This is a genomic window from Streptomyces atratus, assembly GCF_900119365.1.
GTDB lineage: Bacteria > Actinomycetota > Actinomycetes > Streptomycetales > Streptomycetaceae > Streptomyces > Streptomyces atratus_B.
Window position 1 is genome coordinate 109,533 of record NZ_FPJO01000018.1, and the last position, 54,515, is coordinate 164,047.

A 54,515-nucleotide genomic window follows, 5' to 3' on the forward strand; every position below is an offset into this window, starting at 1 on the left:
GTGACGTCCTCGAAGGTCCGGTGGTCGCGTATCAGGGCCCAGAGCACATTCAGGCGGCGTCTGGCCGGCGCGAGGACGGCCTGCTTGTGGGACTATCCCTCGGCGCGTTTGCGCTGGTAGAAGGTCTTGGACTGGGGGCAGTGCACCGCGGCGACCTGGGCGGAGAGGCAGAACATCCGCAGGAGTCGGCGGCTGTAGCGTCTGGGCCTGCGCCGGTTGCCGCTGCCCTTGCCCGAGTCGCGGGGGACGGAAGCGAGTCCGGCGACGCCGGCGAGCCGGTCGGGGCTGCCGAAGGCGGTCATGTCGCCGCTGGTCGCGGCGATGAACTCGGCGCCGAGCATGTCACCGATGCCGGGCATGCTGGTGATCACTTCCGCGTCGGGGTGCTCGCGAAACCGGCCCTCGATGAGGGCGTTGAGCTCGGCGATCTCCTCATCGAGGGCCATCACCTCCCTGGCCAGGGGGTGGACCGTCTTGGCAGCGGTCTTCTCCCCGGTGACGACGGTGAACTGGGCCTCGGCAGCGGTCACCGCGGTGTCGGCGGCGCTCTTGGCGGCGCTGAGAGTGCGGACGCCGTGGTTCTTGAGCCAGGTGGACAGCCGGGCCCGGCCGATCCTGCGCAGGGCGGCCGGGGTCTGATAGCCGGTGAGCAGGATGAGCGCGGTCTTGGACGTACTGAAGTCGAAGGCTCGTTCCCGGGCGGGGAAGTACTCCAGGATCTGGGCCCTCAGCCGGTTGATGGCCCTGGTACCCGGCGCGTCGATCAGCCCACGAAGAAAGGTATGGAAACTCATGACTGATGTCTCGCCCGCCGCGCTCGACGGTGTGCTCACCCGTACCGCGCGCCGTCGTACCCGTGTCGGTCTGGTGTCCGGCGGACTCGGAGCGTACTGGCCGCAGTTCCCCGGCTTGCTCGACCAACTGCGGGAGTCGGCCCGCTTCGTGACCGGGCGGTTCGTGGAGATGGGCTGCGAGGTCGTCGACGCCGGTTTCATCTCCGATCCGCAGGAGGCCGCGAAGGCCGCGGAACGACTGCGGACGGCCGACTGCGACATCGTCGTGACGTTTCTGACGACGTATCTCACTGCCTCGATGGTGCTGCCGATCGCCCAGCGCGCGCACGCTCCGGTGCTGGCCATCGACCTCCAGCCGACCGAGGCGATGGACCATCCGGACACCGACACGGGCAAGTGGCTGGCGTACTGCGGTCAGTGCCCGCTGCCCGAGATCGCCAATGTGTTCCGGCGCAGCGGCATTCCCTTCCGCTCCGTGTCGGGCCATCTGAGTGACGAGAACGCCTGGCAGCGGATCCGCCGCTGGATCCGTGCCGCTCAAGTGCGCGGCGCGATGCGCCACGGCCGGCACGGTCTGATGGGCCATCTCTATCCCGGCATGCTCGATGTCTCCACCGACATGACGCTGGTCTCCACCCAGTTCGGCGGGCATGTCGAAATCCTCGAATTCGACGACCTGCGGGTCCGGGTCGCCGCCGTGACGGACGAGGCGGCCGCCGAACGCGTCGCGCTCGCGCGTACGGTCTTCACTCTCGACGACTCCGTCGACGAGGACGATCTCGCCTGGGCGGCGCGGGTTTCGGTCGGACTGGACCGGCTCGTCGAGGACTTCGGGCTCGACAGTCTCGCCTACTACCACCGCGGCCTGGAGGGCGAGATCCACGAGCGGCTCGGCGCCGGCATGATCCTCGGTGCGTCGCTGCTGACCGCGCGCGGCATTCCGATGGCCGGTGAGTACGAACTGCGCACCAGCCTCGCCATGCTGATCGCCGACACCATCGGCGCCGGTGGTTCCTTCACCGAACTCCAGGCCCTCAATTTCCGCGACCGGGTCGTCGAGATGGGCCACGACGGCCCGGCACACCTGGCCATCAGCGCCAAGGATCCGCTGCTGCGCGGGCTGGGCGTCTACCACGGCAAGCGCGGCTGGGGCGTCAGCGTGGAGTTCGACGTCAGACACGGCCCGGTCACCACGTTCGGCATCGGGCAGGAGGCCGACGGCACCTTCACCTTCATCGCCTCCGAGGGCGAGGTCGTGCCGGGGCCGCTGCTGGAGATCGGCAACACCACCTCCCGGGTCGACTTCGGCTTCGACCCCGGCGAGTGGACCGATGCCTGGTCCGCGACCGGCATCGGTCACCACTGGACGCTGTGCACCGGCCATCGCGGCAAGGACCTCAAGGCTGCGGCCGACCTGCTCGGCGTCCCGTTCCGCACGGTCGACGGGCCGAACGACCTCTGAGTCCCGTACGGGCTCGCCTCACTCCGCAGCTCGGTCTGTCCGATGTGTGTCCGTCCGTCTCAGGCCGCCGTCCCGGGAACGGCGGCCAGGCCGAGTTCGCGGTCGCCCAGCGGAGCGAAGAAGCGTGCCACGTCGGCCTCGGTGACTTCGGCGAGGGTCGCCGGGCTCCACTGCGGGTTGCGGTCCTTGTCGATGATCTGGGCGCGCACGCCTTCCACCAGATCGGGCCCAGTGAAGGCGGTGCACGAGGTCCGGTACTCCTGGTCGAGCACCGCCTCCAGAGTGCCGAGCCCACGCGCCCTGCGCAGCGCGGACAGGGTCACCTTGAGCGCGGTGGGCGACTTGGTGAGGATGGTCTCGGCGGCCTGCTTGGCGGCGGGGACGCCGATGCTGTCGAGCCGGTCGACGATCTCCTCGACCGAGTCCGCCCGGTAGCAGGAGTCGATCCACTCACGGTGCGCGGCCAGTTCACCGTCCGGCGCGGGTGCGGCGTGCCGCCGGACCGTCTCCTCGATGCCGACAGCCGTGTCGCATCCGGCGAGGGCAGCGGTGAGTTCGGCGAGGCGCTGCGACGGTACGAAGTGGTCGGCGAGCCCGCACAGCAGCGCGTCACCCGCGCCGACGGCGTCCGCGGTGAGCGCCAGATGGGTCCCGAGCTCACCGGGCGCCGCAGCGAGCAGATACGTGCCACCGATGTCGGGGACGAATCCGATTCCGGTCTCGGGCATGGCGATGCGCGAGCGTTCGGTGACGACACGGATGTCGCCGTGGGCCGAGACGCCGACGCCGCCGCCCATCACGATGCCGTCCATGATCGCGACGTAGGGCTTGGGGAATCGGGCGATGCCGGCGTTGAGCCGGTACTCGTCGCGCCAGAAGTCCATCGACGTGGAGCCGCCGGCCCGGGCGTCCTCGTAGATCGACCGGATGTCGCCGCCCGCGCAGAGACCCCGCTCGCCCGCCCCGGTGATCAGGACCGCGGTGACGGAGTCGTCGAGCTCGGCGTCGGCGAGTGCTTCGGCGACGCGGGCCACCATGGCGTGATTCAGCGCGTTCAGGGCGCGTGGACGGTTGAGGATGATGTGCCGGACACGTCCCTCGGTGTGCAGCAGAACGGGATCTTCGTGGTTCATGAATGCGCTCCGGTCAGCCCCTGTGCCGTATCGACCGCCGATCGCGGACGATCTTCCGCTGCCATTCTCCGGGGCGGGGTCCATGCCGGGACGGCAGGGGCCCCGGGTCCTGCCGGTCCGGCTTTCCGGCTTTCCGGCCGGAATTTTCCGGGTGCCCGCTGTGCAGGCTGCCGGAACCGGTCCGACAATTGAGTGACCCAGTTCGGGCCGCGCCGTCCGGCAGCCCCGCCCGGCGACCTCCGGAGCAGGAATGACCGATCACGACCAGCAACCGAGCACATCCGTCCCGCCACGCCTGCTGATCGAGAAGACGCACAACGGCGAGAACACGACGGCTCAGCGCCTTGCCATGAATCGGACGGGCAGCTTCGAGTGGGATGTGGAGGCCGGGACGCTCGACATGGACGACGCCGGGCTGCTGGTGTTCGGTCTGAACCCGCAGACCTTCGATTCGCGGCCCGAGACCGTGCTGGGCCGACTCGAACCGTCGGAACGGACCCGTCTCGATGTGGCGATCGACGAGGCGATCGAGAGTGGACGCAGTTCGTACAGTGTCCACTTCCGGGTGCCGATGGACGACGGCAGGGACCAGTGGACCCACATCCAGGCACGCATACTGCGCAGCGAGGGCGGCAGGGCGCACCGAATCATCGGGGTGGTACAGGACGCCACCGCGGAAGTCACCCATTCGGCCTTCGTGCTCGATCTGGAAAAACGGCGGCAGCGACAGACCAGCATCGTTGAACGCACAACGAGTGCGCTGTCACGCGCGGTGACCGTCGACGACGTGACCGCCGCGCTCACCGGACCGGGTGGCCTTGCCCGGCTCGGGGCGGACGGCCTCTCGCTCGGTCTGGTCGAGAACACGACGCTGAGCGCCATCGCGCTGAGCGGCGACTCGGTGGAGGCGATCGACGCGCTCGGGGAAGCGGGGCTGGACCGGCGGTTCCCGCTGGCGGACACCGTTCTCAGCGGCCGGCCCCGGTTCCTGACCTCGGTCCCGGCGCTCACCCGTCGCTACCCCGTGCTGGCCCCCTATGCCGACCGGCTGAAGTTCCGGTCCGCCGCCTATCTGCCCCTCGTCGCCCAGGCGCGTTCCCTGGGCACCCTGGCGCTCTTCTACCGCGAGAACACGACCTTCAACGCGGATGAGCGCAATCTGTGTCTGGGCCTGGCCGCCATCGTGGCGCAGTCCGTCCAGCGCGCGAAGCTCTTCGACGAGGAGCGTGAATTCGCCACCGGCCTCCAGTCGGCGATGCTGCCGCGGCGGATCCAGGAGATCGAGGGCGGCGAGATCGCCGTGCGCTACCACGCAGCCTGGAGCGGTCGCCAGGTCGGCGGTGACTGGTACGACGTGATCGGCCTGCCCAAGAACCGGTTCGGGATCGTGGTCGGCGACGTGCAGGGCCATGACACGCACGCGGCCGCCATCATGGGTCAGTTGCGCATAGCCCTGCGCGCGTACGCCGCCGAGGGGCATCCTCCTTCGACGGTGTTGGCGCGGGCTTCGCGCTTCCTCGCCGAACTGGACACGGACCGCTTCGCGACCTGTGCGTACGCCCAGGTCGATCTCGCTTCGGGGACCGTGCGCGTGGTGCGGGCCGGGCATTTCGGCCCGCTGATCCGGCATATCGACGGGCGGGTCGGCAGCCCGCAGGTGCGGGGCGGCCTGCCGCTGGGCATCTCGACCGACTTCCTGGACGAGGAGTTCCCGGAGACCCGTCTGGATCTGGTGCCGGGCGAGACGCTCGTCCTGTACACCGATGGACTGGTGGAAGAGCCGGGGGCCGATATCGACGCGGGCGTGCAGACGCTGATCAACGAGGTGAGCGCGGGTCCGGCGAGCGCCCATGCCCTGGCCGACCATCTGTCGGAGCGTCTCTGGGAGCGTTGGGGCTCGGGGGACGACGTGGCACTCCTGGTCCTTCGGCGCAGCCCGGACCCCGGGTCACCGCGGGCCCCGCGGTTGCACCAGTACATCCACCAGGCAGATCCGGAGGGGCTGTCCGACGCCCGGACCATCGTGCGTCAGGCCCTCACCGACTGGGAGATGGCCGAACTCGCGGACGATGCCGAGCTGGTGACCGGGGAGCTGCTGGTGAACGTCCTGCTGCACACGGAAGGGGGCGCGGTCCTCACCCTGGAGGTGCTGCCGGAGCCCGTGCGGCGGGTCCGTCTGTCCGTGCAGGACCGCTCCAGTGCCTGGCCGCGGCGTCGCAGCCCGGGCGAGACCGCGACATCGGGGCGGGGTCTGCTGCTGCTGGATGCCGTCGCCACCCGCTGGGGCATCGAACCTCGTGGCGAGGGCAAGGCGGTCTGGTGCGAGATCGGGCCCTCGACGCCGTCCGCCGCCACTCCCCCGCCGGCCGCGAAACAGGGGTGCCGGCACTCCTGAGGGGAGGGACGCGCCACCCCACGCACCAGGTGTGGGCGGCACCACCTCGACCGGTGGTCCCGGCACAGCCCGTGTCAGGACCACCGAACCGCAGCGGCCGCGAGCGTCCCCGCAGCACGCAACGATCTCCTGGGTATGGTCATGAAATCTTCCTCCGCATATGTTTCGTCGCCCGAATGGCGGTGGGGCGCAGAGTACTGCCCCTGCCGACACCGCGCGCACCCGCCTCATGAAGCACCGATTGCCACAACTACCCACACATCACCACCAGTTCAGTCATGGCGGACACGGCGTGGAGACTGGGACCGCGCGAGCGGTGGCGCAGAACCGCCACCGCTGGTGCGGTTGGCGCAAGGGGGGTCTGCGGAAAGGCCTTCGGACGCGTTGTCAGAGACGGCAGTGCATGATGTGCAGCCCGACAAACCCGTGTTCCGGGTGGTTGAATCCTTCCGGCAGCGTTCCCAGGACCTCGAAACCGAGCGAGCGGTAGAGCTTGACGGCATGGATGTTGGTCTCCACCACCGCGTTGAACTGCATCGCCCTGAACCCCGACGCGCGAGCCCATTCCAGGGTGTACTCGCACAGGGCCCGGCCGACGCCCTGCCCCGCTTGCTTGGGGTCGACCATGTAACTGGCACTGGCGATGTGCGAGCCATTTCCCATGTGGTTGTTGTTCATCTTGGCCGTGCCGACGATCACCCCGTCGCCGTCGACCGCGACGACCGTCCGGTTGGGCGACTCGAGGAGCCACCAGGAGCGGGCATTCTCCTCGGTCAGATCGAGGGGGTAGGTGAAGGTCTCGCCCGCGGCAACGATTTCATGGAAGAACGGCCAGATGGCGGGCCAGTCCTCGGTGGTGGCTTCCCTGATCAGCATGGGAGACAGAATGCCGGTGCCGTCCTTCCTGTGCGAGTTCTTTATCCGGCCGCGAGTTGGCCCTCCCTCCGGCGGCCTGGCGCCCATTGTCTGAGGCCTGGGGCGCCCTCCTCGTCAGGCGCCGAAGGGCGCGCGCCCCGGCCCGGATTGCCGATGAGCCGCGGTCCTGGATGTGCGCCTGCGCAGACCGATCCGGGCCAACAGCCCAAGCGCGGGTTGCGGACCGGGGACGGATGCTGCGGCCGGAACGGGTTCGGCCTCAGGGCGAGGATGCGGCTCGGGCGCGTACTCGTTCCCGCGGCGCGGGAAGGCGGGCCATTCGCCGCCCGGACGCGGGGCCGATCGGACCTCCCGGGCGTTGTCCAACTCGGTGATCAGGCTCACTCGCCGCCACAGCATCTCATCCGGTTCGTCGGCCCGCATCAGGTGGGCCATGGTCTCTCGCGCCAATGGCGGCCCGGTCGGTCCGAAGGCCTGCTCGGGCCGGATCCTGGCGAGGTACGCGCGTTCGTACGGATCGTCGACCACCTCCGCCAATTGCACCGGATCCAGGGTGTCCGCGAGTACGGCCACGCGGGCCCAGGGATCCTCCGTGAGGCTCAGCAGCCGTTCGACCCGGCGCGAGCGCCAGTTGCGCGCCCGGCAGTCGGCGCCGCCCTCCAAGCGGCCACGCAGCCAGGCCGGACTCCTCCCGGCGAGGAGCCGGGATTCCCGGGCGGCGAACCCTGCGAGCTCGTCGGCGAGATAGAGCCAGACGATCGCCCGGTACCGGTTGAGGTAGAACGTGATCGGCACGAGGCATCCCGCGCGGGCGAGCTTGGTGAAGCGGTCCGGGCTGATCCCGAGCTGCTGAGCCCCCTGTGCCGTCCCTACCGTGCGCACCCTGTCCCGCAATGCCTTCGGGAACCCGTCCTGCGACCGGAGCCGGTCGACCTCCTCGCAGCCGACCCTCGGCCTTCCGCCGCCCCGTCGCACCGTCAGGCGGATCAGCCCCAGATGCACGGCGATCGCGAACTCACCACGCTTCAGCTGGAGTTCCTGGGCCGCCGTGCCCGCCGCCATCGTGCCCGCGACCGCCATGCCCGCCGCATTCGCGCCGGTGGTCTCCGTGCACACGTCTTCAGCAACACTCATGACGTTCTCCCCCGTGAGACTCGGTTACTCTCTGTGAGTACCGTAGCCCGGAAGAGATTCCGCCCGACCGGCCTGTGGATAACTTCCGCGACCGGACCAGCCGCGGGTCGGAGCGGACGTGCCCGGCTCAGACGCGGTCGGACGCTCCAGGTCAGGCGCGGTCGGCGTCTTCGCCCGCCGTCTGCCGCGCGGCGACGCCCAGATGCTCACCGACCCTGTTGACCAGCAGCGTCATCTCGTAGGCGACCTGGCCGACGTCCGCCTCGGCCTCGCTCAGCACGCACAGACAGCTGCCGTCCCCCGCCGCCGTCACAAAGAGCAGTGCCTCGTCGAATTCCACCATGGTCTGCCGGGCCTTCCCGGCCCGGAAGTGGCGTCCCGACCCACGGGCCAGGCTGTGCAGCCCGGACGAGACCGCTGCGAGATGCTCGGCGTCCTCACGGGCCAGACCCGTACTCGCCCCCGTCACCAGGCCGTCGTTCGACAGCACCAAGGCATGCCGTATGTGCTCGACCCTCTTCGTGAGGTCGTCAAGGAGCCAGTCGAGTCCCCTGTCCAGCGCCATTTCCCCGCTCCTCCCCGCTCATGCGTTCCCCGTGCCCCGTTGCCGTAAGCCTTGCGCACACGTCACGCAGGGGCAAGCACTCCTCCGTCATGTGGCTTGGTCCGGACCCGTGGAAGGCCGACGCCTACACTGAGTACTCCGGGTGCGAGGAATCGAGCCACGCGGACAGGGAGAGCAAGAGTGTCGACAGCTGCCGACGGCGGTTTCGAGGATCCGCCCGCCGAGGTACTGGCCCAGGCCGCAGCGGCCTTCGGCCTGCTGGCGACGCCTGCGCGGCTGCACATCGTGTGGGCCCTGTCCCAGGGCGAGAGCGATGTGACCGGACTCGCGGACCGGGTGGGCGGCACGCTTCCCTCGGTCAGCCAGCACCTGACGAAACTCAAGCTGGCAGGTCTCGTACGGTCCCGCCGCGAAGGGCGCCGCCAGGTGTATCTGGTCGACGATCCCGATGTGGTCACCGTCGTCCGGCTGATGGTCGGCCAGCTCGCGGAGCGCGCCGGACACGCCCCCGCACAACCCGCGCGCCTCCGTGGGCTCGGCGCCTGAGAGCAGTGCCGCCGCAGGTCCCGGCAGCACCGACCCCGATGGCCCGCCCGCCGTCGTCGTGCCGATGGCGGGCGTGTCGGCCGCCCGGGCCTCCGCCCCCGATGACATGACTGCCGCCTCCACGGTCTCCGCACCGACCTCCCTCCAGGTTCTCCGCTCGCTGGACAGCGGACCGCGCGGACTGCTGGAGGAGCAGGCCGGGGAACGGCTGACGCGGTTCGGCGAGAACACACTGCCGACCTGGCGTCCGGTCTCCTGGCCCCGCCGATTCCTGCGAAGTCTGCGTGACCCCTTCACCTCGGTGCTCCTGTGTCTGGGCCTGGTCTCGGCGGCGGTGGCGTCATGGGGCACGGCGTCCGTGACATCGGTGCTCGTGGTCGTCAGCTGTCTGCTGCGCTCGGCGGAGGAGCACCGGGCGGACCGGTCCACGGCCGCACTGCGCGAGCTGGTATCGACCACCGCGACCGTACTGCGCCGGTCAGGACCGGATGCCGCGCCGCAGGCCCGTGAGCTGCCGGTCGGGGAGCTGGTGCCGGGCGATGTGATCCGGCTCGGTCCCGGTGATCTCGTACCCGCCGATCTGCGGCTGCTGCGGGCGAGCGGACTGACCGTTCATCAGTCGGCGCTCACCGGCGAGTCCGCACCGGTCCCCAAGCACCCCGTCGACACTCCGTCACGGCCCCGCGCCGCCGATACCGCGTGCAACGAACAGGAAGGGCTGTTCGCCCGGCCGGAGCTGTGCTTCCAGGGCAGCAGCGTGGCGTCCGGCAGCGGTACGGCGGTGGTGACGGCGACGGGTGCCGAGACCAGGTTCGCCGCCGCGTACGACGGTTCGGCGCGCCGACGCGGCGCGAGCGCCTTCGACCGTTCGGTCCACGGGATCTCCTGGACCCTGATCCGCTTCATGCTGCTCACCCCACCCCTGGTGCTCATGGCCAACGCCGCGCTGCGCGGCCGGGGGCTGGAGACGCTGCCGTTCGCCGTCGCGGTGGCCGTCGGGCTGACTCCGGAGATGCTGCCGGTGATCGTCACGACGGTGCTGGCCAGGGGCGCTTCGCTGCTCGCCAGGAACCACGGGGTCATCGTCAAGCGACTGCCCGCGCTGCACGACCTCGGTGCGATCGATGTGCTGTGCGTGGACAAGACCGGAACCCTCACCCAGGACCGGCCGGTCGTCGAGCGTTCGCTGGACGCGTCGGGCCGGTCCGGTCCCGAGGCACTCCGCTGGGCCGCGGTCAACGCCCTGTGCACGCTGGAGCTCGCCGATCTGCCCGCCCCCGACGCACTCGACGAGGCGGTCCTGGACGCGGCCGACGAGCGGGAGGAGACGCACTCCGCGTACGACGGCGTCGCCGTGATGCCATTCGATCCGGTGCGCCGCATCGCCACCGCGGTCGTCCGCCGTCCCGGGCGGCTCGGCGTCCATACGCTCGTGACCAAGGGAGCGGTCGACGCGGTGCTCGCACGGTGCGCGCTGGACGAGGCCGAACGGATTCGGCTGAACGCCCTCGCCGCCCGGGAGACCGCGAGCGGTCTGCGACTGCTCGCCGTGGCCCGTACCGAACAGCCGGCCCGGCCGCGTGCGTACACCGAGGCCGACGAAAGGGGGCTGACGTTCCTCGGTTTCGTCGCACTGCGGGACGCACTCACACCGAGCGCGGCCGATGCGCTGGGCGCTTTGAAGGACCGGGGCATCGCCGTCAAGGTCCTCACCGGGGACGATCCGGGCACCGTCGCCCGTGCCTGCCGGGACCTCGGCCTAGATCCGGGCGAGGTCATGCCGGCGGAGCGGATCGACGCAATGTCGGACGGGGTGCTGGCGGAGGCCGCCGACCGGGTCACGGTCTTCGCCCACTGCACGCCGGAACACAAGGCACGGATCGTCTCCGCGCTGCGCACCGCAGGTCGGACCACCGGGTTCCTCGGTGACGGGGTCAACGATCTGCCCGCGATGCACGCGGCGGACATCGGCATCTGCCCGCGCAACGCGGTCGACGTGGCGCGGGAGACCGCGGACGTGGTGCTCGCCGAGAAGGACCTGGCCGCCATCGATGATGCGATCACCGCGGGCCGGCACTGCAGCGGGAACATCGCCACGTATCTGCGGATCACGCTCTCCTCGAACCTCGGCAACGTCATCGCGATGCTCGCGGCGGGACTCATGCTGCCGTTCCTGCCGATGCTTCCGGCGCAGGTCCTGGTGCAGAACCTCTGCTTCGACGTGGCGCAGTTGGCCTTCGCCTTCGACCGGCCCGCGTGCGAGGTGCTGCGCTGGCCGACGGTGCTGCGCCCGCGCGACTTCCTCCGCTTCATCACGGGCTTCGGCGTGCTGAACGCCACCGCCGACCTGGCGACGTTCGCCGTACTGGCCTTCGCCCTGCACGGTTCTGCGACATCGGGCGGGCAGGAGGCCTTCCACTCCGGATGGTTCACCGAGAACCTGCTCACCCAGGCCCTGGTGATGCTGCTCCTCCGCACCGGCGGAGACCTCGTCGGCGGACGTGTTGCCGGTGGTCGCAGCGGCGGCCCGTTGCGGGTGGCCGCGTGCGGTCTCGCGGTGGCCGGCCTGCTGCTGCCGCTCACCCCGGTCGGCGGGTTGCTGGGCATGAGCGCGCTGCCACCGCTCTATTACCTGTTGCTGGCGACGGTACTGGCCCTGTACGCATACGGCTTGCGGGCGGCCCGCACCTGCTACGAGCAGAAGTGGAGCCACTCGTGATCCCGTCGCGCCTCCACCGTCCGGAGTCCGGCCCGAGTACCGGCGCCGGTGACGGGCAGTTGGTGCGTGCCCGCCGTGCCACGCCCGACGACGTACCCGCGTTGGTACGGCTGCGGGGGCTGATGATGGCCGAGATGGGGGTGGAGACGGGCGGCCCCGATGCGCCGTGGCGGGCGGCCTCCGCCCAGTGGTTCACCGAGCGGCTGCGCCACCCCGGCCCGTTCGCCGCGTTCCTGGTCGACGATCCCACGCTCGGCGTCGTCTCCAGTGCGGTCGGGACCTGCGACGCGCATGCCCCCGGCCCGGCGAACCTGAGCGGACTGCAGGGGCACGTCTCCAACGTCAGCACCGACCCCCGCCGGCGCCGTCTCGGTCATGCCCGGTTCTGCCTCGACGCCCTGCTCGGCTGGTTCCGCGAGGAGGCCGGGGTCACGGTGGTGAATCTGAACGCCACCGAGGACGGGGCCGCGTTGTACGAGTCGTACGGCTTCGCGGCGCCCCGTCACCCGGCGCTGCAGCTCCGGACCGTCGGGACGCCGAACTGAGAGCCGTTCCCCCGGCCCCGGTGGCCGGTCAGCCGTACGAGAGGTCCGCGCACGGGTCGTCGTCGGCCGACCGGGCCTCGTCGGCGACGGTGGACGGAACGGTGGAGGGGGTCGATGTCTCGGGTTCGGCCGACGGGTTCTGCGCGTAGGAACTGCCCAGGATCACCTGTATCCCGGCCGTGCCGGACGCCACCGTTCGTGCCCCGGCGAAGAGCCGGGCGGTGGTCTCCGCCTCGTCCCGCAGTCCCGGCCCGTATTCGATGACGGTCGAGGTGTGGTCCTGGCGGCTCGCCGTGGCCGTGGTGGTGACGGTGAAGTCCCGGGAGCGCAGGAGTTCGGCGGCCTGGGCGGCGAGCCCCCTGACCGTGGTCCCGTTGTAGACGGCGATCGTGATTCCCTCGCCGGAGACCGGCACGTCCGCCGTGGGTGACGCCGGGCCGCCGTCCTTCCCTTCGCCCTTGTCCGAGGACTTGCCCGATCGCTTGCCACTGGCGTCCTTGCCGTCGACCGTACGGTCGGCCTTCAGCGAGGCCCAGAGCGCGTCGGCGTCCGGCTCGACGATCGCCACGCGTGGGCCCTCGTAACGCCAGGGGACGGTGACGAACTTGGTGTTGTGCAGGTCGATCTTCTTCATCGACATGGCGAACGACAGCAGCCGGTCGGCCGATCCGAGTCCGGGGTCGACGGTCATCGCGTCCGTGGCCGCATTGGCCAGCGGCAGCAGCGTGGTGGGGTTCAACCCCTGGGACTTGACCTTCTTGATGAGGGCGGCGACGAAGGCCTGCTGCCGCTTGATACGCCCTATGTCCGATCCGTCCCCGATGCCGTGCCGCAGCCGGACATAGTCGAGCGCCCGCTGCCCGGAGACGGTCTGCGGGCCCTTCGCGAAGATCATGGCCCCTCGGGTGAGCCGCTTCGGGCTGAGGTCGCGCTGATAGATGTCCTGGGGCAGACACACCGGTACGCCGCCGACGGCCGAGGTCAGTGCGGAGAAACCGGCGAAGTCGATGACGACGGTGTGGTCCACGCGCAGGCCGGTGAGATGCTCGACGGTGTTCTGGGTGCAGGCCGGGTTTCCCTCGGCGGTCTCCCCCACCGAGAACGCCCCGTTGAACATCACGTCGTGCTGCGGCGCCGTCCACTTGCCGTCGGGCCCCTTGCAGGCCGGGATGTCGACCAGCGCGTCACGCGGAATCGACACGGCGACGGCGTGCTCGTGGTCTCCGTACACATGGAGGAGGAACGCGGTGTCGGAACGCCCCACCGCGCCCGTGCCGCCGCCGAGTTTACTGTTGTCGCCCGAGCGTGAGTCCGATCCGATGACCAGGACGTTCTGCCCCTGCGAGGAACCGGGCGGCCGGTCGCCGGAGATCCCGTCCGCGCTGAAGGTGTCGATGCTGCCGCCGAGTTTGAGGTAACCCCACCCGACGCCGGCGACCAGCAGAACGAGGAACGACAGCCCGAACATGGCGGCCCGCCGCAGGCGGACGCCCCCTCCCCTGCCTGCTCCCGCTGTGCGACTTCCCGTCATCGGCCACCCCGTCCGTCCGTTTTCCATGGGGGAAGACGTGTTCCGTCACCCCATGGTTGTACAGTTGCGCAATGTAGCAAGTATTGATGTTCGAGTGGATCATCGGACCTGCCCATAGTCAGCCTGACGCACCATTCGCGAACTCCGAGCGGAAAATCCGGCCAAAGCACCGAAAGGAAGGGCGGGACACACATGTTGCGCAACGGTCTCGAACCCTGGCACCTGTTGATCCTGGCGATCGTGGTAATCGCACTGTTCGGCTCGAAGAAACTGCCGGACACGGCCCGAGCCCTGGGCAAATCCATGCGGATCCTGAAGAGTGAGGCGAAGGCCATGAAGGAGACCGATGCGCAGAAGCCCCGTACCGACCCACACACCTAGGGCCCCGGCCCACCAACGTACGGCACGCCTAACGGACGTTCACTTCAAGGCTTGCGCAAGCATGGGAACCATGGTCACGACGCCGTCGTTGGCCTGGTGACGGCCGAAGCGGCGCCGTTCACCGAATCGCTGGACCACTGGATCAATGGAGGATGTTTCATGGGTGTGACCCTGGCCAAGGGCGGCAACGTCTCCTTGTCGAAGGAGGCACCCGGCCTGACCGCAGTGACGGTCGGCCTGGGCTGGGACGTACGGACGACGACGGGCGCGGACCACGACCTGGACGCGAGCGCGCTGCTGTGCTCGGACGCGGGCAAGGTCCTCTCCGACCTGCACTTCGTCTTCTACAACAACCTCACGAGCCCGGACGGTTCGGTTCAGCACACCGGCGACAACCTGACCGGTGAGGGCGAAGGCGACGACGAGTCCATCAATGTGGACCTGTCGGCGGTCCCGGCGGATGTGGCCAAGATCGTTTTCCCCGTCTCCATTCACGACGCACAGAGCCGCGGGCAGAGCTTCGGCCAGGTCCGCAACGCGTTCATCCGCGTGGTGAACCGTGCCAACAACGTCGAGCTGGCCCGATACGACCTCAGTGAGGACGCCTCGACGGAGACCGCCATGGTCTTCGGCGAGCTGTACCGGCACGGTGCGGAGTGGAAGTTCCGCGCGGTCGGCCAGGGTTACGCCTCGGGCCTGGCCGGAATCGCGTCCGACTACGGCGTGAACGTCTGACGGGAATTCCCCACGCGCAACTGGCGCGGGCCCCGACTCCCGCTCCGAAGGAACGGAGGGGGAGTCGGGGCCCGCGCGGGCCGGGCGGATTTCGCGGACACGCCTTGGAGTGCCCGCGAGCCGTTGATCGCCTCGTGGTGCCCAACAGCGAGCCTGCTGACCGGTGCTTCGTGCGGGATCATGTCCGCATGGCCGACGACCACACGCATGTCCAGGACTTCTTCACAGCGCGCGCGGCGGACTGGGACACCCGCTTCCCCGACGACGGACCCGCCTACGAAGCCGCCGCGGACTCTCTCTCGCTGCGCCCGGGGGACACGGTGCTCGACGCCGGCTGCGGTACGGGGCGGGCGCTTCCCGCGCTGCGGGCGGCCGTCGGTCCGCAGGGCGCGGTCCTGGGTCTGGACCTGACACCGGCGATGCTGGAGGCTGCGGTACGGGCGGGGCGTGACCGCGAGGGGACGCTGCTCCTCGCCGATGTCGCCCGGCTGCCCCTGCGGTCGCGGGTGCTCGACGCGGTCTTCGCGGCCGGGCTGATCTCCCATCTGTCGCACCCCGGTCCCGACCTGGCGGAGCTGGCACGGGTGGTCCGGCCTGGCGGACGGCTGGTGCTCTTCCACCCCATCGGGCGGGCCGCCCTGGCAGCCCGCCACGGCCGCCGGATCACCGACGACGATCTGCGGGCAGAGGACAACCTCCGCCCATTGCTGGCACGTTCGGGCTGGCGGCTCGATGCGTACACCGATGAGGACGACCGCTTGCTCGCCCTTGCCGTACGTACGTCCTGACCCGCCCGCCCCGCGCCTTCGTGCTCACTCCACCGGCGTCCCGGGGCGCCGGTGGTGCGGGACCGGACAACCGCGGACGCCCGGGACCGGGAACGTCCCCAGCGCGGAGACCTCGTAGCCATCCGGATATCCCTTGATCTCCGGGTTCTGCCGGGCGTAGTGCGGGGTGGAACGCGGCGGCAGGAGCCGCACCGCCCGCGCCCTCAGCCGCAGAGCGCCGTGCGTGAAACCGCGGGCCACCGGGCCGGGACGTTCATACCGGAAGGCCCGCAGCAGGGAATCGTCGAGCAGCGCGAGGGCGACCTTGCGCGCGACGGGGGCCAGGGGGCCCGGATACCAGGAGCCCATCAGGTCCAGGGTGGCGTCGGAGACGCGGCGTCCTCCTTCGTCCCAGCCGAAGTGCTCGGCCTCGTAGGTGTCGAGGGTCCGCTCGAAGTCCTCGTACGTCCGCGGCAGTTCCTTGATGCCCATGTGCGCGCCCAGGGTCCGGTAGTAGGCGGCGCAGGCCCGCAGTTCGTGGTCGGAGAGCCGGCGCCAGCCGTAGCTGTCGAGCCAACGCTTCGGGGTGACGACGAAGGTGCACAGGACATAGCGCATGTCGTCATTGGTGATGTCGTAGCTGCGGTGCATCTGGTTGATCCGGCGCAGGGCCGTACACCCGGAGTCGCTGTCGAAGCCGTGCTCCAGGACCGTGTCGAGGAGCAGTGCGGTGTCGTCGTAGCGCTTCTGAGAACGATCCGTCAGTTCGGCGGTCTGTGCGAGGAGCCGGCCGATGCCGGGAACGGCATAGGTGCGGTAGAGGGCCAGTTCAAGAGCGCGGGTGATGTCCCAGGGGAACTCGTAGGTGGCCGTGATCCGGTAGATTCGAAGGAAGTCCCGCTCCGGATCGAGGCGCTGAATCTCCTTCAGCCGGTCGTACCGCTTCACCGCACTCGCCCCCCTTTGTATCGGCCGAAGGTCCAACTCTACGTCGGCGGGGAACACCACAAGTAGGTACCGGCACGTCACACACCCACAGCTTCTCGGGAAGGCGGTCCCCGTGATCGACATAATCGGCAGCCTGCGTAAGGCTGTCATCCCCGACCGCAAGGGGGACCGGTCCGCGGCGCCCTCCAAGGAGGACCGGCGCAAGCAGCACAACCTCTTCGAGGCGGCCGCCACCTTCGTCTCGGCGTCCGTGGAGGAGGATCAGGCGCGGATCGACGAGGCGAGCGGCTGGGTGTCTCCCGAGGCACTCTCCTTCGGCGTCAGTGAGCTGGCCTGCCGGGCCGTCATCGCGCTGGCCCGCGAGCGCGGCGAGTCGCCGCAGACAGTGGCCCGTACGCTGCTCGGTCTCCCCGCCGATTGAGCAGTGCCGTCCGCCGTCCCAGGGCGCTGATGTCTTCCCTTGTCAGGGCCTCGACGAGTGGGTTACTCACTCGTTAAGGTGCGCCGACGGAAAACGATGACGGACGAGGAGGGTGCCGTGGCCGCGCCGAACGACACAGTCGCCGACGACGACGCACTGTATGTGCTGACCGCGGTGCTGCTGACACCGGCACAGTTCCCCAGCGTCCTCGGGGACGACTACCCGGCCGCGTGCGCGGCGCTCGCCGTCGAACCGTACGCCGAGGGATACGGGCTGATCCTCGGCCAGGACGGCAGCGGTGCGCGGTGGACCGTCGTCGTCGAGGACGTGTCGCTGGTCGCCGTCGCGATCGCGGCCTGGGACTGCGGGATGGAGTACGACCTCTCCCCCGACGACCGCTCGGTGGTCTGCGCGCTGCCCGGCTGGCCCCTCCCCGTGGCGGTCGCCGCTCCGGGCGTGGCCGCGCCGCACGATCCCCTGCCGGACCCAGAGGCCGAGGGCACTTCTCCGGCGCCGCTGGCACCGCCCGACACGGAGTCGTGGGGGCCGGCCCAGCGGCGCATGGGAGCGGACGAGATAGCGCACCAGTGGACCGCCTGGCGCGAGCAGATCGACGACGCGACGGCCTTCACCACCCCGGCCGGAACGGACCCTGCCGGCACCGGGGCCGAGCTGGGAGCCGAGCCCGAGGCCGGGGCCGTCGCCGAATCCGGGCCCGAACCTCAACCTGAGGTAGAGGGTGAGGTTGAGGTCGAGGTGGACGTCGAGACCGGGCCTGAAGCCGGGGACGAGCCCGCGGCCAATACCGAAGCCGGAACCGATGCCGAGGCCCCGGCTGCGGACGCACCCTCCGGAGTGCATCCCGGTGTGCGGCGGGCGCTCGCGCAGGCTCAGGACTACGTCGACGCCCCGCCGCCACCCGGCCGTGTCCGGTCCTCCTTCGCCACGGGCGACGCCCGCATGCTCCGTGCCGACGGCCCCGGCTGGTCCCTGGTGGCCCGGACCGACGACATCGCGTTCGTCCTGCTGGACGAGGAGCCGGGCGAGGTGCTGCCGGTCGGGCGCGGCACCGAACTGCCCGGGCTGTTGAAGGCTCTGGACGCGCTCGCGGTACGGCCGGCCTGAGCCCGGCTCCGGGGCTCGGCGGACGCACCGGCGGTCGGGCCCCGAAGTCCGGGCGCTCCTGCGGGCCCGCACGCGCCCCCATGCCCGTCGCGGACCGCGGCCGCCGTCCCGCGCGGTGCTGGGCTCTCTCTCAGCGGCCTATTTCCTTGCGGGTGATCCTGCGGAGCCTGCGCCGCTGGCCGGGGTCCAGCATCAGATACGCGATCACAGGCACGCCGACCAGGACCAGCAGCGACAGCCAGAAACCGATGAATGGTATCAGGATGACCGCTGCGACCACTCCCCCGATGGCGATCTTCGCACTGTTCGACATCGTCCATGCCTCCTTCGCGGCCCGAAGCCGCATCTGCTGTGAGAACGCGCGTGCGTCTCCATCGGTTCCAGCGGGCGACGACTCACCTCAGGGGCTCGCCGACCTCGTGCATGTGCCGCAGCGCCTGCCGGTAGGACTCGATCAGTCCGGTCTCCGCGTAGGGCATGCCCAGTGCCTTGCAGTGGGCGCGCACCATGGGCTGCGCGAGGCGCAGGTGGGGGCGGGGCATGCTCGGGAAGAGGTGGTGCTCGATCTGGTAGTTGAGGCCGCCGAGGAACCAGTCGGTGAGGATGCCGCCGCGTACGTTGCGCGAGGTGAGGACCTGGCGCTGGAGGTGGCCCCAGCGGTTGCCGTCGGGGTCCGGCATCTCCATGCCCTTGTGGTTCGGCGCGAAGGCCATGCCCAGGTGGAGCCCGAACAGCGCGTGGTGGATGAGCGCGAAGACGACGGCCTTGCCCGGGGACAGGACGGTGAGCAGCAGAGTTGCGTACAGGCCCAGGTGGGCGACCAGGAGGAGCGCCGAGAGGGCTCGTTCCCGGGCGGGCTGCCGGCGCAGGTACTGGAAGCCGGAGATCTTCAGCGCGATGCCTTCGAGGAGCAGCATCGGGAAGAAGAGGCGGGCCTGGTTGCGGGTGAGCCAGCGGGCGAAGCCCTCGCGCTGGGCCGCCTGCTTCTGGGTCCAGACGAGGGCGCCCACACCGACGTCCGGGTCCTTGTCGATGTGGTTGGGATTGGCGTGGTGGCGGACATGCTTGTCGTTCCACCACGCCTCGTTCATGCCGAGCAGCAGGTTGGCGTGCACAAGGCCGATGGCCCGGCCCGCCCTGCGGTCGCCGGTTATCTGGGCGTGTCCGGCGTCGTGCCCGACGAACGCGGTGCGTGACCAGAAGACCGCCAGCGGCAGCGCGAGCAGCAGGGTCCACCAGGTGTTGCCGAGGAGGAACATGCCGGTGATCACGGCACCCAGGGCGACCATGTCGACGGCGATGCCGACCGCGTACCACCCGGTCCGCCGTTCCAGGAGTCCCTGCCCCTTCACCGCCCGCAGCAGGGGCGCGAAGTCGCTTCCCTGGGCCTGAGCGGCCCCGGCGCCTCCGGTGCCCGCGGGACCTGCCGTTCTTCCCGCTCCAGCGCTTTCCGCACTGTCGCGGGCGCCTTCCGCTGCGGTGGCTGTGGCCTGGGGCATGACGTCTCCGGTCTCTGGAAAGCTGCGCTGACCTGTAGAAACGTAAGGGGACCCGGTATACGGCAACCATGGCGCCAACACCCGGGCCGTCCGGGGGTATACCCCCTCCCCCGATGGGGGTGCTGACTCCACCCAGAAGTGCGGCATGCTCTCCGGGGCGACGGACGTTCGAGCTTCTCGCCGGATCGAAATGTGGCTCGCGTCACAGCGACTCCGCTCATGGGTGACGGCATCCGTGGGGTACCCTCGGCGACCCGACCCCCCACTAGTCAAATTTGAGGAATTCGGCATCACTGTGCAAAGACTCCCTGCGGCAACGCTCTCCGAGATCTCCGCACTCTCCGCCTGCTCCGTGGTCTTCCTGCCCGGGGATCCGTCCCGTACCGGCCGGGTCGCCTTCTGGCACCCGGACGGCAGCGGCCCGCCCGACGGTCCCGGGTCCGTGGCGGAGCTGACCGCCGTCGGCGCCGACGCACAGGCGTACGCCGTCCCGGCACGGGTGCTTCCGGTCCGGGACGCGCTGCCTGTGCTGACGCGTGCGCGGGCCTCGGCACATGCTTCCGACGCGGCCGCGTTCTGGGGTGCAGCCGCCCTCCTCGCCCTCCAACTCGCCGCCCGGGGCCTGCTGCTGCCGGGGCTCAGCGCCACGGATCACGATGCCTGGCGGGCCGGTCCGCTGACCGCCGATGACCAGTCGCGGATCCGGACGCTCGCGGCCTCGATGCCGCCCCTGGCCCACGCCGTGCCGCTCGACGGGGCCGCGCAGCCCGTGCTGCTGCCCGAGCCCGAGCGGCTGCTGCGCGCGTTCCTCGACGCGGTGGCCGACGGCCTGCCCCGCACCCCCGCCGCGTCGTTCGCCGGCGGCGGCCCGGCCTTCACCGCCGACGAGCCGCAGCAGCTGCCCGGCCATCGGGCCTGGGCCACCGATGTCGCGGCCGGGCACGACGCGGGTGTCCGGCTCTCGCTCCGGGTGGAGGTGTCCGGGCTCACCGCGCCGGACGAGGACGAAGAGCGGTCCGCCGGACCCTCGTTCCGGGCCGTCCTGCAGATCCACAGCGTCAGCGATCCGACGCTGGTCGCCGACGCCGCCGAGGTCTGGGCGGGCGGCGCGCGCACCGCTGCGGCCTTCGGACCGCACGCCCGGATGGCCGCCTTGCCGGCGCTCCGGCGGGCCGCCCGGGCCTGGCCTCCGCTGTCCCCGCTCCTGTCCGCCGCGGTGCCCGACTCCGTGGAGCCGGCCGACGACGAGCTCGCCGAACTCCTCGGCCCCGCCGGACGGGCACTGGCCGCGACCGGCGTCCAGGTGCACTGGCCCAAGGAGCTGGCCCGCAAGCTCACCGCACGCGCCGTGATCGGGCCGCCCGAAGACGCGGAGAGCGACGGACACGACGGGGTGGCACGCACCGGCTCCGAGGCTCCGCCGCTCCTGTCCGCGGACGCGCTGCTGACGTTCAACTGGTGGTTCGCGCTGGGTGATCAGAAGCTCAGCCGCGCCGAGCTGGACCGCCTCGCCGAGGCCAACCGGCCGGTGGTGCGGCTGCGCGACCAGTGGGTGCTGATCGACCCCGAAGAGGCCCGGCGAGCCCGCGAGACCCAGGACCGCAAGGTCACCCCGATCGACGCGCTGGGTGCCGTCCTGACCGGTTCCACCGAGGTCGACGGCCACCGGGTCGAGGTCCGGGCCACCGGCTGGCTGGAGCGGCTGCGCCGTCGGCTGGCCGACCCTGAGGCGGCCGGGCAGCAGGGCGAGCCGCAGCCGGTCGGCCCGCCCGAGGCACTCGCCGCCACACTGCGCGACTATCAGCTGCGCGGTCTGAACTGGCTGCACACCATGACCTCGCTCGGCCTCGGCGGCTGCCTCGCCGACGACATGGGACTCGGCAAGACCATCACACTCATCGCTCTGCATCTGCACCGCCAGACCATCGAAGCGGCCGCCGGTCCGACGCTGGTGGTCTGCCCGACGTCGCTCATGGGGAACTGGCAGCGGGAGATCGAGAAGTTCGCGCCGGGCACACAGGTACGCCGCTTCCACGGCGGATCACGCAGCCTTGACGGTCTGTCGGACGGCGAGTTCGTCCTCACCACGTACGGCACCATGCGGCTCGACGCGGCAAAGCTCGCGGAGATCCGGTGGGGCATGGTGGTCGCCGACGAGGCACAGCACGTGAAGAACCCGTACTCGGCGACGGCCAGACAGCTGCGGACGATCGGCGCACAGGCCCGGGTGGCGCTCACCGGTACCCCGGTGGAGAACAACCTCTCCGAGCTGTGGGCGATCCTCGACTGGACGACTCCGGGGCTGCTGGGCCGGCTCGGCACCTTCCGTACCCGATACGCGCGGACCGCGGAGGGCGGTGACCCGGCTGCCGCCGAGCGGCTCGCCGCACTGGTGCGGCCGTTCCTGCTGCGGCGGCGCAAGTCCGACCCGGGCATCGCACCGGAGCTGCCGCCGAAGACCGAGACGGACCGCACGGTGTCGCTGACGGCGGAACAGACGGGTCTGTACGAAGCGGTGGTGCGCGAGACGCTGGCCGCGATCTCCGGCGCCGACGGCTTCGCCCGGCGGGGCCTCGTCGTCAAGCTGCTGACGGCGCTGAAGCAGATCTGCAACCACCCGGCGCAGTACCTCAAGGAGAACGAGCCGCGGATCGCGGACCGTTCGGGAAAGGTGGAACTGCTGGACGAGCTGCTCGACACGATCCTCGCGGAGGAGGCGAGCGTGCTCGTGTTCACCCAGTACGTGCAGATGGCCCGGCTGCTCGAACAGCATCTGGCGGCGCGCGGGGTGCGCACGCAGTTCCTGCACGGCGGTACGCCCGTCGCCGAGCGCGAGGCGATGGTCAACCGCTTCCAGGCGGGCGAGGCCCCCGTCTTCCTTCTGTCGTTGAAGGCGGCCGGCACCGGTCTCAACCTCACCCGGGCCGGCCATGTCGTGCACTTCGACCGCTGGTGGAACCCGGCGGTCGAGGCGCAGGCCACCGACCGCGCTTACCGGATCGGACAGACCCAGCCGGTGCAGGTGCACCGGCTGATCGCCGAGGGCACCATCGAGGACCGGATCGCCGACATGCTGACCCGCAAGCAGGGCCTGGCGGACGCGGTGCTCGGCTCCGGCGAGGCGGCGCTGACCGAACTGACCGATGCGGAACTGGCCGATCTGGTGGAGCTGCGAGGGGGCACGCGATGAGTGACGGACACGACGGCGACCGCTACGACGGCGGCGAGTACGAGAGCGACGACAGGTACGTTCCTGCCCCGGGGCAGGAACGTACCTTCGCCGCGATGCCGCCCGCACACGGCCGCGGCTTCGCCGAATCCTGGTGGGGCCGGGCCTGGCTGAAGGCCCTGGAGGACACCGCGCTGGACGGCCAACAGCTCAAGAAGGGGCGCAGGTTCGCCCGCGAGGGCCGGGTCGGTGCGGTCTCCGTGCGGCCCGGCCGGATCACCGCGGTGGTCCGGGACGGGGACTCGTCCGCGTACCGCAGCGATGTGCTGCTCCAGGAGCTGAGCGAGGCGGACTGGGAGCGGCTCCTCGGCATGGCCGTCGAGCGGGCCGGGCACATCGCGGCACTACTGGACCGGGAGATGCCGCCGCACCTGGTGGAGGACGCCGCGGCGGCCGGGGTGGAGCTGCTGCCCGGAATCGGCGATCTGGACCCGGAGTGCACCTGCGACGCATGGGACCACTGCCCGCACACCGCCGCACTGTGCTACCAGGTGGCGCGGCTGCTGGACCAGGATCCGTTCGTGCTTCTGCTGATGCGGGGGCGCGGTGAGCGACGGCTCCTGGACGAACTCCAGGTCCGCATCGCGGCCCGCGCCGAGGGGCACGGCGTCTGCGGCCCGGCCGACCCCGCCGACGGGTCCGGGGCGGCGCGCGCCGACGACGGAGGTGTCCGGGCGGACGAGGCATTCGCGGCCCGGGACATCCTGCCTCCGTTGCCCGCTCCTCCGCCGCTGCCCGCGGAGCCCGGCCCGGCGCCGTCGCTGGACACGGAGACCGAGCCGCAGGACGGCGTCGATCCGGCGGCTCTGGAGATGCTGGCGACGGACGGTGCGGCGCGCGCCCACCGGATGCTGGCCGAGGCGCTCTCCCCCGGCCATGAACAGCAGCCCCTGCCGGCCGTTTTGACGCCGCAGCAGGATGCCGTGCGGCTGGTCGCGGAGGCCCGGCCCGAACCCTGGATCGCGAAGCGGCTGATCACCGGTTCGGGGCGGCGGCGGGCCGAGCTCGATGCGGCGATGCGGGCGTGGCGGTACGGCGGGGTGGCCGCGCTCGCGGTGCTCGACGAGGAATGGACACCCGGTCCGGAGGCGCTGGCCGGGGCGCGGGCCCGGCTCGCCGAGGCGTGGGAGGAGGGCGAGCGGCCCCGGCTGCGGTCGTCGGGCAACCGCTGGACGGACGTGGCCGGTGGCGTGCAGCTCCGGTACGGGCGGGACGGGCGCTGGTGGCCGTACCGCAAGGAGGGCGGGCGCTGGGTCCCGGCGGGCCCGGCGGACGACGATCCGGCGGCCGCGCTGGGCGGCTCGGGCGGGCCGGAGGACTGAGGGCCAGTTCGTACGGCCTGCGGGCGATCGACGACGGGCGGGCGGGGGCGGCCGTGCCTCCGCCCCCACCCGTCGTCGCGTTCTGTCCGTGCGTTCAACTGGATGTCATCGTGCGTTGAGGACGGGGGCGGAACCTGACGGCCGTCCGAGCTGTTCGTGCCCCAGGAGGCCCCATGTCCGTGCGTGTTGTCCGTCGTTCCCTTGCCGTCGGGCTGCCGCTCGCCCTTCTCGGCACGGTGTGCGTGGCCGGAACGGCGACCGGCGCACCGGACCGGCACGAGCGTCCTGAGCGCACGGCCCGGGTCACCGGGACGGCCGTGCTGGGCGACATTCCGCTGGCGGGCTTCAGCAACGGGCTGCTGCCGGGTTCGGTCGCGGACGACCGCGGGGTGCAGCTCGGCGGCATCGGCAGCGACATCTATCCCGCGGGCCGCCGGGGCGAGTTCTGGACCGTCACCGACCGCGGCCCCAACGGGCAGATCAAGATCGACGGGAAGAAGCGGCGCACCTTCCCCGTCCCCGGCTTCGACCCGGCGATCGTCAAGGTGCGGGTCAGCGGGAAGCAGGTCCGGGTGGTGAAGGCCATTGCGATCACCACCCGGTCCGGCGCCGCGGTCACGGGTCTGCCGAACCAGCGGAACCGCGACGAGGCCCCGTACACCTATGACGCGAAGACGCCGCTGGGGTACGACCCGAACGGTCTGGACACCGAGGGCATCGTCCGCGCCGCCGACGGCAGCTTCTGGCTGGTCGACGAGTACGGCCCCTCCCTGGTGCATGTCTCCGCCCGCGGCCGGGTGCTGACCCGCTACGTGCCGCAGGGCCTCGGGCTGACGGGCGCCGACTATCCGGTGGTGGAGGCGCTGCCCGGCGTGCTGCTGCACCGCAAGATCAATCGCGGTTTCGAGGGCCTGGCCCTTCTTCCGGGCGGCGATCTGGTGCTTGCGGTGCAGAGCCCGCTCTCGCTGCCCGACCAGGACGCGGGCGAGTCCTCGCGCAATGTGCGGCTGCTGCGCTTCTCGACGAAGAAGCACGCGGTGACCGCGGAGTACGCCTACCGGTTCGACGCGGTGGACGTCGTGGACCCGGACGAGGACGACACCTCCGAGCTGAAGATCTCCTCGGTCGTCGCGATCGGCCGGAACGATCTGCTGGTCGAGGAGCGCACGGACCGGGCGGCCAGGCTGCACCGGGTGACGCTCCCGCACGGCTCCGGCATCCTGGGCTCCGCCTGGGACGACCCGGCGACGTCTCCCTCGTACGAGGAACTCACCGATCCCTCGGCCTCGGGCGTGCCGGTGCTCCGCAAGAGTCTGGTCGTCGACCTGGGCAAGGTCGCGGGAGTGCCCGGGAAGATCGAAGGGGTGGCGGTGACGGGCCGGGACACGCTCGCTCTCATCAACGACAACGACTTCGGGATGACCGACGGCGCCGAGGCGTTCGACGCGGACGGCCGCCTGGTCGACAGCGGCATCGAGACCTCGGTGACGCAGCTGAGGCTGCCGCGCCCGCTGCGCGGCTGATCCACGGACGTCGTCCCGCGTCCCGGCCCTCGGCGCGAGTATCCGCCAAGGGCCGGGACCCGCCGTCCTCCCGTCTCCACGCGGTCGATTTCGGTCCCCGCCGTCTTCCGCCACCCACGCGGCGCCCGTACGGTAGGGCCCGCGAGACGCTCGGCCGCACACCGGACGACGCCTTCCGGTCATCGGACACAGAGGGAGCCGCGGGATGTCGGGGGATTCCAGCAGCGGACTGTTACGCGATGCCATCGGGCTGCGCGAAGTCCTCTTCCAGAGCATCACGGCGATGGCGCCCGCCGCGGCCATCGCCGCCTCGATCCCGGCCGGAGCCGCATTCGCGGGCGGCAGTCTGCCGCTGTCCGTGGTGGTGGCCCTGGTCGCCTGCCTGCTCACCGCGTCGTGCGTCGCCGAGCTGGCCCGCCGGCTGCCGGCCGCCGGTTCCGTCGCCACCTACTCCGCACAGGGACTGCATCCGGCCATCGGGTTCCTCGTCGGCTGGGGCTATGTCTTCGTCGAGGCGCTGGTGCCCGCGCTGCTACTGCTCCAGCTCGGTTTCACGACGGCGGGCACCCTGCACCAGGAGTGGTCGTCCTACCCGGCGGGCCTGTGGTGGCCATGGTCGCTGCTGGGAGCGGCGGTCATCGCACTCGCCGGGTATTTCGGCGTACGGGCCTCCGCCCGGTTCGGCACCGTGCTCGGCATCTTCGAGGTGCTCGTCTTCGTCGTCTTCGCCGTGCTCCTCATCGGGCAGGCCGGCGGGGACAACACCCTGTCGGTGTTCGGCACTTCGCACACCACCGACGGATACGACGGCATCAGCGGGATCTTTGCCGGCTCGGTCTACACCGTGCTCGCCTTCGCGGGCTTCGAGGCCGCGGCGCCACTCGCCGAGGAGACGAAGAACCCGCGGCGCACCATGCGGCGTGCGGTGCTCGGCGCGGCGCTCTCCATCGGCCTGGTCTACGTCCTGACCACCTATGCGATGGCGGTGTACTTCGGGCCCGACAGGTTCGCCGGATTCGGCGGCTCGGGGGCCGCTTCGTGGGAGGGCGTGGCCCGCGCCTCGTTCGGGCTGTTCTGGGTGCTGCTCTTCCTCGCCGTGGTCAACTCGACCGTGGCCAACGCCAACGCGTGTGCCAATGTGTCGACCCGTACGGCGTTCGCCCTCGGCCGTATCGGCGTCTTCCCACAGGCGTTCGCCAGGCTGCACCCTCGGCGCCGCTCCCCCGTCACGGGTGTGGCCGTGCAGTTCGTGATCGCGGTCGGCGCGTCGCTCGGGCTGGGGTTCGCCTATGACCCGGTGACCGCGTTCGTGCTGCTGGCCACCGTGATCGTCACGGTGATCACCGGTGTGTACATCATCGTGAACCTGTCCTGCGCCGGATACTTCCTGCGCAGGCGCCGCGACGCCTTCAACCCCGTGCTCCATCTCCTGTTCCCGGTGCTGGGCATCGCGGCATTCGTCCCCGCGCTGCTGACGGCCGCCGGAATCCCGGCCTTCGACTTCGTCTCCGAACTCAGCGCTCCCGTCTCGTACGCCGGTCCGGTCGTCGGTGTCTGGATGCTGATCGGGATCGTTGTGCTGGCGGTACTGCTGCGCAGACACCCGGAGCGGGTGGCGCAGACCGGACGGATCCATCTTGACGGCACCCCGGCACCGGCCGGGAAGACAGAGACAGGAGCAGTACAGCCATGAGCGACCCCCGCATCCTGACCGTCCGTCCCAAGGAGGGCGAATACGCCTGGACCTTCGGCGGGGCCGCTCCGGTCGCCCGGATCGAGCCGGGGACGTTCCTCAACGTGTACACGGAGGACTGCTTCGCCGGGCGGGTCCGCTCCGAGAAGGACCTCGTGTCCGAGGTCTGCGAATTCCCCTTCCTCAACCCGCAGACCGGCCCCTTCCATGTGGTGGGTGCGGAGCCCGGCGACACCGTCGCGGTGCACTTCGTGTCCATCGAACCGGCCAGGGACTGGGCCGCCTCGACGACCGTGCCGCTCTTCGGGGCGCTCACCTCCACCCACGCCACCGCGTCACTGCAGGCCCCGCTGCCCGAGGTGGTGTGGATGTGGCAGCTCGACCGGGACCGCCGCACCTGCCTGTTCAGCGCCCGGGACAGCGACATCCAGGTGGAGCTGCCGATGGATCCGATGCACGGCACGGTCGGGGTGGCGCCGGCGAATCTGGAGGTACGGTCCGCGCTGGTGCCCGACGCGCACGGCGGGAACATGGACACACCCGAGATGCGGACGGGCGTCACCTGCTATCTGGGTGTCAACGTCGAGGGGGCGCTGCTGAGCCTGGGGGACGGCCATGCCCGCCAGGGCGAGGGCGAGACCTGCGGGGTCGCCGTGGAGTGCGCGATGAACACGGTGGTGCTCGTCGAGCTGCTGAAGGGTGTCAGCACTCCGTGGCCGCGCATCGAGTCCGACACCCATCTGATGTCGACCGGCTCGGCGCGCCCGCTCGAAGACGCCTTCCGGATCTCCCAGTTGGACCTGGTGCAGTGGCTGGCGCGCGACTACGGCCTGTCCGAACTCGATGCCTATCAGCTCGTCAGCCAGGCCGGTGAGGCTCCGCTGGCCAACGTGTGCGACACCAACTACACCTGCGTGGCGAAGATCCGCAAGGAGTGGCTGCCTTCGGGCGACCCCCATCGCGGGCTCCACCGCCATCTGCGGGAAACTGCCGCACTGCTGTCCACCCCCTGACCACACAGACCTCAGCCCCTCTCCCCCCACAGGAGTGTTCATGCACCGCAGAAGGATTCTCCAGGGTGCCGCCGCGACGGCGGCCGCCGCGCTGATCCCGGCCTCCACCCGTGCCGTGGCCGCCACGACCGCAGGCGACACGGACTATCCGCTCGCCCACTGGACGCCCGCCTCGACCTCCAACTACACGGCTTCGAGCCGCCCTTCGGCCTATCCGGTCCAGTACGTGATCATCCATGTCACCCAGGAGACGTATCCGAACACGATCGCGATCTTCCAGAATCCGGCGAAGCAGGTCTCGGCGCACTATGTGGTGCGCTCGGCGGACGGCTATGTCGCCCAGTGCGTCCGGGAGCGGAACATCGCCTGGCACGCGGGCAATTGGGACTACAACACACGCAGCATCGGCATCGAGCACGAGGGCTGGGTGGACCAGCCCTCGTACTTCACCAACGCCATGTACGAGAAGTCGGCGCTGCTGACCGCTTCGGTGTGCGACCGCTACAACATCCCGAAGGACCGCTCGCACATCCTGGCCCACGCCCAGGTGCCCGGGACCGACCACACCGATCCCGGCCCGCAGTGGGACTGGGTGCGATACATCCGCCTCGTCAATCTGTACTCGGCGACCTGACACGCCTTCGCCGCCCGGGCCGATTGCCCTGTGTGTCGCGGTTGTCGCAGCGGTCGGCTGCGACGACCATGGGGGGTTCACGGCACCCCTGGACGGGAGGGTGAGTTGAAGGACCCCTGGGTGGCGCTGACAGCCGACACGGACCCCGGTGAACGGATCGGCCAACTGCGTCACGCACACGAGGTGTTCACCACGGCGGGCCGGCTGGAACGGCCGGTCCGGCCGGTCGTCGGCGAGTCATGGCGGCGCTCTGCGCGGGCCAGGGTCAGCCCGGACGGTGCGGCCCTGGTCGAGCTGGGCCCGGACGACCTCGGACCGTACCGGGAGGCGCATCCCCTGGCCCCCGTCATGCCGGTGATCCGTGAGCTGATGGGTGCCTACGCGACGGACGGGGAGCATCTGCTCGCGGTGTGCGACGCGCACGGCAGACTGCTGTGGGTCGAGGGCCCCGCGGTGACCCTGCGGGCCGCCGGCCGGATGAACTTCGTGGAGGGCGCCCGCTGGGCCGAGTCGGCGGCCGGGACGAACGCGCCGGGGACGGCCATCGCCGTGGACCGCCCGGTGCAGGTCTTCGCCGCCGAGCACTTCCTGCGGCCGGTCCAGCAGTGGACCTGCGCGGCGGCGCCGCTGCACGACCCGCACACGGGACGTGTTCTGGGCGCCGTGGACATCACCGGCGGGGACCGGCTCGCGCATCCGCACAGCCTGGCGTTCGTGCAGGCGGTGGCCCGCGCCGCCGAGACGCAGCTCGCACTGCTCGCCCCCGCACCGGCCGGCGCGACCGTGCGGCTCAGCGCGCTCGGCCGGGACGAGGCGCTGCTGATGGCGGGAGGCCGCAGGATCCGGCTCAGCAGGCGGCACAGCGAGATCCTGGCAACGCTGGCCCGCCATCCCGAGGGCCTCGGCGGCGACGAACTCCTCGTCGAGCTGTACGAGGACGAGTCGGTCACCCCGGTGACTCTGCGGGCCGAACTCTCCAGGCTGCGGCGGCTGCTCGGCCCGGAGCTCCTGCTCTCCCGCCCCTACCGCCTCGCCGCTCCGGTCGACGCGGACTTCGACACGGTGGCGCGCAGACTGGCGTCGGGCGCGGTGGCCGCGGCACTGGGCGCCTACGTGGGGCCACTGCTGCCGGCCTCGCAGGCACCGTCCGTCATCCGTCTGCGGCGGCGGCTCGAGGAGCAGTTGCGGGCGGCGCTCATCGCGCGCGGCGACCCGGGGCTGCTGGCCGACTGGGTGTACAGCCCCTGGGGCGAGGACGACCTCCCGGTCTGGCGGGCACTCGCCGCGGCCGTTCCCGCCGGGCAGCGCCCTGCCCTCCTCGCCCGGGCCCGAGCCCTCGACGCCGAGCAGGGCTGACCGCTCTTCTCCGCCCCGCGCCCCTTGCAACGGGGTTGCAACGTACCGCTGCCTACCCTCGCGCCGAGGGCCGTCCAACGGCGGGCGGCACCGGATCCGGGAGGCCACAGAGATGACCCGTTACGCCGCGCCGGGTGCCGAGGGCGCCATCGTCTCGTACGAGTCCCGCTACGACCACTGGATCGGCGGCGCGTACGTGCCGCCCTCCCGTGGTCAGTACTTCGAGAACCCCAGCCCCGTCAACGGCCGCCCCTTCACCGAGATCGCCCGCGGCACGGCCGAGGACGTCGAACTCGCCCTGGACGCGGCACATGCCGCGGCGCCCGCCTGGGGAGCCACGCCGGCAGGCGACCGCGCGGGTCTCCTCAACAGGATCGCCGACCGGATGGAGGCCCATCTGGAGGAGCTCGCGGTCGCCGAGAGCTGGGACAACGGCAAGCCGGTGCGGGAGACCCTGGCTGCCGACATTCCGCTGGCGATCGACCACTTCCGTTACTTCGCCGGTGCATTGCGCGCCCAGGAGGGCTCGCTCAGCGAGATCGACGACGACACGGTCGCGTACCACTTCCATGAGCCGCTCGGCGTCGTCGCGCAGATCATCCCGTGGAACTTCCCGATCCTGATGGCGACGTGGAAGCTGGCCCCGGCGCTCGCGGCCGGCAACGCGGTGGTCCTCAAACCGGCCGAACAGACCCCGGCCTCCATCCATGTATGGCTGAAACTGGTCGCCGACCTGCTGCCGCCGGGTGTCGTCAACATCGTGAACGGCTTCGGAGCGGAGGCCGGCAAGCCCCTCGCCTCCAGCCCGCGCGTCGCGAAGATCGCCTTCACCGGTGAGACGACGACGGGGCGGCTGATCATGCAGTACGCCTCCGAGAACATCAAGCCGGTGACGCTGGAGCTCGGCGGCAAGTCGCCCAACATCTTCTTCGACGACGTGTGGAACGCGGACGACGATTTCCGCGACAAGGCGCTCGAAGGGTTCACCATGTTCGCCCTCAACCAGGGCGAGGTCTGCACCTGTCCGTCGCGCGCACTGATCCAGCGCGGACTGTACGGCGAATTCCTGGAAGCGGGCATCGCCCGCACCGAACAGATCGTGCCCGGACACCCGCTGGACACGGACACGATGATCGGCGCCCAGGCCTCCAACGACCAGTTGCAGAAGATCCTCTCGTACCTGGACATCGGCCAGCAGGAGGGCGCGAAGGTCCTCACGGGCGGTCAGCGGATCGAGTACGACGGAGAGCTGGCGGGCGGCTACTACGTCCAGCCCACCGTCTTCGAGGGCGACAACCGGATGCGGGTCTTCCAGGAGGAGATCTTCGGCCCGGTCGTGGCGGTCACGTCCTTCTCCGACTTCGACGACGCCATCAGGACCGCGAACGACACCCTGTACGGCCTCGGCGCCGGCGTATGGACGCGCGACATCAACACCGCGTACCGGGCCGGCCGCGCCATCCAGGCGGGCCGGGTCTGGACGAACTGCTACCACGCGTACCCGGCACACGCGGCCTTCGGTGGCTACAAGCAGTCCGGGATCGGCCGGGAGAACCACAAGATGATGCTGGAGCACTACCAGCAGACGAAGAATCTTCTGGTGTCGTACTCGCCGAAGAAGCTGGGCTTCTTCTAGACGCAGAAGAAGGGCGTCTGACCAGGCAAGATACCCGTCAGGCGCCCTCCACGGCGCACGTCCAAACGGTAAGGCGATACACACCCTTGCTCCCGGTACCTCCCACCAATATTCCAGCTCTGACCAGCTGTTCCGGGGCATTTCCGGGCCAAGGTCCCGCTCAGGCCTCCGCCGGACGCATGGCGGCGTAGTACATGCAGCCGAAGAAGGTGTACAGGTGGGGGCCCCGGCCCGGTAGGGCCTTGACGGCGGCAAGCAGTCGGGCGACCTGAGCCGGGTTCGGCACGCAGTCGGGATCGAGTTCGTCAGCGGCTTCCGGTCCCGTCCGGCGAAGGCCGTTCACCGGGTTCTGTGCGAAGTATCCGCGTTCGACGGCTACTCCGAACACGGGCCTTGACAGCCCCGTCGCTGTGATCACGGCGGCGCTCGTGCGTGGGGCCCGGCGGCGTCGGCCGCCCCGGGCCCCTTGCCGCTCAGATGGCCAGAATGCCGCCGTCCACCGCCACATGGCTGCCGGTGGCGAATGAGGAGCGGTCGCTCAGCAGCCACAGGGCCGCTTCCGCCACCTCTTGCGGCTCGGCCATCCGCTTTTGGATCTGGCGTGCGACGAATGCCTCCTCCAAAGCCGGGTTGGCCTCCACCGCCGCGTTGATCATTTCCGTCCGGGTGGTGCCCACGATCAGGGAGTTGACGCGGATGCCGTACGCCCCGTATTCGGCGGCCGTGGCCTTCGTCAGGCCCAGGACGGCGTGCTTCGCCGCGACGTAGGGGGATGGTGCGCCGGTGGCGATGAGGCCCGCCGAACTGGCGGTGTTGACGATCGTCCCGTGGCCGGCTTCCAGCATGACGGGGATCTGACGGCGCAGACAGTTCCATGTCCCGCGTACGTTGACATCCATGATGCGGTCGAAATCCTCTTCCGGCAGTTCGTGCGATCGGCCGAAGGTGGAGCCGGCGTAGCCGGCGTTGTTGAAGGCCCCGTCGAGGCGGCCGAAGCGTTCGATGGCCGTCGCGACGGCGCGCTCGACGTCGTCGGCCCGCGTCACGTCGCCGACGCTGCAGGCCGCTTGTCCGCCGGATGTCTCGATCTCGCGGGTGAGGTCCTTGAGCCGGTCTTCGCGGCGGGCCATGAGGACGACGGCCGCACCTTCGGAGGCGAAGAGCCGCGCTGCGGCCTCGCCTATGCCGCTCGACGCACCGGTGATCATCACGGTCCTGCCGGTCAGCAGGCCGGCGTTGTGCGCTGGGGGTGTCCGATCGTTCATGACTCGAGTAAACCTGAAGTGGCGGGCCGTCACGCGACTTTCACCAGACGGGCGTTCGATTCAGTGATGTGGTGCGGGCTCGATGGCGCATCGTGCCCTCAGGGTTGATGAGGGGTATGAGCACAATGTGTCTCGTTTGCCCGCGCAGCGGGAGGCCGTGGAGGTTTGGCCCTGAGATGTTCTGGGGGTGTCCGATCGTGGTCCGTCCCAGTCCATGTTCGTTCTGGCGGGCCGTGCGGCTCCCGGTTGGATCTGCGGCAGCCGCCCTGTTTCTCTCGCGGGGGTGCCCCTGTGCGTTTGGTCGAGGTGGTGTTGGTGTCAGGCGTGAGGGCACCTGGCACTGTGGCTGTCATGACTGATGAAACGGCTGTTCAGCGGTCGGCTGGTGAGGGCACGCGCCCGTGCGACTTCTGCGGTGACCCGTCCTGATCGACTCGATCGACGAGTACGACCGTCCTGTGTGCGGTGAGCGCGATGCGGATCGGCCCGACATGGCCGGCCGGGGCCTTGTACGGGTCGAGGATCGTGGTGATGAGCCGGTAGACGCCCTCGTGGCCTGCGACGGTGTACTCCACCGCGCGTACCGGCACCCCGCGACGGGTGTGGTGGATGTCGCTGCGGTCGAAGATCTCGGTGAGGCAGAAGCCGTCCGGCAATTGATCGACCACGGGCAGCACGAGGTCTTTGCGGACCCGCCACAGCAGGTCGGCCCCGGTCGCCGCGGCTCGGCACCACAGGTCCACGCCGTAGAAGCCGCGGTCGGCCGACAGCATCCCCTGCCGCAGGGATCCCAGGACCGCTCGGGCGGAGAATCTGCTCTCCGGTGCGAAGAGCTGCGCGCGGCGTCGAAGATGACGTGGGTGCCGCACTTCACCAGGCCGACCATGCGGATCTGCGGGTAGCCGACGTCCTGTTCGCCCCGCCCGGACCGGGGAGGACGACCGAACGCCTCCACGTTCGCCTTCGTGTCGGGCAGGTCGAACGTGGTCCCGTCGATCGCAATCAGCCGTCACAGATGTGATGAGGCCCCCGCATGGGGGACTGTCCCCCATATCCTCGACCCCCTGACCGGTGAGACAGAGGAGCGCACGGAGCGCCGCGGCATCGGAGGACGACCGGTCGCGGCCGTGCCGCCCGACGAGGCAGGTCAGCGGCGTGCGACCGGTGCCGTCCGGCCGAGGGGCGTACGGGCAGGTGGTCGGCCCAGCGGGTATATGGGGGCATGCGCGACGCACCATGGGGGACGCACGCGACCCCGGCCGCCACCACACGGCCCGGTCTGCCGCGCTTGCTTGTCGTGCAGACCCGCAGGGCTTGGCCGGTCGCCCGATTGCCGTAAGCACGCGGCGGCCTGACCGACCGTCCGATCGCACAGCGCTGCTACGGCCTGTGCAACCTCCGTCCGGTCGCGCACGCCGACGAGCACGGAAGGCAACTCGTCGGCGGGCCTGCGAACAGGACGGCGTGCGCGATGGTGTCCGGTCCGGTGTGCGCTCCGGCCGCGGGAGACCGGCTCGTCGAGGCGCGGGAGCCATCCGGGGGAATGTCTTCGCCCACCCCACAAGTGGTTGCTCCAAAGGAACTTGGGGGATCATCCCGCATCCGCCGTCGCTGCGGCACCCGCTCTACTGGTGTCCGGCCGGCGGGTTCCCGCGGTGACGTCCCGAAGGAGCGCCGCCGGTCCGAACTCGACTCGTGAACCACAGCCAACAGGTGCCGTACGACAAGACATACAGGAGCGCACGACATGCGGACCTCTTTGGGTATCGACTCCGTTGCACGGAGTGTGTACATCTCGATGGTCGACCGGCCCGGCGCGGAGGTGGCCGAGCTGGCCGCGCAACTGAAGGAGACCGAGGAAACGGTCCGGGGCGGGCTGGAGCGGCTGTCCGCCCTGCTGCTCGTCGTTCCGGGGGACTCCGCCAGCGGCTGGCGGCCGATCGATCCGGAGGTCGGACTGGCAGCGATGCTCACCCGGCAGCAGGAGGAATTAGCCCGCCACCGGCTCCAGGTGGAGGGCAGCCGACTGGAGGTGACGCGGCTGCTGTCGGAGCGCGGGCGCGGCGGCCGGGAGAGCGTTCCGGACGTCAAGTGGCTGGCCGGCGCGGACGCCGTGTGGCGGCACATCACCTCTCTCGCCGATGAGTGCGCGAACGAATGGCTGACCGTCGGACCGGTCGAGCGGCCGGACGCGGCGGCCTTCGAGGCCGGCCACTCGCTGGACGAAATCCTGCGGCGACGCGGTACGCCCGCTCGCGCCATCGTGCTGGAGAGCGTCCGCAACGACCCTGAGGCGACGGAGCGCCTGCGCCGGAACGAGGAGTGCGGCGGCGCCGTCCGCACCCTGCCGTCGCTGCCGGTGTGGATGATCGTCTCCGACCGCAGGCACGCCGTCGTGCCGGTCACGAGCGGCCGCAGCGTGGTCGGCGCGATGGCGTGCGGCGTCGAGTCGGTCACGGAAGCCTTCGCGACCCTGTTCGCCCGGCTGTGGAAGGAAGCCCTGCCGCTCACGGAGGCACGCCCCCGTACCCGCGGCAACCTCTCCCTCCAGGAGCAGCACGTGCTCCGGTTGTGGGCGCAAGGGCTCACGGACGCTGCGGCGGCCCGCCGGATGGACGTCTCACTGCGCACGGTGCGCCGGCTTTCGGAGAAGCTGACCGACCGGTTCGGTGCCCAGAGCCGGTTTCAGCTCGGCGCCCTCGCGCTCGCCAGCGGCGGCATCCGCGCCGAGGACATGGCCTGAGCCGTCCCACCTGGCGTGACCGGGCCGTGAGGGGCCGGACCTCGTTGCCGAGGTCCGGCCCCTTCGTGGTGTGGCAACGGGTGCGGTCACCTGGCCGGCGCGAACTGCGCTGTGATCGCCGCCATCATCAGGTCGGCGACGGCCTGGGCGAGTTGCGCCGGGGTGGGAGAGTCGAACACGGCTCGCACCGGCACATCGACCCGCAGCGCCTTCCGCAGCCGGGAGGCCACCTGCGTGGCGAGCAGCGAATGCCCGCCCATTTGGAAGAAGTTGTCGTGCACGCCGACGCGGTCGATGCCCAGCAGCTCCTGCCACACGGCGGTGACAGTCCGCTCGACGGCGTTGCGCGGCGCCGTGTACTCCCTCCCCAGATCCGGCCGCTGGTGGTCCGGCACCGGCAGGGCCGCCCGGTCCACCTTGCCGTTGGCGTTCAGCGGGAGGCGCTCCAGCGTGACGAATGCCGCCGGGATCATATAGTCGGGCAGGAACCGCCCCAGGTGGGCGTGGAGATCCGCGGTGCTCGGCGCGTCCGCGCCGGTGGTCACGAGATACGCCACGAGCCGCTTGTCGCCGGGCGTGTCCTCGCGGACCATCACACTGACCTCGCCGATGCCGGGGTGGGTCAGCAATGTGGACTCGACCTCACCGAGCTCGATGCGGTTGCCGCGGATCTTCACCTGGTTGTCGATCCGCCGCAGGAACTCGAGCTGCCCGTCCGCCCGCCACCGCACCAGGTCCCCGGTGCGGTAGACCCGGGTGCTCACCCCTTCGGCCTCGTACGCGGTGAACCTCTCCTCGGTCAGCTCCGGCCTGCCCCGGTAGCCGCGGGCCACCGGCACGCCCCCGATGAGGAGTTCGCCGGGCACCCCGACCGGCACCGGCCGGCCGTGCTGGTCCACCACGAACACCAGGGCGTTGGGGATGGGCCGGCCGATCGGCGGGACCGCGTCGCCGGGTTCGACCACCGTCGAGGTGGCGAGGACCGTGGTCTCGGTGGGTCCGTAGTTGTTGACCACGCGGAACGGCAGCCGTGCCCGCGGCGGCATCCGCAGCCGGTCACCGCCGGTCAGCACGTAGTCGAGGGGGCTGTCCGCCGCCCACGGCAGCGCCACCAGGGCCTCGAGCATCGGCGTGGACAGGAACGTGGCGTGGACGTGCTGTTCGCACAGCCAGTCCCGCAGCAGATGCGGGGTGAGCCGGACGGTCTCGGTGGTGACGCAGCAGGTCGCGCCGCGGATCAGGCCGAGCCACAGCTCCCACGCCGCCGCGTCGAAACCGATCCCGGCCAGCAGCGCGATCCGCTGCCCGGGTTCCAGCCCGTACTCCCGCGCCGTCCAGTGCACCAGATTGACCAGGCTGCGGTGCTCGACCTGGACGCCCTTGGGGCGGCCGGTGGAACCGCTGGTGTAGATCAGGTAGGCAAGGTGGTGCGGGCCGGCGGCCGGACGGGGATCGGTGTCCGGCTCGTCGGCCAGCGTCGTGGTGTCCTCGTCGAGCAGCAGCAACGGTACGTCCGAGGGCAGCCGGCCGGTGTGCGCGGAGCCGGTGAGGACGACCGGGGTCGCGGTGTCCCGCACCATGTACGCCAGCCGCTCCGCCGGATAGTCCGGATCCAGCGGCACATACGGCGCCCCCGCCTTCAGGACGCCCAGCACGGCCGCCACCAGATCGGGGCCACGCTCCAGGCACACCGCGACCGGCATGTCCGGCCGCACTCCGTACCGAGTGCGCAGGTGGTGGGCGATCCGGTTGGCAAGCGCGTTCAGTTCGCCGTAGGTCAGCGTTCCCTGCGGCCCCTCGACGGCCACCGTGTCCGGCTGCTGTGCCGCCCGCTCCTCGAACAGGCCGTGCAGCGTGGCGGTGTCCGGGAAGGCGGCCGCGGTGTCGTTCCACTCGACCACCGTCCGCCGCCCTTCCTCGGCAGTGAGCAGGCACAGCCGGGACAGCCGTGCCGCGGGCTCGCGGGCCACCGCCTCCAGCAGTGTGCCCAGGTGGCCGGCCAGCCGGGCGACCGTGTCCCGCTCGAAGAGGTCCGTCCGGTACTCCAGGGCGCCGCGCAGTCCGCCGTCCGCGTCCTCGGACATCATCAGGGTGAGGTCGAACTTGGCGTCCGGCAGCGTGACCGTGAACGGCTCCACGTCCAGCCCCGGGAGGCTCCAGCCGTGCTCGTCCGGCGTGTTCTGGAACACGAACATCGTCTGGAACAGCGGGTTGCGGGACGGGTCCCGGTCGGGGGCGAGTTCCTCCACGAGGCGTTCGAAGGGCAGGTCCTGGTGGTCGTAGGCACCGAGCGCGGTGTCCTTGACCCGGTCGAGGAGTTCGGTGAACGCCGGGTCACCGGACAGGTCGGTACGCAGGACGAGAGTATTGACGAAGAAACCGATCAGATCCTCCGTCTCGGCACGGTTGCGGCCGGCGACCGGGCTGCCGACGGTCACGTCGTCCTGGCGGGCGTACTTGACCAGCAGCACCTGGAAGGCAGCCAGCAGCACCATGTACAGGCTTGCGGTGCCGCTCCTGGCCGCCTTGCTCAGCCCGGCGGCCACTGCCGCGCTCACCTCGAACGTCACGGTGTCGCCGCCTCCGGGCCGCCTCTCCGGACGGCGGTGGTCGGTGGGCAGTTCCAGAGGTTCCACCCCGGCGAGGCGCTCCCGCCAGTACGCCAGCTGCCCCTCCAGCACGTCACCGGTGAGCTGCTGTCGCTGCCACACGGAGAAGTCGGCGTACTGCACAGGCAGTTCCGCGTCTTCGGGCGGGATGCCGGTCGTCGCCGCCCGGTAGCCCTCCCGCAGTTCGCGCGCCATGACCGGCTCCGACCAGCCGTCGCAGGCGATGTGGTGCACCGTCAGCAGCAGGTGCGCCTCCTCGTCGGCCAGTCGCACCAGGTGCGCGCGCAGCAGCGGTCCCGCCGCCAGGTCGAACGGGCGGGCGGCCTCCGCGCGGGCCAAGTGCCGTGCCGCCTCCTGCCGTTCCTCGGTGTCGGCGATGTGCCGCAGGTCGTGGACGGCCGTGTGCACCGGCGCCGGCGGATCGACGACCTGCGCCGGCTCACCGTCGTCGCCGGCGACGAACCTCGTCCGCAGGATCTCGTGCCGCGCCAGCATGCGGGTCAGTGCCGCGTCGAGGGCATCGGTGTCCAGCGCACCGCTGACGCGCAGTGCGAAGGGCACGGCGTACTCGGCGCGTCCGGGCTCCAGTTGGTCGAGGAACCACAGCCGCTGCTGGGCGAAGCTCAGCGGCAGCGGCCCGCCGGTCCGGTCGGCCGACACGATTCGCTCCGCACCGGCCGTCCCGTCGGCAGCGAGCTCCGCCACGGCCGCGGCCAGCCCGACGACGGTGGGTGCCGCGAACAGCGCCCGCACCGGCACCTCCACACCCAGCGCGTCCCGCAGCCGTGACGTCACCTGGGTGGCGAGCAGGGAGTGGCCGCCGAGCTCGAAGAAGTCGTCGTCCACACCGGTGACCTCGGTGCCCAATACCTGGGACCAGGCCGCCGCGATCGCGCGCTCGACCGGAGTACGAGGGGCCGGACCGCCGGCCCCGGATGCGCGGGGCTCGGGCGCGGGCAGCTCCCGCCGGTCCACCTTGCCGTTCGGGGTCAGTGGCAGCCGCTCCAGCGCCACGAACGCGGACGGCACCATGAAGTCGGGCAGTTCACGGCGCAGCCGCCCGCGCAGGGCTTCGCCGCGCACCGTAGCGCCCGCTGCCGGGACGACATACGCGACCAGCCGCTTGTCGCCGGGGGCGTCCTCGCGGACGACGACGGTGGCTGCGGCGACGTCGGGGCCGGCCAGCAGCACCGCCTCGATCTCACCGGGCTCGATGCGGTGCCCGCGCAGCTTCACCTGGTCGTCCAGCCGCCCCAGGAACTCCAGTTGCCCGTCGGCCAGCCAGCGGACCCGGTCCCCGGTGCGGTAGACCCGGCGCGGTGTGCCGTCGACGTCGGCGGTCACGAACCGCTCCGCCGTCTGGCCCGGCTGCCCCCGGTATCCGCGCGCCAGCCCGGCGCCACCGACGAGGAGTTCGCCCGGCACCCCGGTCGGCACCGGCCGGCCGTACCGGTCCACCACGTACACGAAGGTGCCGCGCACCGGGCGGCCGATCGGCGGCACGGCAGTGCCGGTGACGACCTCGGCCGAGGTCGTCACCACCGTCGACTCGGTCGGCCCGTAGTTGTTGACGACGCGGAAGGGCAGGCGCAGCCCGGTCGGCAGGCGCAGCGCGTCACCACCGGTCAGCACGTACTCCAGGGACGTCGGCTCCGACCAGTCGAGGGCCGCCAGCGACTCCAGCATCGGCGTCGAGACGAAGGTGCCCGTGACCCGCCGCTCGCTCAGCCAGCGCTGCAGCAGCGCCGGCGTCAGCCGCACCGTGTCGTCGGGTACGCACACGGTGGCGCCGGTCGCCAGCGCGGGCCACAACTCCCACGCCGCCGCGTCGAACCCGACCCCGGCCAGCAGCGCGACACGCCGTCCCGGGGCCGCGCCGAAGGTGTCGGCCGTCCAGCGGACCAGACCGACCAGGCTGCGGTGCTCGATCTCGACGCCCTTGGGCCGACCGGTGGATCCGCTGGTGTAGATCACGTACGCCAGGTCGCCGGAGGACGCTGCGGGTTCCGGGTCGTGGGCCGGCAGGTCCGCGAGGGACGGCCAGTCCCGGTCGGTGAGGAACCGGCCGGGCTCGTCGGGCAGCCGTGCGGCCCGGGCGCTGTCGGTGACCACGAGCGCGGCCCGCGCGTCCGCGACCATGTGGGCGAGCCGGTCTGCGGGGTGCTCCGGATCCAGCGGCAGGTAGGCGGCGCCGGACTTGAGTATTGCGAGCAGTGCGGTGATCTGCTCGGGGCCGCGCTCCAGGCACACGGCGACCGCGGCCCCGGGACCGGCTCCGCAAAAACGCAGGTGCCGGGCGAGCCGGTTGGCCCGCGCGTTCAGCTCCCGATAGGTCAGTTCTCCGTCGGCCGAGAGCACCGCTGTTGTGTCCGGCCGCAGGGCGGCGCACTCCTCGACGAGCCGGTGCACCGTCGCCCCGGCCCCGGCTTCGGCCCCGGTGTCCGCGGCGGACGCCGTCCCGCTCCACTCGGCCAGCACCCGGCGCCGCTCGGCACCGGTCAGCACCTCCAGCTCGGACAGTCGGCGCTCCGGGCCGGCGACCGCCGCGCACAGCAGCGTGGTGAAGTGCCCCGCCAGCCGCTCCGCCGTGTCCGGTGCGAACAGGTCGAGGGCGAACACCAGATCGCCGTCGAGCGAGCCGTCGGGCCGCTCGGTGAGAATCAGGGTCAGGTCGAACTTGGCCTCCTCCTCGCGGACGGCGAACGGCTCCACCACCGCTCCGGGCAGCTGCCAGGCGTGGCCGTCCGGGGTGTTCTGGAGCACGAACATCGTCTGGAACAGCGGGTTGCGGGACAGGTCGCGGTCGGGGGCGAGTTCCTCCACGAGGCGTTCGAAGGGCAGGTCCTGGTGGTCGTAGGCACCGAGCGCGGTGTCCTTGACCCGGTCGAGGAGTTCGGTGAACGCCGGGTCACCGGACAGGTCGGTACGCAGGACGAGAGTATTGACGAAGAAACCGATCAGATCCTCCGTCTCGGCACGGTTGCGGCCGGCGACCGGGCTGCCGACCGCGATGTCGTCCTGACCGCTGTACTTCGCCATCAGCAGCTGGAACACCGCCAGCAGCGACATGAACAGGCTCGCCCCCTGCCCCGCCGCCAGCCGCCGGGCCGCGCCGGCCACGTCGGCGGGCACCGAGAAGGACACCGTGCCGCCCCGGCCCGACCGCTCGGCCGGCCGCCGGTGGTCGGCCGGCAGTTCCAGCGGCCGTACTCCGGCGAGCCGCTCCCGCCAATACGCCGACTGTCCCGCCAGCGCCGGACCGTCCAGCACCTCCCGCTGCCAGCTCGCAAAGTCCGCGTACTGGAGGCCGAGGGGGGCCAGGGTGCACGGCCGGCCGGCCACCGCCGCGCCGTACAGCTCGCCCAGCTCTCGAGCCAGGATGCCCTCCGACCAGCCGTCGGAGACGATGTGGTGCACCGTGAGCAGCAGCAGCCACTCCGTGTCGGCCACCCGCACCGCCATCGCGCGCAGCAGCGGCCCGGCGGCCAGGTCGAACGGCCGTCCCGCCGCCTCGCGCAGCATCGCGCGCGCGGCGCCGGCACCGAGGCGGCGGGCGTCGTGGACGTCCACCGCCACCTCCCGCCCGGCGTCGACGACCTGGAACGGACGTCCCGTGGCGTCCGCGACGAACCGGGTCCGCAGGATCTCGTGCGAGGCGGCCAGGGCTGTCAGCGCGGCACCGAACGCGTCCGGCGCGAAGTCCCCCTCGACCCGCAGCCCCACCGGGATCGCATACTCGGCCCGGCCCGGCGCCAACTGGTCCAGGAACCAAAGGCGTTGCTGCGCGAAAGACAGCGGCAGGGCACCCGCCGACCGGTCCGCCCGCGGGATCGCGGCGCAGGTCCCCGGATCCAGTGCGTCCACGGCCGTCGCCAGCAGCGCCGGCGTCGGCGCGTCGAACAGCGTCCGGTACGGCACGTCCACCCCGAGGTCCCGACGCAGCCGGGAGGCGATCCGGACGGCCAGCAGGGAGTGACCGCCCAGTTCGAAGAAATCGTCGTCCGCGCCGACCTCATCGACGCCCAGCAGCTCGGCCCAGATGCCGACGACCGCCCGCTGGGTGGGTGTACGCGGCGCGGCGAACGCGGCGGAGACGTCGGGGCGGTGGCCCTCGGGCGCGGGCAGCGCCCGCCGGTCCACCTTGCCGTTCGGGGTGAGCGGCAGTCGCTCCAGCACGACGTACCGGGCGGGCAGCATGTGCTCGGGCAGCTCCCGCGCCAGCGCCGCGCGCAGCGCGGCCACGGCCACGGCCGTGCCGCCGGTCGGCACCAGGTACGCCACCAGCCGCTTGTCGCCCGGGACGTCCTCACGGACCACGACCGTGGCCGCCGCGACGGCCGGCCGGGACAGCAGGGCGTTCTCGATCTCTCCGAGTTCCACCCGGTGCCCACGCAGCTTGACCTGGTCGTCCATACGGCCCAGGTAGACCAGGCGCCCGTCCGGCAGCCACTTCACCAGGTCGCCGGTGCGGTACACGCGCGCCTCGGGATCGGCCGAGAACGGGTGCGGCACGAACCGCCGCGCCGTCAGATCGTGCCGGCCCAGATAGCCGAGGGCCACGTTGACACCGCCGATCAGCAGCTCACCGGGCACTCCGACCGGCTGGACCTCACCGTGCGCCCCGACCACGTACACCTCGGTGTTGTCGATCGCCCGGCCCATCGGCACGTGGTCCGCCGCCGGGTCCACCGACACCGTCCGGCCGACCACGTTGCCGACGGTCGCCTCGGTCGGCCCGTACTCGTTGACGATCGTGGTGTCCCCTGTGCCCAGGGCCAGCGCCCGGTGCGCCAGCGCCGGTGTCAGGTCCTCGCCACCTGCGACCACCGTGGCAATGCCGTGCCGGACGCCGTCCTGCTCCAGCCGAGCGGTCAGCAGCTCCAGGTGCGAGGGCGTTGCCTTCAGAAAGCTGATCGGGACACCGGTCGCGACGATGTCCACGGCCGCGTCGAACACGCCGCGTCCCGGCTCCGGCCGCGGCACCACCAGGCACAGCCCCTGCACCAGCGGCAGGAACAGCGCGGTCACCGTCAGGTCGAAAGCCGCCGACGAGCACAGCAGCGAACCGATCCGCGCACCGGGCGCCGGAGGATAGTTCCGGTCGCACCAGTGCAGGTAATTGACGACACCCCGGTGCCCGACCCGCACGCCCTTGGGGCGACCCGTCGAACCCGAGGTGTAGATGACGTACGCCACGTCGTCCGGGCCCGCAGCGGCGACCGGGACGGTGCCGGTGCCGGCCGGCCACTCCCGGTCGGCCAGCAGCAGCGCGGTGCCCGGCGCGAACAGGCTCGTGTGCGCGGACTGCGTCACCACCACCGGCGCGGCACTGTCCTCGACCATGTACCGCAGCCGCTCGGCCGGGTAGGCCGGGTCCAACGGCACGTAGGCGGCACCCGACTTGAGCACGCCGAGCAGCGCGCACACCAGGTCCGGGCCGTGGTCCAGGCACACCGCGACCAGCGCGCCGGGGCCGACGCCCCGCTCCGCCAGGTACCGCGCCAGCCCCTCGGCCCGCTCGTCCAGCTCCCGGTAGGTCAGCCGCTGCCCGCCGTGCTCCAGGGCCACCGCGTCGGGCTGGAGCGCGGCCCGCTCCCCCACCAGCCGGTGCACGGTTGCGGTGTCCGGGAACGCGGATCGCGGCCCGTTCCACTCGGTCAGGATCCGGTGCCGCTCCGGCTCCGTCAGCATCTCCAGTGCGCTGAGCGGCTCCCCGGGCGCGTCGGCGGCGGAACGCGCGAGCGTCGCGAGGTGCCCCGCCATCCGCTCTGCCGTAGCCCGTTCGAACAGATCGGTCCGGTAGCCGAGGACACCGCTCAGCCCCCCGCCGTCCGCGACGACTTCCAGCGTGACGTGCGCGTCCGGCGGGAACGCGGCGGCCTCCCGGCCGGCTGTGCGCCACGCGAACCACGCCACCGCGGCCACCGCGCCGCCGGCCGCGTCCGCCAGCACCGCGAGCGGCACCGGACCACGGCCGACGGCGTCCACCATGCCCCGCGCGACATGCGCCAGGGCCTCGGTGAACGCCGGGTCGCCGACCGCGCCCCGCACCACGGTCGCCGCATCCGTGTCCCGCGTGCCGTCCGTCGGCACCGCCACCGGGACGTCGCCCCGGCCGGCATGCCGCGCCAGCAGCGTGTGGAACACCGTCAGCAGGACCGCGGGCAGCTCCACGCCCCGGTCGCGGGCCAGCGCGGCCAGCGCGTCGGCGGTGCGGGCGGGCACGTCGAACGGGACCCGGTCCGCAAGGCCCGGTCCGTCGTCCGACGGCCGGCGGTCCGACGGCAGTTCCAGCGGCTCGAGGCCCGCCAGTGCGTGCCGCCACTCCCCCAGCTGGTGATCAGCCACCGTTCACTCCCCATCGTCAGGACATCGTCAGCGGTACAAGCGGTTCACGGGCGGCGCGCCGTACGGCGCGCGGCAAGGGGCAGGGCGGGGGCCTCCGGGCGGGCCGGGGACCGTGCCGCCGGCAAAACCGCGACCGCCGGCGCCGAACGTCCGCGACGAGCAGGCTAGGACGCGCGGACGCGCGACCCCAGTGGACACAAATGACGCCCCTCGGGATGGTCACAACTGCCCAGTGCCGCTCGCGATCACCGCTGGCCACCATGGACGGCGTCACTAGTGCACAGCCCGGACGCCCCCACGGAGGGCGACTTCACGGGTACCCGGCCCGATCGCAGCGGTCGCGGCCCCATAACGGTGTCGAGAGGAAAAGCCGGTCGTGTACCCGCATCGCCAGCCCCCGGACAACCCGCACCACGCAGTCCTGACCACCATCGCCTCGGACTCACACACCTGGAACCTGCTCTTCCTGCAACTACTGCTCGAGGAACAGGGCTGGGAGGTCACCAATCTCGGCGCGTGCGTCCCGGTCGGCGTCCTGATCGAGGAGGCCACGGCCCGCACGCCCGGCCTCATCGTCGTCAGCACGGTCAACGGACACGGTGCCGAGGAGGCCACGGGCCTGGCCCGCGCGGTGCGCGCCGTGCCGGCGCTGGCCAGGGTGCCGCTCGTCGTCGGAGGCAAGCTGAACACCTCGGGCACCATCGCCCCGGACGTCCACGCCTCGCTCACCGACGCCGGCTTCGACGCCGTCCTGACCGGAGCGAACGCCGTCCCCGGACTGCTCGCCCTGCTCGACACCCTGCCCGAGCACCGGCACGGAAGGCCCCACGTCGATGCCGTCCGCTGAACCCGCCCCCGCCGGCGGCGCCTTCCACCGCTTCATTGCCGACGCCGCCCGCACCGGCAGCCTCGTCGTGCAGCCCCGTATGGGCTTCGCCGACCCCGCCCGGATGCGCACCGGCCTGATCGCCACCCGTGCCGCCGACGCCACCACCGTCGGCACCCTCACCCTGGACAGCTTCACCCGCGTCGGCGATTACGCCGCCGCCGCCCGCGCCGTCGCCCAGGACCACCACCTCAACGGCTATCCGCTGGTCAGCATGCCCATCGAGACCACCACCGGTCTCCTCGACGGCGTCCACGGCCCCGGTTTCCCCGTCCAGGTACGGCACGGCTCCGCACAACCCGGCCGGATCGTCGAAGCCCTCATCGCCGCCGGACTCGACGCCACCGAAGGCGGCCCCGTCTCCTACTGCCTGCCCTACGGCCGCACCCCGCTGGCCACCTCGGTCCGCGCCTGGGCCGAAGCATGCCGCAGGCTCGCCGCCCTGCGCGAGGCCGGCACCGAACCGCACCTGGAGACCTTCGGCGGCTGCATGCTGGGCCAGCTCTGCCCGCCCTCCCTGCTCGTCGCCCTCTCCGTCCTGGAAGCCATGTTCTTCCGCCAGCACGGCCTGCGCAGCATCTCCCTCAGCTACGCCCAGCAGACCAGCCGCGAACAGGACGAGGAGGCCGTCCACGCGCTGCGCGCCCTCGCCGCCGACCAACTCCCGGACACCTCCTGGCACGTGGTCGTCTACGCGTACATGGGCGTCTACCCGGAGACCTGGGACGGTGCGCTGCGGCTCGTGGCGGACGCCGCCCGGCTCGCCGTGCGCACCGGCGCCACCCGGCTCATCGTCAAGACACCGGCGGAGTCGGCCCGCATCCCCTCCGTCGAGGAGAACGTCATCGCGCTGGAGACCGCCGCCGCTGCCGCCCGCACCACACGGCCGGCCGCTCCGCCGCCGTCCACCGGCATCGAGGCGGAGGCCCGCTCCCTCGTCGAGGCCGTCCTGAACCTGCACGACGACCTCGGCCAGGCCCTGATCCGCGCCTTCGCCCACGGCTACCTCGACGTCCCCTTCTGCCTGCACCCCGACAACGCGGGGCGCACCCGCAGCTTCATCTCCGACCGCGGCCGGCTGGAGTGGTCCCGCACCGGGTCGCTCCCGCTCGACCGGCCCACCGCCGCACAGCCGTCCCGGCGGCTGACCTCGTCCGGACTGCTGCAGGCGCTCAACCACGTCAAGAACCGCTACGACGACCCCGCCGCCCGCCTCGACAGGGCGAGCTGATCCGAGCGGCCCCCGCCCCGGTGCCCCTCCGCCACCGGTGGCTGGTGCCCCCGACCCGGCAACGACAGGACAGGACAGAACAAACATGACACTTCAGACAGATCTCCCGTCGGCGCCCGAGGCCGCCGCGCTGCCCTCACCGTTGGAACACCTGCGCGACCCGCGCACCCACGCGGCCTTGCGCATCCAGCAGGCGCTCATGGCCGGTGCCCGTTCCTTCCTGCGCTCCGACGGCGCCGTGGAGATGGCCCACCCGGTCATCGGCCCCGTCACCGACCCGGGCTCGCGCGGCGCCAAGCAGGTCGATGTCGACTACTACGGCCACCGCTACAAGCTGATGACCAGCGCCATCCTCTACAAGCAGGCATCGCTGCTGGCCTTCGACCGCATCTTCCTCATCGCGCCCAACGTCCGCCTCGAACCCGTCGAGACCAGCAGCACCCACCGCCACCTCACCGAGTTCCGGCAGATCGACGTCGAGTACGCGGGCGCCGCCCGGGACGACGCCATGGGCGTCGCCGAGCGGCTGGTGCGCTACGCCGTGACCACCGTCGTCGACGAGTGCGGCGACGACCTCGCCGTCCTCGGCCGCGACCCCGACGCCCTGCGCCGCCGCGTGGCCCGGCCGTTCGCCCGCGTCCCGCACGGCGAGGTCGTCGACGGTCTGCGCCGCGACGGGTACCCGCAGGCCGCCGGCACCGAGATCGAGTGGGAGGCCGAGGAGCGCATCTCCCGCCAGGCCGACGCCCCGTTCTTCATCGTCGGCTACCCCAAGGGCTCCCGCGGCTTCTACGACAAGGAGAGCACGGCCGAGCCCGGCACCCTGCTCAACTTCGACCTCATCGCCCCCGAGGGCTGCGGCGAACTGTGCAGCGGCAGCGAACGCGAGTACGACTACGCGGCCCTGGTCACCCGGATGCGCGAAACCGGCGAGAACCCCTCCAAGTACGCCTGGTACCTCGATGTCGCCCGGAACGGCATCCCCAGCAGCGCCGGCTTCGGCATCGGCCTGGAGCGCCTGACCCGCTGGGTCACCGGCCTGGACTCCGTCTGGCGGACCACAGCCTTCCCGAAGATCGCGGGGGTCGTGTCGCCGTGACCCAGCTGGCTGCACCCGGCCTGCCCGAGGACACCGTCCGCGCCCGGGCCCGCGACGGCGCCGCCGCCGTCTTCCCGCCCCTGAACAGCTACGGCACCGCCGTCTTCGGCGCCGCCCCCGAATCCGCCGGCGACGAGATCGACGGACTGCGCCTGGCCCCGCCCGTCTTCATGCCGGGCCGCCTGGCCAAGCTCATCGACCTCGGCCGCGAACCCCTCTACTCCGATGTCCGCCTCGACACCGCCCTCGGCGGCTTCACCGCCCCGCTGCCGGTCTACCTGTCGGCTCTCGGCTCCACCCGCGTCACCGGCATCAGCCTCGCCCTCAGCCGCCAGGCCGGACGGCTCGGCATCCCCATGGTCATCGGCGAGAACGTCGCCCCCATGAACGGCTTCCGCTCCAGCGGCGACGACCACCGCAAGGGCCTGCTGGAACGCGTCCATGCGTACTGCGAGGAACTCCCCGACGGCGTAGGCGGCATCTGCGTCCAGCAGAGCACCGAGGACGCCGACTCCGAGGTCTGGAACCATGTCTACAGCGACCCCGCCGTCACCGGCCTCCTGACCACCGGCCGCCTCGGCTTCGAACTCAAGGTCGGCCAGGGTGCCAAGCCCGGCCTCGGCGGCCTCACCATGATCAGCGAAGCGGTCGCGGCCGACCTCGCCGGACAGTACGCCGTCCAACGGCTGGGCCCCAGCGCCTCTTCGATCCTGCGCTGCGCGAGCCCGGGCACCTTCACCGACGAGATCTTCCGCCGGCAGATCCAGCTCATGCGCAACAACTACCCGCGCGCCCGCTGCTGGGTGAAGCTCTTCCCCGGCCGCGACATCGACCAAGCCGCCACCATCGCCTGGGACGCCGGCGCCGACGCCGTCGCCGTCGACGGTGCCGAGGGCGGCACCGGCTGGGCCCCGACCGGCTTCCTCGGCCACGTCGGACTGCCCCTCTCCGAATGCCTGCGCCGCGTCGACCCCGCCGGCCGCACCCTCCTCGCCAGCGGACGTGTCTGGGACGGCATCCGCGCCGTGAAACTGCTCGCCCTCGGCGCCCGCGCCGTCGGCCTCGGCCGCGCCGCACTGATCGCCGCCGACGAGGACCCCGAGCACGGCCTCGAACGCCTGCTGGACGCCATGGCACTGGAATTGCGCATGGCTGTCAGCGCACTGGGCCGCTACGCGGCGGAGGAGACCGGCCCCGAAGACCTTTGGGAGCCCCGGTCATGATCTACGAACACACCTACGAGCTGGTCACCGACGACCTCTTCGTCCTGCTGCCCCGGATGGTGCCCGGCTCGGACCTCTTCCTGAAGATCGAGGGCCTCAACCCGGCCGGCTCCGTCAAGCTGAAGACCGCGCTGAGTCTCATCGAGGACGCCGAGCACCGCGGCGTCCTCACGCCGGGCGCCCGCGTCATCGAGTCCTCGTCCGGAAACCTCGGTATCGCCCTCAGCTCCATCTGCGCCACCAAGGGCTACCGCTTCACCTGTGTCGTCGACCCGAACACCAACGCCACCAGCATCGATCACATGCGTGCCCTGGGCGCCGAGGTGGTCGTCGTCGACACCGTCGACGCCAACGGCGGCTTCCTCCAGTCCCGCATCGCCCACATCCGGCGCCACATCGAAGCGGACCCGACCGTGGTCTGGCTCAACCAGTACGCCAACCCGGCCAACCCGCGCGCCCATTACGAACAGACCGCGCGCACCCTGCTCAAGACGGTCCAGCATCTCGACTACCTGTTCATCGGCGTCGGCTCCACCGGCACGTTCGTCGGCTGCGCGCAATACCTGCGCGAGTTCTCGCCGCACACCCGGATCGTCGCCGTCGACGCCCTCGGCTCCGTCGTCTTCGGCGCCGCACCCGGCCCGCGACGCATCCCCGGGCTGGGCGCCAGCCGCATCCCCGAACTGTTCGAACCCGGCCTCGCCGACGACGTGGTACTGGTCGCCGAGGAGGACGCCATACGCGAGTGCCGGCTGCTCGCCCGCACCCACGGCCTGCTCACCGGCGGCTCCACCGGCTCAGTCCTGGCCGCTGTCCGCCGCCGCGCCGACACCATCCCAGCCGACTCCCGCATCGCCGCGATCTCTCCCGACCTCGGCGAGCGCTACCTCGGCACGGTCTACAACAACGACTGGGTCGAGCGGAACTTCGGCGTCCTCACCTGATCCCGCCCGCGAAAGGCAACCACCGATGTCAACCTTCCACGTGATCGACGGCTCCGTTACCCAGGATGTCATCGACTCCGCGCCGTCGGACGTCCTGGACCTCGTGCGGGAGACCTACCTCCAGCACAGCCGCGGGGCCACCGTGAACCCCAACAGCCACTTCCTGCGCTTCCCGCACGATCCCGGCGCCCGGATCATCGCTCTGCCCGCCCACCTCGGCGGCGACACACCGGTCTCCGGCCTCAAGTGGATCGCCAGCTACCCGCAGAACGTGAGCCAGAACCTGCCGCGCGCCTCCGCCGTCCTCCTGCTGAACGACGCCGGGACCGGCTACCCGTTCGCCTGCCTGGAGGCGTCCGGCATCAGCGCCGCCCGCACCGCGGCGTCCGCCGCGCTCGCCGTGGAGACCCTCGCCGACGGCGACAACCCGAAGACGGTGCTCTTCGTCGGCGCCGGCGTCATCGGCCGGACCGTCTCCGACTTCCTCGCGGCGCGCGGCACCAACGTCCGCGAATGCCTGGTCCACGACCACGTCGACGCGTACGCCGAGACCTTCGCCGCCTACGCCGCCGGCACCCACGGCTGGCAGACCCGCACCGTGGCACAGATCGACGCGGCCCTGGCCACCGCCGACCTGGTCATCCTCGCCACCACCGCGCCGGCGCCCTGGCTGACGGACCAGCAGACCCTCCTGCCGGGCCAGCTCATCCTGAACCTGTCCCTGCGCGACATCCACCCCACCGTCATGATCAAGTGCCACAACGTCCTGGACGACATCGACCACTGCCTCACCGCGCAGACCTCGCCCCATCTGACGGAGATGGAGTACGGCACGCGCGACTTCATCGACGGCACACTGGCCGACGTGCTGCGCGGCGATGTGACCCTGGCCCACGACCGCCCCACCGTCTTCTCCCCGTTCGGCCTCGGCGTCCTCGACCTGGCCGTCGGCTACCACATCTACCGAACCGCCCTGCGCACCGGTCGCGCCACCGAGATACCGGGTTTCTTCTCCGAGTTGAAGCGCTGGTGAGCCGGGCGGCACCGGCCGCATCCTCCGACGCCCCGGTCTCGCGCTCCCACCGAACACATGGTGGGACCACGAGACCGGGGCGTCGGCATGTGCGCCGAAAGGGGCAGGAAGGGAATGCGGGAGGACCGGGGTGGAGACGTCACCGGCAGCGGGGGCCCGGGGCAGCGCCGGGCAGGGAGGCCCCGAGGCTCCGAAGCCCCCGCCGCCCCGGGCCGACATCGCGGGCCGGGCCCCCGCAGCGGCCTTTCGGCCCCGGTGCACCGCGCGGTCCGGCCTGGCGGGTCGGGTGGAGCCCCGGTGGGGCCGGGGTGATGAAGGGACCGAGCAGAGCGGCGCGCTCCCCAGGCCACGGCCACCGCCGCTCACGGACGACGGCGAGCCGACGAACATGACGAGGGCCCACCACGTTTCCGTGGTGGGCCCCTCGTCGGCTCTGCCGGCTCCCGTACTCCGGCGACGATCCGCGGTCAGACCTGCAGCAGCTCCCATTCCCGGTCGGCGCCGCCGGTCGGCACCGCCTCCCGCAACGCGGCTACCACGGCGTCCAGTTGCTCGTCGCCCCTGACCATCTCCATGTGACGACCCGGCATCGCCCGCTGGGCCAGACCTGCCGGGTAGAGCCCGCGCCAGTGGGCGAGGTACCGGGCCTCCGGTACCTCGTCGCCGCTGCCGTCGCGCACCGTGTCGCTGACGAACAGCGTCGCCCTGGCCACCGAGCGGCCGGGCCGGTAGGCGGCGAGCGAGCGCACCTCGGCCTCCAGTACCGCAAAGGGAAGCCACTCGTCGAGCGTGACCAGATCCTCGTCGAGGTTCATCTCCGGAGCCAGACGTCGCAGCTCCCGCTCCGTCGTGGCCCGTTCGGCACCGTGCTCGTCCTGACCGCGGCGCCACAACTCGTTCACCCGGCGGTACACCTCGGCGTGTCGCTGGAAGCGGTCCCGCTGGTCGTCGCCGGTCACCGCCGGCTCCAGCAGGTACAGACCCGCCACCTCCTCCGGGGCCTGCACACCCATCGCGTGGGCAATCACCGCGCCGGTCGACCATCCGAGGATGGTGCACGGGCCCGCGGGCCGCACACGGCGGATCTCCCGCCAGTACCGGTCCGCGATCGACTCGATCCCGACGAGCGGCGCCTCGTCCGCGTTCAGTCCCGGCGCCTGGACGCCGTACACGGTGAACCTGCCCGTCAGGCATCGTGCGAGAGCCCGGTACGGGTGGGTGCTGCCGCCGCCCGGGTGCACGCAGAAAAGGACGGGCAGCTCCGGGTCCGCCACGGACGACAGGAGCACCACCAGCCCGGCCGACACCACTTGCGGGACGTCCAGCGCGGCCGCCAGCTGGGCCACCGTCGGGTGCCGCACGAACTGCTGGAGGGAGACGTCCAGACCGGATTCCCGCAGCCGAGAAACCACCCGCACCGAGCTGATCGACTGTCCGCCCAGTTCGAAGAAGTTGTCGTGGATGCCGACGGTGTCGACGCCGAGGACGTCGGACCACACGCCGGTAATGGTCTCCTCCGTCGAGTTCCGGGGTGCGGTGTAGGTGGTGGCGAGTTCGGGGCGGTGGTGGCCGGGCGCGGGAAGGGCCTTGGTGTCGACCTTTCCGTTGGGTGTCAGGGGCAGTTGATCGAGGGGGACGTAGGTGCTGGGGACCATGTAGTCCGGCAGTTGCCGCTGCAGGTGGGTGCGGAGTTCGGACGCGTCGGCGTCGTGTCCCGGGGCGGGCACGACGTAGGCGACCAGACGCTTGTCCCCGGGTATGTCTTCGCGAGTGGTGACGGTGGTGGTGTGGATGTGGGGGTGGGTGCTGAGGGCGGCTTCGATCTCGCCGAGTTCGATGCGGTAGCCGCGCAGCTTGATCTGGTTGTCGATCCGGCCGATGAACTCAAGGGTGCCGTCGGGCCGCCATTTGACCAGGTCCCCGGTGTGGTAAGTGCGCGGATCGGGGCGGGGCGGGGTGAGGGGGTTGGGGGTGAAGCGCTGCCCGGTGAGGTCGGGCCGGTTGTGGTAGTGCCGGGCCAGGCAGATACCGCCCAGCAGGGCGTGGCCCGGGATGCCGACGGGTGCGGGCTGGTTGTGGTGATCGACGACGTAGGCGGTGGTGTTCGTGATCGGCCGGCCCAGCGTGGTGGTGCCCCCGTGCGGATCAGGTGCGGTCGTCAGGCTCATCACGTTCGCCACCGAGCCCTCGGTCGCGCCGTACTCGTTGCTGAACGTCGTTCGCGTGCTGCTGGTGCTCAGGAGCCGGGCGACCAACTGCGGGGCGAGGTTCTCGCCGCCCGCCACGATGGTGGTGATGTGATGACGCGCGCTACGGGTCTCCAGATGCGCGGCAAGGACCTCCAGATGCGAAGGAGTCGCCTTGAGGAAACTGATCGGGGTGTTGGTGCAGATCAGGTCGATCGCCGCGTCGAACGCCGTCTGGTCCGGTGCGGTGACGGGGATGACGAGCTGCTGGCCCTGGATGAGAGGCAGGAACAGCGCCGTGATCGTCAGATCGAACGTCACCGACGAATACAGGACCGAGCCGATCCCGCCCGGGATGTGCGCGGGATAGTTCTGATCACACCAATGCAGATAATTCACGACACCCCGGTGCTCAAGAGCAACACCCTTCGGCCTGCCCGTCGAACCCGACGTATAGATCACATAGGCCAGATCATCCGGAGAGGCCAGCGGATCGGGATCGGTGTCCGGACCTGCCGGCCACTGAGTGTCGACCAGCAGCCACGCGAACCCCCCCGGAAGCCGGTCGCCCAGACCGGAACTGGTGATGACCAACGGAGCACCCGCATCCTCGACCATGTAGGTGATCCGGTCGGTCGGATAGTCCGGATCGAGAGGAACGAACGCGGCACCGGCCTTCAGGATGCCCAGCAGCGTGGCGATGAGCTCGGGCGAACGGTCGAGACAGACAGCAATCAGGGTGTCCGGGGAAATACCCGTGCCGCGCAGGTGGTGGGCGAGCCGGTTCGCGCGGGCATTGATGTCACCGTAGGTCCAACCGCGCCCCCCATGCGTGACAGCAACCGCATCGGGACTGGCCGCGACACGCTCCTCGACAAGCCGATGAATGGTCGCAGTGTCCGGATACGGACCGCTGACACCATTCCACTCGACCAACACCTCCCGCCGCTCCCCCACCGTGAGCAT

Annotated in this window: 39 protein-coding genes; 25 read left to right on the forward strand and 14 right to left on the reverse strand. The window is 71.2% G+C overall.

All coding sequences use genetic code 11. From position 1 onward, the window contains the following. Window positions 1-92 precede the first annotated feature (92 nt). Window positions 93-794, reverse strand: a complete 702-nt coding sequence (locus tag BT364_RS26385; protein ID WP_072487713.1) for a transposase — start codon at window positions 792-794, stop codon at window positions 93-95. On the opposite strand from BT364_RS26385, the gene BT364_RS26390 reads away from it, so the two are divergent. Then, on the forward strand, window positions 793-2,256 hold the full coding sequence (locus BT364_RS26390) for an L-fucose/L-arabinose isomerase family protein (RefSeq protein ID WP_072487714.1): 1,464 nt from the start codon (window positions 793-795) through the stop codon (window positions 2,254-2,256). The genes BT364_RS26385 and BT364_RS26390 overlap by 2 nt on opposite strands. 59 nt (window positions 2,257-2,315) lie before the next feature. Here BT364_RS26390 and BT364_RS26395 read toward each other — a convergent pair whose 3' ends face one another. Beyond that, window positions 2,316-3,389, reverse strand: coding sequence for an enoyl-CoA hydratase/isomerase family protein (locus BT364_RS26395; RefSeq protein ID WP_072487715.1), 1,074 nt, complete (start codon window positions 3,387-3,389; stop codon window positions 2,316-2,318). A 250-nt stretch (window positions 3,390-3,639) separates the two neighbouring features. Here BT364_RS26395 and BT364_RS26400 point away from each other — a divergent pair, with 250 nt between their 5' ends. Beyond that, window positions 3,640-5,784, forward strand: coding sequence for a SpoIIE family protein phosphatase (locus BT364_RS26400; RefSeq protein ID WP_072487716.1), 2,145 nt, complete (start codon window positions 3,640-3,642; stop codon window positions 5,782-5,784). Between the two features lie 387 nt (window positions 5,785-6,171). On the opposite strand, the gene BT364_RS26405 is transcribed toward BT364_RS26400, so the two are convergent. The 3 genes from BT364_RS26405 to BT364_RS26415 form a co-directional block, all read right to left on the reverse strand. Continuing rightward, complete coding sequence (locus BT364_RS26405; RefSeq protein ID WP_072487717.1) at window positions 6,172-6,660, reverse strand: GNAT family N-acetyltransferase; 489 nt, start codon at window positions 6,658-6,660, stop codon at window positions 6,172-6,174. A 114-nt stretch (window positions 6,661-6,774) separates the two neighbouring features. After that, window positions 6,775-7,794 carry a DUF6397 family protein gene (locus BT364_RS26410; RefSeq protein ID WP_143166555.1) on the reverse strand — a complete coding sequence of 340 codons (1,020 nt, stop codon included), beginning with the start codon at window positions 7,792-7,794 and terminating at the stop codon, window positions 6,775-6,777. 151 nt (window positions 7,795-7,945) lie between these two features. Next, the gene (locus BT364_RS26415) at window positions 7,946-8,359 is read right to left on the reverse strand and encodes a roadblock/LC7 domain-containing protein (RefSeq protein ID WP_072487719.1); all 414 of its coding nucleotides are present in this window, start codon (window positions 8,357-8,359) and stop codon (window positions 7,946-7,948) included. A gap of 180 nt (window positions 8,360-8,539) precedes the next feature. On the opposite strand from BT364_RS26415, the gene BT364_RS26420 reads away from it, so the two are divergent. The 3 genes from BT364_RS26420 to BT364_RS26430 all read left to right on the forward strand — a co-directional run bounded on the left by BT364_RS26420 (window position 8,540) and on the right by BT364_RS26430 (window position 12,169). Continuing rightward, on the forward strand, window positions 8,540-8,905 hold the full coding sequence (locus BT364_RS26420; RefSeq protein WP_072487720.1) for an ArsR/SmtB family transcription factor: 366 nt from the start codon (window positions 8,540-8,542) through the stop codon (window positions 8,903-8,905). Between the two features lie 106 nt (window positions 8,906-9,011). Further along, on the forward strand, window positions 9,012-11,624 hold the full coding sequence (gene mgtA, locus BT364_RS26425; protein ID WP_256260232.1) for a magnesium-translocating P-type ATPase: 2,613 nt from the start codon (window positions 9,012-9,014) through the stop codon (window positions 11,622-11,624). Then, window positions 11,621-12,169, forward strand: a complete 549-nt coding sequence (locus tag BT364_RS26430; protein ID WP_218172458.1) for a GNAT family N-acetyltransferase — start codon at window positions 11,621-11,623, stop codon at window positions 12,167-12,169. The genes mgtA and BT364_RS26430 overlap by 4 nt, the downstream gene beginning before the upstream one ends. Before the next feature lie 28 nt (window positions 12,170-12,197). Here the strand turns inward: BT364_RS26430 and BT364_RS26435 are convergent, their stop codons facing one another. Then, complete coding sequence (locus BT364_RS26435) at window positions 12,198-13,700, reverse strand: LCP family protein (RefSeq protein ID WP_442759025.1); 1,503 nt, start codon at window positions 13,698-13,700, stop codon at window positions 12,198-12,200. A gap of 192 nt (window positions 13,701-13,892) precedes the next feature. Between BT364_RS26435 and tatA the strand changes: the two genes are divergently transcribed. The 3 genes from tatA to BT364_RS26450 all read left to right on the forward strand — a co-directional run bounded on the left by tatA (window position 13,893) and on the right by BT364_RS26450 (window position 15,604). Beyond that, on the forward strand, window positions 13,893-14,081 hold the full coding sequence (gene tatA / locus BT364_RS26440; RefSeq protein WP_072487723.1) for a Sec-independent protein translocase subunit TatA: 189 nt from the start codon (window positions 13,893-13,895) through the stop codon (window positions 14,079-14,081). A 159-nt stretch (window positions 14,082-14,240) separates the two neighbouring features. Further along, a complete protein-coding gene (locus BT364_RS26445) occupies window positions 14,241-14,816 on the forward strand; it encodes a TerD family protein (protein WP_072487761.1) in 576 nt (191 codons plus the stop codon). A 188-nt stretch (window positions 14,817-15,004) separates the two neighbouring features. After that, window positions 15,005-15,604 (forward strand): class I SAM-dependent methyltransferase, encoded by a 600-nt coding sequence (locus tag BT364_RS26450; protein WP_072487724.1) that lies wholly within the window; start codon window positions 15,005-15,007, stop codon window positions 15,602-15,604. A 24-nt stretch (window positions 15,605-15,628) separates the two neighbouring features. On the opposite strand, the gene BT364_RS26455 is transcribed toward BT364_RS26450, so the two are convergent. Next, window positions 15,629-16,531, reverse strand: a complete 903-nt coding sequence (locus tag BT364_RS26455; protein ID WP_072487725.1) for an oxygenase MpaB family protein — start codon at window positions 16,529-16,531, stop codon at window positions 15,629-15,631. A gap of 148 nt (window positions 16,532-16,679) precedes the next feature. On the opposite strand from BT364_RS26455, the gene BT364_RS26460 reads away from it, so the two are divergent. Continuing rightward, window positions 16,680-16,952, forward strand: coding sequence for a hypothetical protein (locus BT364_RS26460; RefSeq protein ID WP_256260237.1), 273 nt, complete (start codon window positions 16,680-16,682; stop codon window positions 16,950-16,952). Between the two features lie 96 nt (window positions 16,953-17,048). Next, entirely contained in the window at window positions 17,049-18,077 is a 1,029-nt protein-coding gene (locus BT364_RS26465) for a hypothetical protein (RefSeq protein WP_072487727.1), read from the forward strand. A 130-nt stretch (window positions 18,078-18,207) separates the two neighbouring features. Here BT364_RS26465 and BT364_RS26470 read toward each other — a convergent pair whose 3' ends face one another. Beyond that, window positions 18,208-18,390, reverse strand: coding sequence for a hypothetical protein (locus tag BT364_RS26470; RefSeq protein ID WP_072487728.1), 183 nt, complete (start codon window positions 18,388-18,390; stop codon window positions 18,208-18,210). An 82-nt stretch (window positions 18,391-18,472) separates the two neighbouring features. Continuing rightward, entirely contained in the window at window positions 18,473-19,576 is a 1,104-nt protein-coding gene (locus BT364_RS26475) for a fatty acid desaturase family protein (protein ID WP_072487729.1), read from the reverse strand. A 295-nt stretch (window positions 19,577-19,871) separates the two neighbouring features. On the opposite strand from BT364_RS26475, the gene BT364_RS26480 reads away from it, so the two are divergent. From BT364_RS26480 to exaC, 8 genes are all read left to right on the forward strand, one after another. Further along, window positions 19,872-22,766 (forward strand): DEAD/DEAH box helicase, encoded by a 2,895-nt coding sequence (locus tag BT364_RS26480; RefSeq protein WP_072487730.1) that lies wholly within the window; start codon window positions 19,872-19,874, stop codon window positions 22,764-22,766. Then, the gene (locus BT364_RS26485; protein ID WP_072487731.1) at window positions 22,763-24,127 is read left to right on the forward strand and encodes an SWIM zinc finger family protein; all 1,365 of its coding nucleotides are present in this window, start codon (window positions 22,763-22,765) and stop codon (window positions 24,125-24,127) included. Before BT364_RS26480 ends, BT364_RS26485 begins: the two co-directional genes overlap by 4 nt. Window positions 24,128-24,300: 173 nt before the next feature. Next, on the forward strand, window positions 24,301-25,650 hold the full coding sequence (locus BT364_RS26490) for an esterase-like activity of phytase family protein (RefSeq protein WP_072487732.1): 1,350 nt from the start codon (window positions 24,301-24,303) through the stop codon (window positions 25,648-25,650). 205 nt (window positions 25,651-25,855) lie between these two features. Continuing rightward, a complete protein-coding gene (locus tag BT364_RS26495; protein ID WP_072487733.1) occupies window positions 25,856-27,343 on the forward strand; it encodes an APC family permease in 1,488 nt (495 codons plus the stop codon). Beyond that, complete coding sequence (locus BT364_RS26500) at window positions 27,340-28,356, forward strand: acetamidase/formamidase family protein (protein WP_072487734.1); 1,017 nt, start codon at window positions 27,340-27,342, stop codon at window positions 28,354-28,356. The genes BT364_RS26495 and BT364_RS26500 overlap by 4 nt, the downstream gene beginning before the upstream one ends. 40 nt (window positions 28,357-28,396) lie before the next feature. Beyond that, the gene (locus BT364_RS26505) at window positions 28,397-28,990 is read left to right on the forward strand and encodes an N-acetylmuramoyl-L-alanine amidase (RefSeq protein ID WP_072487735.1); all 594 of its coding nucleotides are present in this window, start codon (window positions 28,397-28,399) and stop codon (window positions 28,988-28,990) included. A gap of 105 nt (window positions 28,991-29,095) precedes the next feature. Continuing rightward, entirely contained in the window at window positions 29,096-30,346 is a 1,251-nt protein-coding gene (locus BT364_RS26510) for a GAF domain-containing protein (protein WP_072487736.1), read from the forward strand. Between the two features lie 112 nt (window positions 30,347-30,458). After that, window positions 30,459-31,982: an acetaldehyde dehydrogenase ExaC gene (exaC, locus tag BT364_RS26515; RefSeq protein ID WP_072487737.1), complete on the forward strand. Its 1,524-nt coding sequence runs from the start codon at window positions 30,459-30,461 to the stop codon at window positions 31,980-31,982. A gap of 160 nt (window positions 31,983-32,142) precedes the next feature. Here the strand turns inward: exaC and BT364_RS26520 are convergent, their stop codons facing one another. The 3 genes from BT364_RS26520 to BT364_RS26530 form a co-directional block, all read right to left on the reverse strand. Then, window positions 32,143-32,370, reverse strand: a complete 228-nt coding sequence (locus BT364_RS26520) for a site-specific integrase (RefSeq protein WP_256260233.1) — start codon at window positions 32,368-32,370, stop codon at window positions 32,143-32,145. Window positions 32,371-32,455: 85 nt separating this feature from the next. Beyond that, the gene (locus BT364_RS26525) at window positions 32,456-33,247 is read right to left on the reverse strand and encodes an SDR family NAD(P)-dependent oxidoreductase (protein WP_072487738.1); all 792 of its coding nucleotides are present in this window, start codon (window positions 33,245-33,247) and stop codon (window positions 32,456-32,458) included. Window positions 33,248-33,618: 371 nt separating this feature from the next. Continuing rightward, a complete protein-coding gene (locus BT364_RS26530; protein ID WP_072487739.1) occupies window positions 33,619-34,020 on the reverse strand; it encodes a hypothetical protein in 402 nt (133 codons plus the stop codon). A gap of 974 nt (window positions 34,021-34,994) precedes the next feature. Between BT364_RS26530 and BT364_RS26535 the strand changes: the two genes are divergently transcribed. Further along, complete coding sequence (locus BT364_RS26535) at window positions 34,995-35,990, forward strand: helix-turn-helix domain-containing protein (RefSeq protein WP_256260234.1); 996 nt, start codon at window positions 34,995-34,997, stop codon at window positions 35,988-35,990. Window positions 35,991-36,076: 86 nt separating this feature from the next. Here the strand turns inward: BT364_RS26535 and BT364_RS26540 are convergent, their stop codons facing one another. Beyond that, complete coding sequence (locus BT364_RS26540; protein ID WP_072487741.1) at window positions 36,077-44,947, reverse strand: non-ribosomal peptide synthetase; 8,871 nt, start codon at window positions 44,945-44,947, stop codon at window positions 36,077-36,079. Between the two features lie 376 nt (window positions 44,948-45,323). On the opposite strand from BT364_RS26540, the gene BT364_RS26545 reads away from it, so the two are divergent. The 6 genes from BT364_RS26545 (at window position 45,324) to sbnB (ending at window position 51,363) form a co-directional block, all read left to right on the forward strand. Continuing rightward, complete coding sequence (locus BT364_RS26545; protein WP_072487742.1) at window positions 45,324-45,794, forward strand: cobalamin B12-binding domain-containing protein; 471 nt, start codon at window positions 45,324-45,326, stop codon at window positions 45,792-45,794. After that, window positions 45,781-47,064: a methylaspartate mutase gene (locus BT364_RS26550; protein ID WP_072487743.1), complete on the forward strand. Its 1,284-nt coding sequence runs from the start codon at window positions 45,781-45,783 to the stop codon at window positions 47,062-47,064. The genes BT364_RS26545 and BT364_RS26550 overlap by 14 nt, the downstream gene beginning before the upstream one ends. Window positions 47,065-47,149: 85 nt before the next feature. After that, a complete protein-coding gene (locus BT364_RS26555) occupies window positions 47,150-48,163 on the forward strand; it encodes an asparagine synthetase A (protein WP_072487744.1) in 1,014 nt (337 codons plus the stop codon). Then, on the forward strand, window positions 48,160-49,386 hold the full coding sequence (locus tag BT364_RS26560) for a glutamate synthase-related protein (protein ID WP_072487745.1): 1,227 nt from the start codon (window positions 48,160-48,162) through the stop codon (window positions 49,384-49,386). Before BT364_RS26555 ends, BT364_RS26560 begins: the two co-directional genes overlap by 4 nt. Beyond that, window positions 49,383-50,330 carry a 2,3-diaminopropionate biosynthesis protein SbnA gene (gene sbnA / locus BT364_RS26565; RefSeq protein ID WP_072487746.1) on the forward strand — a complete coding sequence of 316 codons (948 nt, stop codon included), beginning with the start codon at window positions 49,383-49,385 and terminating at the stop codon, window positions 50,328-50,330. Before BT364_RS26560 ends, sbnA begins: the two co-directional genes overlap by 4 nt. 25 nt (window positions 50,331-50,355) lie before the next feature. Beyond that, on the forward strand, window positions 50,356-51,363 hold the full coding sequence (gene sbnB, locus BT364_RS26570) for a 2,3-diaminopropionate biosynthesis protein SbnB (protein WP_072487747.1): 1,008 nt from the start codon (window positions 50,356-50,358) through the stop codon (window positions 51,361-51,363). A gap of 467 nt (window positions 51,364-51,830) precedes the next feature. Here the strand turns inward: sbnB and BT364_RS26575 are convergent. Next, a partial coding sequence (locus BT364_RS26575; protein WP_072487748.1) for a non-ribosomal peptide synthetase occupies window positions 51,831-54,515 on the reverse strand: 2,685 nt, incomplete at its 5' end.

Excerpts from the sequence above, each read along its gene's own strand:
- BT364_RS26390 (WP_072487714.1), top strand. The coding sequence starts at position 793 with ATGACTGATGTCTCGCCCGCCGCGCTCGACGGTGTGCTCACCCGTACC.
- BT364_RS26385 (WP_072487713.1), bottom strand. The coding sequence starts at position 794 with ATGAGTTTCCATACCTTTCTTCGTGGGCTGATCGACGCGCCGGGTACC.
- BT364_RS26395 (WP_072487715.1), bottom strand. The coding sequence starts at position 3,389 with ATGAACCACGAAGATCCCGTTCTGCTGCACACCGAGGGACGTGTCCGG.
- BT364_RS26400 (WP_072487716.1), top strand. The coding sequence starts at position 3,640 with ATGACCGATCACGACCAGCAACCGAGCACATCCGTCCCGCCACGCCTG.
- BT364_RS26405 (WP_072487717.1), bottom strand. The coding sequence starts at position 6,660 with ATGCTGATCAGGGAAGCCACCACCGAGGACTGGCCCGCCATCTGGCCG.
- BT364_RS26410 (WP_143166555.1), bottom strand. The coding sequence starts at position 7,794 with ATGAGTGTTGCTGAAGACGTGTGCACGGAGACCACCGGCGCGAATGCG.
- BT364_RS26415 (WP_072487719.1), bottom strand. The coding sequence starts at position 8,359 with ATGGCGCTGGACAGGGGACTCGACTGGCTCCTTGACGACCTCACGAAG.
- mgtA (WP_256260232.1), top strand. The coding sequence starts at position 9,012 with ATGACTGCCGCCTCCACGGTCTCCGCACCGACCTCCCTCCAGGTTCTC.
- BT364_RS26435 (WP_442759025.1), bottom strand. The coding sequence starts at position 13,700 with ATGACGGGAAGTCGCACAGCGGGAGCAGGCAGGGGAGGGGGCGTCCGC.
- tatA (WP_072487723.1), top strand. The coding sequence starts at position 13,893 with ATGTTGCGCAACGGTCTCGAACCCTGGCACCTGTTGATCCTGGCGATC.
- BT364_RS26445 (WP_072487761.1), top strand. The coding sequence starts at position 14,241 with ATGGGTGTGACCCTGGCCAAGGGCGGCAACGTCTCCTTGTCGAAGGAG.
- BT364_RS26450 (WP_072487724.1), top strand. The coding sequence starts at position 15,005 with ATGGCCGACGACCACACGCATGTCCAGGACTTCTTCACAGCGCGCGCG.
- BT364_RS26465 (WP_072487727.1), top strand. The coding sequence starts at position 17,049 with ATGACGGACGAGGAGGGTGCCGTGGCCGCGCCGAACGACACAGTCGCC.
- BT364_RS26470 (WP_072487728.1), bottom strand. The coding sequence starts at position 18,390 with ATGTCGAACAGTGCGAAGATCGCCATCGGGGGAGTGGTCGCAGCGGTC.
- BT364_RS26475 (WP_072487729.1), bottom strand. The coding sequence starts at position 19,576 with ATGCCCCAGGCCACAGCCACCGCAGCGGAAGGCGCCCGCGACAGTGCG.
- BT364_RS26485 (WP_072487731.1), top strand. The coding sequence starts at position 22,763 with ATGAGTGACGGACACGACGGCGACCGCTACGACGGCGGCGAGTACGAG.
- BT364_RS26490 (WP_072487732.1), top strand. The coding sequence starts at position 24,301 with ATGTCCGTGCGTGTTGTCCGTCGTTCCCTTGCCGTCGGGCTGCCGCTC.
- BT364_RS26495 (WP_072487733.1), top strand. The coding sequence starts at position 25,856 with ATGTCGGGGGATTCCAGCAGCGGACTGTTACGCGATGCCATCGGGCTG.
- BT364_RS26500 (WP_072487734.1), top strand. The coding sequence starts at position 27,340 with ATGAGCGACCCCCGCATCCTGACCGTCCGTCCCAAGGAGGGCGAATAC.
- BT364_RS26505 (WP_072487735.1), top strand. The coding sequence starts at position 28,397 with ATGCACCGCAGAAGGATTCTCCAGGGTGCCGCCGCGACGGCGGCCGCC.
- exaC (WP_072487737.1), top strand. The coding sequence starts at position 30,459 with ATGACCCGTTACGCCGCGCCGGGTGCCGAGGGCGCCATCGTCTCGTAC.
- BT364_RS26525 (WP_072487738.1), bottom strand. The coding sequence starts at position 33,247 with ATGAACGATCGGACACCCCCAGCGCACAACGCCGGCCTGCTGACCGGC.
- BT364_RS26530 (WP_072487739.1), bottom strand. The coding sequence starts at position 34,020 with ATGCTGTCGGCCGACCGCGGCTTCTACGGCGTGGACCTGTGGTGCCGA.
- BT364_RS26535 (WP_256260234.1), top strand. The coding sequence starts at position 34,995 with ATGCGGACCTCTTTGGGTATCGACTCCGTTGCACGGAGTGTGTACATC.
- BT364_RS26550 (WP_072487743.1), top strand. The coding sequence starts at position 45,781 with ATGCCGTCCGCTGAACCCGCCCCCGCCGGCGGCGCCTTCCACCGCTTC.
- BT364_RS26555 (WP_072487744.1), top strand. The coding sequence starts at position 47,150 with ATGACACTTCAGACAGATCTCCCGTCGGCGCCCGAGGCCGCCGCGCTG.
- sbnA (WP_072487746.1), top strand. The coding sequence starts at position 49,383 with ATGATCTACGAACACACCTACGAGCTGGTCACCGACGACCTCTTCGTC.
- sbnB (WP_072487747.1), top strand. The coding sequence starts at position 50,356 with ATGTCAACCTTCCACGTGATCGACGGCTCCGTTACCCAGGATGTCATC.